At 64.9% G+C, this 57671-nt stretch carries 50 protein-coding genes (1 of these 50 running past the window's edge); 30 read left to right on the top strand and 20 right to left on the bottom strand.

Features of this window, described 5'->3' with window-relative positions:
• Positions 1-173: 173 nt before the first annotated feature.
• The 4 genes from ABXS05_RS17985 to ABXS05_RS18000 form a co-directional block, all read right to left on the bottom strand.
• Positions 174-2243: an oxidoreductase gene (locus tag ABXS05_RS17985; RefSeq protein WP_367624898.1), complete on the bottom strand. Its 2070-nt coding sequence runs from the start codon at positions 2241-2243 to the stop codon at positions 174-176.
• A gap of 266 nt (positions 2244-2509) precedes the next feature.
• Positions 2510-2848 (bottom strand): HdeA/HdeB family chaperone, encoded by a 339-nt coding sequence (locus ABXS05_RS17990; RefSeq protein WP_068294318.1) that lies wholly within the window; start codon positions 2846-2848, stop codon positions 2510-2512.
• Between the two features lie 852 nt (positions 2849-3700).
• The gene (locus ABXS05_RS17995) at positions 3701-4033 is read right to left on the bottom strand and encodes a YMGG-like glycine zipper-containing protein (protein WP_068294316.1); all 333 of its coding nucleotides are present in this window, start codon (positions 4031-4033) and stop codon (positions 3701-3703) included.
• Positions 4034-4243: 210 nt separating this feature from the next.
• The gene (locus ABXS05_RS18000; RefSeq protein WP_311940615.1) at positions 4244-5164 is read right to left on the bottom strand and encodes a LysR family transcriptional regulator; all 921 of its coding nucleotides are present in this window, start codon (positions 5162-5164) and stop codon (positions 4244-4246) included.
• 212 nt (positions 5165-5376) lie between these two features.
• Between ABXS05_RS18000 and ABXS05_RS18005 the strand changes: the two genes are divergently transcribed.
• Positions 5377-6735 carry an MFS transporter gene (locus ABXS05_RS18005; protein ID WP_367624899.1) on the top strand — a complete coding sequence of 453 codons (1359 nt, stop codon included), beginning with the start codon at positions 5377-5379 and terminating at the stop codon, positions 6733-6735.
• A gap of 51 nt (positions 6736-6786) precedes the next feature.
• Positions 6787-7755 carry an agmatinase gene (gene speB / locus ABXS05_RS18010; RefSeq protein ID WP_367624900.1) on the top strand — a complete coding sequence of 323 codons (969 nt, stop codon included), beginning with the start codon at positions 6787-6789 and terminating at the stop codon, positions 7753-7755.
• 39 nt (positions 7756-7794) lie between these two features.
• On the opposite strand, the gene ABXS05_RS18015 is transcribed toward speB, so the two are convergent.
• From ABXS05_RS18015 to ABXS05_RS18035, 5 genes are read right to left on the bottom strand one after another with little or no spacing between them, the layout of a single operon-like run.
• Positions 7795-8619 carry an ATP-binding cassette domain-containing protein gene (locus tag ABXS05_RS18015; protein WP_367625116.1) on the bottom strand — a complete coding sequence of 275 codons (825 nt, stop codon included), beginning with the start codon at positions 8617-8619 and terminating at the stop codon, positions 7795-7797.
• 14 nt (positions 8620-8633) lie between these two features.
• Positions 8634-9530, bottom strand: a complete 897-nt coding sequence (locus ABXS05_RS18020) for an energy transducer TonB family protein (protein ID WP_367624901.1) — start codon at positions 9528-9530, stop codon at positions 8634-8636.
• Between the two features lie 8 nt (positions 9531-9538).
• Positions 9539-9994, bottom strand: a complete 456-nt coding sequence (exbD, locus tag ABXS05_RS18025; protein ID WP_311940604.1) for a TonB system transport protein ExbD — start codon at positions 9992-9994, stop codon at positions 9539-9541.
• Between the two features lie 4 nt (positions 9995-9998).
• The gene (gene exbB, locus ABXS05_RS18030) at positions 9999-10886 is read right to left on the bottom strand and encodes a tonB-system energizer ExbB (RefSeq protein WP_437178677.1); all 888 of its coding nucleotides are present in this window, start codon (positions 10884-10886) and stop codon (positions 9999-10001) included.
• Entirely contained in the window at positions 10880-13087 is a 2208-nt protein-coding gene (locus tag ABXS05_RS18035) for a TonB-dependent siderophore receptor (protein WP_376717736.1), read from the bottom strand. The genes exbB and ABXS05_RS18035 overlap by 7 nt, the downstream gene beginning before the upstream one ends.
• Positions 13088-13515: 428 nt before the next feature.
• Here ABXS05_RS18035 and ABXS05_RS18040 point away from each other — a divergent pair, with 428 nt between their 5' ends.
• From ABXS05_RS18040 to fhuF, 11 genes are all read left to right on the top strand, one after another.
• Positions 13516-14442: an ABC transporter substrate-binding protein gene (locus tag ABXS05_RS18040; protein WP_367624903.1), complete on the top strand. Its 927-nt coding sequence runs from the start codon at positions 13516-13518 to the stop codon at positions 14440-14442.
• Positions 14429-16411, top strand: coding sequence for a Fe(3+)-hydroxamate ABC transporter permease FhuB (fhuB, locus tag ABXS05_RS18045; protein WP_367624904.1), 1983 nt, complete (start codon positions 14429-14431; stop codon positions 16409-16411). Before ABXS05_RS18040 ends, fhuB (ABXS05_RS18045) begins: the two co-directional genes overlap by 14 nt.
• Before the next feature lie 141 nt (positions 16412-16552).
• On the top strand, positions 16553-18271 hold the full coding sequence (locus ABXS05_RS18050; RefSeq protein ID WP_367624905.1) for an ABC transporter ATP-binding protein: 1719 nt from the start codon (positions 16553-16555) through the stop codon (positions 18269-18271).
• Between the two features lie 239 nt (positions 18272-18510).
• Entirely contained in the window at positions 18511-19023 is a 513-nt protein-coding gene (locus ABXS05_RS18055) for an RNA polymerase sigma factor (protein WP_311940597.1), read from the top strand.
• A 156-nt stretch (positions 19024-19179) separates the two neighbouring features.
• Positions 19180-20163, top strand: coding sequence for a FecR family protein (locus tag ABXS05_RS18060; protein ID WP_367624906.1), 984 nt, complete (start codon positions 19180-19182; stop codon positions 20161-20163).
• A 95-nt stretch (positions 20164-20258) separates the two neighbouring features.
• A complete protein-coding gene (locus ABXS05_RS18065) occupies positions 20259-20537 on the top strand; it encodes an antitoxin (RefSeq protein ID WP_367624907.1) in 279 nt (92 codons plus the stop codon).
• Positions 20538-20551: 14 nt separating this feature from the next.
• Complete coding sequence (locus ABXS05_RS18070) at positions 20552-20941, top strand: type II toxin-antitoxin system VapC family toxin (RefSeq protein ID WP_367625117.1); 390 nt, start codon at positions 20552-20554, stop codon at positions 20939-20941.
• 363 nt (positions 20942-21304) lie between these two features.
• On the top strand, positions 21305-23737 hold the full coding sequence (locus tag ABXS05_RS18075) for a TonB-dependent siderophore receptor (protein WP_367624908.1): 2433 nt from the start codon (positions 21305-21307) through the stop codon (positions 23735-23737).
• Between the two features lie 65 nt (positions 23738-23802).
• Entirely contained in the window at positions 23803-24639 is an 837-nt protein-coding gene (locus tag ABXS05_RS18080) for an ABC transporter substrate-binding protein (RefSeq protein WP_367624909.1), read from the top strand.
• Positions 24632-26629, top strand: a complete 1998-nt coding sequence (gene fhuB / locus ABXS05_RS18085; RefSeq protein WP_367624910.1) for a Fe(3+)-hydroxamate ABC transporter permease FhuB — start codon at positions 24632-24634, stop codon at positions 26627-26629. The genes ABXS05_RS18080 and fhuB (ABXS05_RS18085) overlap by 8 nt, the downstream gene beginning before the upstream one ends.
• 8 nt (positions 26630-26637) lie before the next feature.
• Positions 26638-27327 carry a siderophore-iron reductase FhuF gene (gene fhuF, locus ABXS05_RS18090; protein ID WP_367624911.1) on the top strand — a complete coding sequence of 230 codons (690 nt, stop codon included), beginning with the start codon at positions 26638-26640 and terminating at the stop codon, positions 27325-27327.
• Positions 27328-27345: 18 nt separating this feature from the next.
• On the opposite strand, the gene ABXS05_RS18095 is transcribed toward fhuF, so the two are convergent.
• Positions 27346-28026: a phosphoribosylanthranilate isomerase gene (locus ABXS05_RS18095; protein WP_367624912.1), complete on the bottom strand. Its 681-nt coding sequence runs from the start codon at positions 28024-28026 to the stop codon at positions 27346-27348.
• Positions 28027-28039: 13 nt separating this feature from the next.
• Positions 28040-28906 carry a MurR/RpiR family transcriptional regulator gene (locus ABXS05_RS18100; protein WP_367624913.1) on the bottom strand — a complete coding sequence of 289 codons (867 nt, stop codon included), beginning with the start codon at positions 28904-28906 and terminating at the stop codon, positions 28040-28042.
• 142 nt (positions 28907-29048) lie between these two features.
• Here ABXS05_RS18100 and ABXS05_RS18105 point away from each other — a divergent pair, with 142 nt between their 5' ends.
• Genes ABXS05_RS18105 through ABXS05_RS18125 form a run of 5 tightly spaced genes read left to right on the top strand, consistent with a single transcriptional unit; the run spans position 29049 to position 34349 of the window.
• Positions 29049-30311, top strand: a complete 1263-nt coding sequence (locus tag ABXS05_RS18105) for an ABC transporter substrate-binding protein (RefSeq protein WP_367624914.1) — start codon at positions 29049-29051, stop codon at positions 30309-30311.
• A gap of 29 nt (positions 30312-30340) precedes the next feature.
• Entirely contained in the window at positions 30341-31255 is a 915-nt protein-coding gene (locus tag ABXS05_RS18110; protein WP_367624915.1) for a carbohydrate ABC transporter permease, read from the top strand.
• Positions 31256-31257: 2 nt separating this feature from the next.
• Entirely contained in the window at positions 31258-32094 is an 837-nt protein-coding gene (locus tag ABXS05_RS18115) for a carbohydrate ABC transporter permease (protein ID WP_149250641.1), read from the top strand.
• Between the two features lie 19 nt (positions 32095-32113).
• Positions 32114-33316: a trans-sulfuration enzyme family protein gene (locus ABXS05_RS18120; RefSeq protein WP_367624916.1), complete on the top strand. Its 1203-nt coding sequence runs from the start codon at positions 32114-32116 to the stop codon at positions 33314-33316.
• A 40-nt stretch (positions 33317-33356) separates the two neighbouring features.
• The gene (locus ABXS05_RS18125) at positions 33357-34349 is read left to right on the top strand and encodes a carbohydrate kinase family protein (protein ID WP_367624917.1); all 993 of its coding nucleotides are present in this window, start codon (positions 33357-33359) and stop codon (positions 34347-34349) included.
• A 6-nt stretch (positions 34350-34355) separates the two neighbouring features.
• Here ABXS05_RS18125 and ABXS05_RS18130 read toward each other — a convergent pair whose 3' ends face one another.
• A complete protein-coding gene (locus tag ABXS05_RS18130) occupies positions 34356-35117 on the bottom strand; it encodes a potassium channel family protein (protein ID WP_246683519.1) in 762 nt (253 codons plus the stop codon).
• 330 nt (positions 35118-35447) lie between these two features.
• On the opposite strand from ABXS05_RS18130, the gene ABXS05_RS18135 reads away from it, so the two are divergent.
• From ABXS05_RS18135 to ABXS05_RS18190, 12 genes are all read left to right on the top strand, one after another.
• Positions 35448-36983 carry an ABC transporter substrate-binding protein gene (locus ABXS05_RS18135; RefSeq protein ID WP_367624918.1) on the top strand — a complete coding sequence of 512 codons (1536 nt, stop codon included), beginning with the start codon at positions 35448-35450 and terminating at the stop codon, positions 36981-36983.
• A 314-nt stretch (positions 36984-37297) separates the two neighbouring features.
• Complete coding sequence (locus tag ABXS05_RS18140; protein WP_367624919.1) at positions 37298-38920, top strand: serine hydrolase domain-containing protein; 1623 nt, start codon at positions 37298-37300, stop codon at positions 38918-38920.
• Between the two features lie 124 nt (positions 38921-39044).
• On the top strand, positions 39045-40577 hold the full coding sequence (locus ABXS05_RS18145; RefSeq protein ID WP_437178679.1) for an ABC transporter substrate-binding protein: 1533 nt from the start codon (positions 39045-39047) through the stop codon (positions 40575-40577).
• A 166-nt stretch (positions 40578-40743) separates the two neighbouring features.
• Complete coding sequence (locus ABXS05_RS18150) at positions 40744-41685, top strand: ABC transporter permease (RefSeq protein WP_149250634.1); 942 nt, start codon at positions 40744-40746, stop codon at positions 41683-41685.
• Positions 41685-42548: an ABC transporter permease gene (locus ABXS05_RS18155; protein WP_311940572.1), complete on the top strand. Its 864-nt coding sequence runs from the start codon at positions 41685-41687 to the stop codon at positions 42546-42548. The genes ABXS05_RS18150 and ABXS05_RS18155 overlap by 1 nt, the downstream gene beginning before the upstream one ends.
• A gap of 3 nt (positions 42549-42551) precedes the next feature.
• Complete coding sequence (locus tag ABXS05_RS18160) at positions 42552-43778, top strand: amidohydrolase/deacetylase family metallohydrolase (RefSeq protein ID WP_367624921.1); 1227 nt, start codon at positions 42552-42554, stop codon at positions 43776-43778.
• Positions 43779-43786: 8 nt separating this feature from the next.
• Positions 43787-44794 (top strand): ABC transporter ATP-binding protein, encoded by a 1008-nt coding sequence (locus ABXS05_RS18165; protein ID WP_376717734.1) that lies wholly within the window; start codon positions 43787-43789, stop codon positions 44792-44794.
• Positions 44791-45783, top strand: a complete 993-nt coding sequence (locus ABXS05_RS18170; protein ID WP_367624922.1) for an ABC transporter ATP-binding protein — start codon at positions 44791-44793, stop codon at positions 45781-45783. The genes ABXS05_RS18165 and ABXS05_RS18170 overlap by 4 nt, the downstream gene beginning before the upstream one ends.
• 35 nt (positions 45784-45818) lie before the next feature.
• Positions 45819-46310, top strand: a complete 492-nt coding sequence (locus ABXS05_RS18175; protein ID WP_367624923.1) for a RidA family protein — start codon at positions 45819-45821, stop codon at positions 46308-46310.
• Between the two features lie 161 nt (positions 46311-46471).
• Positions 46472-47671 (top strand): aminotransferase class V-fold PLP-dependent enzyme, encoded by a 1200-nt coding sequence (locus ABXS05_RS18180; protein WP_367624924.1) that lies wholly within the window; start codon positions 46472-46474, stop codon positions 47669-47671.
• A gap of 64 nt (positions 47672-47735) precedes the next feature.
• Complete coding sequence (locus tag ABXS05_RS18185) at positions 47736-48551, top strand: IclR family transcriptional regulator (RefSeq protein ID WP_367624925.1); 816 nt, start codon at positions 47736-47738, stop codon at positions 48549-48551.
• Between the two features lie 493 nt (positions 48552-49044).
• Positions 49045-51828, top strand: a complete 2784-nt coding sequence (locus tag ABXS05_RS18190; protein WP_367624926.1) for a type III effector HrpK domain-containing protein — start codon at positions 49045-49047, stop codon at positions 51826-51828.
• 64 nt (positions 51829-51892) lie between these two features.
• Here ABXS05_RS18190 and ABXS05_RS18195 read toward each other — a convergent pair whose 3' ends face one another.
• The 8 genes from ABXS05_RS18195 to ABXS05_RS18230 all read right to left on the bottom strand — a co-directional run.
• On the bottom strand, positions 51893-52198 hold the full coding sequence (locus tag ABXS05_RS18195; protein WP_311940558.1) for a hypothetical protein: 306 nt from the start codon (positions 52196-52198) through the stop codon (positions 51893-51895).
• Positions 52199-52530: 332 nt separating this feature from the next.
• Entirely contained in the window at positions 52531-53418 is an 888-nt protein-coding gene (yghX, locus tag ABXS05_RS18200; protein ID WP_311940557.1) for a YghX family hydrolase, read from the bottom strand.
• Between the two features lie 279 nt (positions 53419-53697).
• Positions 53698-53967: a hypothetical protein gene (locus ABXS05_RS18205; RefSeq protein ID WP_149250624.1), complete on the bottom strand. Its 270-nt coding sequence runs from the start codon at positions 53965-53967 to the stop codon at positions 53698-53700.
• Positions 53968-54119: 152 nt separating this feature from the next.
• Positions 54120-54782, bottom strand: coding sequence for a hypothetical protein (locus tag ABXS05_RS18210; RefSeq protein WP_376717730.1), 663 nt, complete (start codon positions 54780-54782; stop codon positions 54120-54122).
• Positions 54779-55624 (bottom strand): ABC transporter permease, encoded by an 846-nt coding sequence (locus ABXS05_RS18215; RefSeq protein ID WP_149250623.1) that lies wholly within the window; start codon positions 55622-55624, stop codon positions 54779-54781. The genes ABXS05_RS18210 and ABXS05_RS18215 overlap by 4 nt, the downstream gene beginning before the upstream one ends.
• On the bottom strand, positions 55624-56370 hold the full coding sequence (locus ABXS05_RS18220) for an ABC transporter ATP-binding protein (RefSeq protein WP_311940555.1): 747 nt from the start codon (positions 56368-56370) through the stop codon (positions 55624-55626). The genes ABXS05_RS18215 and ABXS05_RS18220 overlap by 1 nt, the downstream gene beginning before the upstream one ends.
• Positions 56371-56678: 308 nt before the next feature.
• Positions 56679-57167, bottom strand: coding sequence for an SRPBCC family protein (locus ABXS05_RS18225; protein WP_149250621.1), 489 nt, complete (start codon positions 57165-57167; stop codon positions 56679-56681).
• A gap of 43 nt (positions 57168-57210) precedes the next feature.
• Positions 57211-57671: the final stretch of a YVTN family beta-propeller repeat protein gene (locus tag ABXS05_RS18230; protein ID WP_311940551.1), read on the bottom strand. The gene runs 514 nt beyond the window's last position; only the last 461 of its 975 coding nucleotides appear in the window; its start codon lies off the right edge, out of view — the gene reads right to left on this strand; its stop codon occupies positions 57211-57213.

Below are 57671 nucleotides of genomic sequence, written 5' to 3' on the forward strand. Positions count from 1 at the left end.
CTTGTCCGTGAAGCGACACGTCAGCGCCGCCGCTCAATCCGCGGCAACGCCGTCCGTCGATGGCCGCTGTATAGAGGCACCCAAGCCGAACTGTCAACACTGAAAACATCACTTTTTTGCAGAACCGTCATGCAAGCTTTGCACCCCCGTGAAGCTTGACTCGAATCGTGTTTCTAAGCTCGCGCGAGCGCGGTTATTTCGCGCCTGAACGGCAGCGCATCGCCGATGTCGGGCTCGTCCAGTTCACGGGCATAGCGGTGCCCCGCATAGGTCGCCCAGGCAATCGGCCCCGGCGCCTCGGCATCGCCGATCACTTTGATGGAGCGGATGCCGCTGCCGGCCCATTCGTCCTGCCGCGCCGTGAGGGCCTGCCATAGCTCGTCCTTCTGCTGGCGCGCGGTGACCAGCACGACTCCATCGGCCTCCAGCCTTGCTTCGGCCCCGGTATAGCTGCAGGCCGTGACCACAACGTCGGCATCGATGCGCGCCACCGTCCGGTTGAGCACGATCTCGACCCCATGCTCGACGAGCCTGCGGTGGATGGCACCCTGCTCCAGCGTGTTGCGCGTCCAGTCGGAGACATAGGCGGAGGGGGTCACCAGCGTTACGCTCGCGCCCTGCCGTGCCAGCAATTCGGCGAGCACGCCGCCCATGTAGTAGTGATCGTCGTCGAACAGCACGATCCGGCCGGGCGGCAGCCGCCCCTCCATCAGGTCATCGGGCGTGAACACCGGCATGGCCGGATCGATCGGCATCGGCACGACATGGGCGCGCGCCACGCCGTCCCGGCGCCAGGTCGAGCCGGTGGCAAGCGCGACATGCTCGAAGCCGAAACCGAGAATGTCGTCGGCCGACAGGCGGCTGTCGAAATAGATCTCGACATTCTGCATCTGGCTGAGCTGGTACTGGCGATAGTCACGCACGCGGCCCCAGGCCGACAGGCCCGGCAATCTGCATTCGCGCGCCACCCGGCCGCCAAGCTCGGCGCCGGCCTCGGCGAGAATCACCTTGTAGCCGCGCATCCCCAAGGCGCGCGCCGCTTCGAGCCCCGCCGGCCCCGCACCGACGATCAGCACGCTTTCGCCGGCGCCCTTGGCCTGCATGCGCTCAGGATGCCAGCCCTTGCGCCATTCCTCCATGAAGGTGGGGTTCTGGGTACAGCGCGAGATCGACATCGTCATGTCGCCGGTGATGCAGATATTGCAGCCAATGCATTCGCGGATGTCCTCGATCCGGCCCTCCTCTACCTTCCTGGGCAGGAAGGGATCGGCAATGGAGGGACGGGCGCAGCCGATGAAATCGAGCGTGCCGGAGCGGATCATCCGGGCCATCACGTCCGGCGAGGTGAAGCGACCGACGCCGACGACGGGCTTGGGGGTCAGTTTCTTGATGCCCGCGACCAGGCTTTCCTGCGCCGCCTCCTCCTTGAAGCGCGACGGACCGGAGCAATCCTCCCAGGCACCATGGGCAAGGTCCCACAGGTCGGGCAGGTCGGCATGCATCTCGATCATGTCGCGCACCTCGGCATTGCCGAAGCCGAGCTCGCCGATGATCTCGTCGAGGGAGATGCGCAGCGTCAGCCCGCATGTGTCGCCAATGGCATCGCGCCCCTCCTCGATCAGCTCGCGCATCAGGCGGGTACGATTTTCCAAGGAGCCGCCATATTCGTCCGTGCGCTGATTGGTGGCGGTAGACAGGAAATGCTGGATGATGCCGAAGCCATGCGCGCCATAGAGGCAGACCAGATCGAAGCCAGCCTGCTTGGCGCGCCTGAAGGCATTGCGGTGCCACCGCCTGAGGTCGCGGATATCCTGCCGGTCCATGGCCCGGGCCTGCACCGGATCATTGGTGAAGGTACGAATCGGCAGGGCCGAGGGCCCGCGCGGGACTTCCTTGGTATAGAGATTGGGGCCGTTGATGCCGGAATAGGCGAGCTGGATGCCGGCAAGGGCGCCATGCTCATGCATGGCGTCGGCCATCCTGGCCAAAGCGGGGATATCGGCATCGTCCCACAAACGCAATTCGATGAAGGGGGTGATTTCCGAGGTGTGATGCATCTCGGTCTGCTCGGTGAAGACGACGCCCCAGCCGCCTTCCGACTTGATCCGCCGCATCTCGGCGGCGGCGGAGGGGTCGCGATAGCCATCACCATTGCAATGGGGCACCTGGTAGAACCGGTTCTTGGCCGTCACCGGGCCGATCTTCATCGGTTCGAACAGAATATCGTAGCGTGGATGGCGCATGGAACTCCCCGGGTTCGACGATCGCACCGCCGGGCAGATGCGAGGCGTCCCGATGCCTCCCGAAGCGCAGCGTGATCTGAACGAATTGCTTCAAATCACGATGACGCATCGAACCAGAGCGTTAGAGCAGGCAGCCGCTCGATCGTGAACGCGCTTGCCCTGGAGCATCACCACCAATTTCGGGGAGCCCGCGGCAACGGCAAATTAGAGTTTTCCGATGCAATGGATCAGCTGGGCTGAAGCAGGCGCGCTGCCTCGCTTGCACATCACCGCGCACGCTGCTGAAGCGCCTGGCGCAGCATCACCGCCGCGGCTCCGAGCGTCTCGACAGGATGGGCCTTGCAGTATTCGCTGATCCAGCGGCGAATCGAGGTGCCATCCTCGTCGATCAACCAATCCTCCGCCCGCTCGGCAAGATTTGCCCCGCTGAGGAAGCCGGCAACCCAGGCTGCATAGGCCGTGCCCTGGGTCGAATTGGCGCTTGCCGTCCACCTGTCACAGGTCACGTCCATATAGCCGACGGCCGAGCGTCTTACTTCCTGAGCCAGCGCCGCGCCGGAATGGACCATGGCAGACAGGACGATCGCTCCGATGACACCCCGCATGCCGTCAGCCCGGTCGATTCGTGTTGGCGGACATGGTGCAATCCTTTTCCAGCCGGGCCTGGAGCAAGGCGGTCAAATGCTGGTGCCCGTCCGCCTGAGTTGCCACCGCGAACCGAGACTTTCGCAAAACGGCAAGTTTCATTCGCAGTTGTCGGCGAACAGCCCTCAGACTGTCAACCATCCCGAACGGCCCGTCCCGTTCTTGATCCCGACGCAGCGCAAAGAAAATCTCTTGCCTGCGCACCCAATTGAATGTCTGCCCGCCAAACCAAGATCGCGCCTTGACGGAAAGGCTTCCCCTCTCTGCGGGGCTGCCATTCCCTTGCTCACCTTGTGCACCAGGCACCCATCCATCCTTCATCCACCACCATACCCGCTTCAATTCCCGAAGCGGCCCTGTTCCTTCTGCAACTGATGCGGCGGCCCCTCGATCATGATCGGACCAACGCTTATCGACGATCGTATCTATGCGCTAAAGGGCCTTTTCGGCTTTCCGATGACCAAGCAAGTCTTGGCCCTGTCAAGTCTTGGCCCTGTACTGATTGGTGCCGATGATCATCGGGAAATGCTCCGCAGGTTCCCGCCATTCTGCTGCCAATGATGTGAAGCCGGATTTAGGCGAAAACATGGGTCCGGCTGGCAAGAAAGCCGGCCGAGGCCGTATTTGGCGACCTGTCCGGTCGGGCCGAAATCAAACAGGCAGGACGTCATTTGCCGTGCGGGAGCGCCCGGCCTCTGGGGTGATTTCATCGCAAGAAACCAGACCCCGGGAGCGGACCGGACGGCGAGCCGGCCAAAAAGGCCGGTCGCCGTCTCGCGGATGGAAACGGCCCATCCCGTTCGCAGGCTTTCTCAGTAATAGGCCGTGCAAACCCGGTTGCCATAGGAATCATAGCCCACCTGGGCGCATTGGCGCGGGCCGCCGCCATAGCCATCGTAACCCGGCTCGGGTTCGCGGCTCGGGGTGGTGGCCGCACCCACGGCGGCCCCGCCGGCCGCACCGATGGCACCGCCGATGAGGGCACCGCGCCCCTTGTTCTTCGAGACACCGGCGCCAATGGCGGCACCGGCCACGCCGCCAAGCACGCCGCCACCGACCGCCCGGTCCCCGGGATTGTCCGACGCACACCCCGCTACCGACATAGCGACGGCGCCCGCCAAAACCGTGATCAGAATTTTTTTCATAGATCGGTCTCCGTTTGCCAGATTACCGCTAAGTAATGATTCGGTCGCAATCGTGGCGAGCGTATTTCATCGGTTTATTTTAACCATGCCTGGCGATTGCCAGACCCTCCTTTCAATTTGAATTGAGGTAATTCGATCGATGCAAAATGGTTCAACTTTCCAAGGGGGCTGATCGACTGCTAAGGTCGCCATCTATTTGATAGAAAGACATTATCCAAGCCGCTCTCCCAACCCAGGAAGTGCCAAAGTCGCCGCGAGATCGCGCGTGAACTGGCGGGCCACTTCGGTCGGTTCGGGCTGTACCCGCAAGGCGATATAAAATTGCGACCGCCACACCAGGCCGGGTCCGTCGAGCCTTCGCATCTCACCGCGTTCGACCCATTTGCTCGCGAAATGAACGGGCAGGAAACCGAGGAAACAGCCGCTGCGGATCAGCACGGCCTGCGCTTCCATATTCGAGACCGAGGCCGTGATCAGGGGATCCTGTAGTGCGGCGAGTTCGGCGCGATGCAGATAGGGGCGAACCGTCATGGGATGGCGGGCAATCACCGCCGGCGTGATCTGCGCCGTAGCGCCGGCAAAGAGCGGATGGGCCTGCCCGCAATAGAGGGCATGCTCCTCCACATAGACAGGCGCATAGTCGATATTGGCCTGGCGGTTCGGGAACGGGCCGATGGCGACATGGATGTCTCCGGTCTGCAGCCCCTTGCCCAGCGCTTCGGGCGTGCCGACCTCCAGGCTGAGGCGGACCTGCTGCTCGCGTTCGAAAAAGCGTTGCACCGCCCGATGCACGGGCAAATCGGGGTTGTCCGCCTCGCTGTCAACGATGCCCACCCGCAAATGACCGGTGAGAATCCTGCGCAGGACGCCGAGATTGGCCTCGCAGGTCTCGAGCGAGCCCAGCATGCGCTTGGCTTCATGATAGACCGCCTCACCCTTCGGGGTCAGTGAGAATCCCCCACGTCCGCGCTGGCAAAGCGTGAAACCCAAGGCAAGCTCGAGATCCTTGAGATGGGTCGAGATCACGGACTGGCCCGCGCCCAGAACGGCCTGTGCCCCGCCAAAGCCGCCATGCTCCACCACCGCGCAGAAGGTGCGCAGGTTCCGCACCATGTAGTCGCTGATCCGCATGACGGTCCCCGGGACAGACAGGTTTCGACAGTTTCCCGTTACATCAAAATTCCCGATGTAAGAATTGAAAAGTTCCGAATTATGAATGCATTCATTTGCGGCATCGTCCCCAACCAATCGCCCGGCTGCCCCATGCCCATAGAAGGCACCTCCACCATCCCGGCCGGACGACGCCTTGATGATCCAGCTTCATCCAAGAGGGGACGTTTTCCATGAGCCACCCACACGCCGCGACCACGCCATCTCGGCTCCGAGCCGGTGGCGATGCCGCCACGAGCCCCGTCCTGCGCCGGGCTGCCTTTGCCAGCTTCATCGGCACCTTCGTCGAATGGTTCGACTATGCCGTCTATGGCTTTCTGGCGACGGTGATCGCCGTGGTGTTCTTCCCGGCCACCGACACGCGCAGCGCCCTGATGGCCACCTATGGCGTCTTCGCCCTGTCCTTCATCGTCCGTCCGATCGGCGGGGTGATCTGGGGCCATTTCGGTGACAGGTTCGGCCGCAAATCGACCCTGACGCTGTCGATCTTCATCATGTCGTCAGCCACCTTCGTCATCGCCTTCCTGCCATCCTACCAGACGGCCGGGCTGGCCGCGCCGGTGCTCCTCCTGCTGACCCGCCTCGTGCAGGGCTTTGCCGCCTCGGGCGAATATGCCGGCGCCGCCTCCTTCCTCGCTGAGCACGCGCCCGACCGCAGGCGCGGCATCTATACCTGCCTGGTGCCGGCCGGCGAGGCCGCGGGCCTGCTCGCCGCCTCCCTCTTCGTCGCTCTGCTGCATGCGCTGCTGACCACCGATCAGCTGCAGGCATGGGGCTGGCGCCTGCCTTTCCTGTTCGCGCTGCCCTTCGGCTATGTCGGCGTCTTCATTCGCCGCCGGCTCGAGGAGACGCGCCACTTCAAGTCCCTGGAGGCAGCCCATCACGTGCCGCCGGCACCGGTGCTCGAACTTCTCGGCAAACACCGCCGCCAGGTGCTGATCGCCTTCGGCGGCACGTTGCTCAACGCCGTCGGCTTCTATCTCGTGCTCAGCTACATGCCGACCTATCTGGCCACCGAGCTCGGCATCAGCGAAACCGCCGCATTCCTCGGCTCGACCATCACGCTCATGGTCTATCTCGCCTCGATCTTCGTAATGGGGGCGCTGTCGGATCGGCTCGGCCGCAAGGCGGTGCTGATCGCCTGCTCGCTGCTGTTCGCGATCCTCACCGTGCCGCTGTTCATCGTGCTCTCGTCCGTCAGCTTCACGGGCCTGGGTTCCGGCGGCTTCCTGGCGATCCTGGGGATCTGGGCCTTGTTCGGCGCCCTCCTCGCCATGAATGGCGGCACGCTGCCGACGCTGCTGTGCGAATTGTTTCCCACGCGGGTGCGCTATTCGGGCTTCGCCCTCAGCTTCAACGCAGCGAACGCTTTGTTCGGCGGCACTGCGCCGCTGATCGCCACCTGGCTGATCGGGGCGAGCGGCAGCAAGCTCGCGCCGGCCTGGTTCCTGGTGGCCGCCGCGCTGGTGACCCTCCTCGCCATCGCCATGACGACGGCCGGCCGCGCCGGCTCCACTCTCGACGACGACTAGAAGCGGCGCGGCACAGCTCGCCCCGTCGCCTGAAAACTGCAAGGACCCGCAATGAGCGAACATTCCTACGAAGCCGGACGGCTGAACCTGCCTTTCGTCGGCATCTCCACCTTCGCAAAGCGCCCCTATGTCGCCGATTGGCGCCACATCGACGCCGACGTCGCCATTCTCGGCGCCCCCTTCGACTTCGGCACCCAGTTCCGCGCCGGTGCTCGCTTCGGTCCCCGCGCGGTGCGCGAGGCCTCCACGCTGTTCAGCTTCGGCCATGCCGGCGCCTATGATCATGAGGACGACCGCACCTATCTGCCGGCTTCGGTGCGGATGGTCGACATCGGTGATGCCGACATCGTGCACACCGACACCCAGAAGAGCCATGCCAACATCGAGGCCGGAGTCGCCGCCATCCTCGATGCCGGGGCGATGCCGGTGGTGATCGGCGGCGACCATTCCGTCAACATTCCCTGCATCGACGCCTTTGCGGGGCGCGGCGATATCCATATCCTCCAGATCGACGCCCATCTCGACTTCGTCGACGAGCGCCACGGCGTGCGCTACGGCCACGGCAATCCGATGCGCCGCGCCGCCGAGAAATCCTATGTCAGCGGCCTCACCCAGGTCGGCATCCGCAACGTCTCCTCCACCGCCAAGGAGGGTTATGACGATGCCCGCCGCATGGGCTCGGACATCCTGTCGGTGCGCCAGATGCGCGCGCTCGGGGCCAAGGGCGTGATCGATCGGATCCCGGCCGGAGCGCGGGTCTACGTCACCCTCGACATCGACGGCTTCTGCCCCTCCATCGCCCCGGGCACCGGCACGCCCTCGCATGGCGGCTTCCTCTATTACGAGGTGCTGGAAATGCTGCAGGCGCTGGCGCGCCGCAACGAGGTGGTCGGCATAGACCTGGTCGAGGTGGCGCCCGACTACGACCACACCGGGGGCACCGCGATCCTGGCGGCGCAGATCCTGCTGAATTTCCTCGGCTTCGTGTTCGACGCCCGCTCGGTAAAGGCTGCCGCCTGACCGGAAACGATAGTCGCAGTCGGTTCCGGCGCAGGGCGGCTATAGCACGAAGCTGACCGGTCCCCCGCTTTCGGGATGGGGGATCACACCCATCTCGATGCCATAGATGGCCTTGAGGCAGGCGGGCGTCATGATCTCGGCGGGGGTGCCGCGGGCGATCAGGCGGCCGCCATGCAGGGCGACCAGTTCGTCGCAATAGCGCGCGGCCATGTTGACGTCGTGCAGCACCACGACAACCCCGATGCCGCGTTCACGCGACAGGCGCTGGACCAGGGCCAGCACATCGACCTGATGGGCGATGTCGAGCGCCGAAATCGGCTCGTCGAGGAGGAGGCAGCGCGTGTCCTGCGCCATCAGCATGGAGAGCCAGACACGCTGACGCTCGCCCCCCGACAGCGTATCGACCAGCCGGTCGGCGAAGGGCTCGACGTCGGCCAGCGCCATCGCCTCGGCAACCTTTTCGGCATCGGTCTTGCCGAAGCGCCCGAACGGGCCATGCCAGGGATAGCGCCCGAGTGCGACGAGTTCCTTGGACAGCAGGCTGGTGGCCGGCGGGATGTGCTGGGGCAGGTAGGCGACCTGGCGGGCAAAGGCCCGTTCGCCCCAGTCCCCAAGCAGGGTGCCGCCGAATCGCACCGAACCGGAGGTCGGCGCCTGCTGACGCGCCAGGATCTTGACCAAAGTCGACTTGCCCGAGCCATTATGGCCGACCAACCCGATTACCCGGCCTGGTGCCAGGGACAGCGTCAGGGGCTGCAGCAGCACGCGCCCGGGAATGGCGAAGCTGACGTCTTCGAGCGCGAAGAGATCCGTATCGGCAAGAGCCGGTATCGGAACTGATGCACTCTCTTGCGAAGCGGTCATAGGCATCGGCGTTATCACTTGAAGATGATGGGTATGGTCACGGTTGCGGCACGGCCGCCGGGTGGGGGCGGGACCGAGCCAAGCCGGCGGATGGTATTGACGCCGCTGGTATCCAGGCTTGGATTGCCACTCGAACCGGCGAGGCGAGGAGATGAAACTTGCCCGCTTGCGCTGATCGAAAAGGTTACACGGACCGTGCCCCTTCCGCTTGCCGATATCGAGTTGGCTGCCCGATTTACTCGGGCGTATACGGCGCGCTTCCAGGCGGCGAGTTCGTCACCCGTTGCCGAGCCCGACTGGCGCGGCGCCGCGGGCTGGACCGCCTGCTGGCGAGGGGCGACGACGGTGGGCTTGGGCTGCACCACGGGACGCTGCCGCTCCGGCTCCTTGCGGGGCGCGGGCTTCTTCTTCGGCTTGGGCTGTGGCTTGGGCGCCGCGGGCAGGATCACCTCCGCCTTGTCCTTTGATGGCAGGTCGGGCACCACCTCCGGGGGAGGCTCCGGCGGCGTTTCGGGCTCTACCGTTTCCGGCTGCACAGGTTCAGGCTCCGGTGGCGTCTGCTCCGGCACTTGCTGAGGCTCCACCGGCGTTGGCTCGACCTCCTGAGTCTGCGGTTGCACAGGCTCGGGCTCGACCGGCTGGACTGTCTCGGTCGGCGTCTCCTGCGTCTGCTCAGGCTGAGTCTCGGCCAAGGCTTCCTGGGGCGGCGCTTCAGGCAGAGTGGTCGGAGGGGCCAGATCAAACTCAATAGCCGGCAAGGGATCTCCGGCGGGAGGCGGCCCGACCGGATGCCAATCGCGGGCAACCCAGATACCGGCACCATGCACGAACAACATCACGACCGCTGCCGCCGTCCACAAGGCGACGTTGGGCAGGCTTGCAGCCTTGCCGGCCAGCCTGGACAAAGGCACCTGCTCACTCATTGTTGCGGCGCGGCGCCTGTGCTGACGGCTTGTCCGGTATCCTCGAGACCGACCAGGGCGATCTTGAGATAGCCGGCGTTACGCAGGAGATTCATCACAGCCATGATGTCGCGATAGGCGACGCCGCCATCGGCGCGCAGGAAGACACGCTGCTCGCGGTCCGCCCCCGTGAGCTGGTCGATGGCGGGCTGGAGCTGCTCACGCGGCACGGTGTTTTCGCCGAGCGCCAGGGTCAGATCCTTCTTCACGGTCAGGAAGACCGGCTTGTCCGGGCGCGGCTGCACCTTGGCGTTGGAGACGGGCAGGTCGACGGCGACATCGACGGTGGAGAGGGGCGCCGCCACCATGAAGATGATCAGCAACACCAGGATGACGTCGATGAACGGCGTGACGTTGATGTCGGAGACTTCCGACAGGTCGCCGTCCTGCGGATCCTTGAGGGAGACGCCCATACTGTCAGCCTACCGTCTGCGTGCGCGCGGATGCCAATGTGCGGACCGGAGCGGCGTTGCCATCCCGCTCCACGCCGCGGTCCTGGCGCTCGAGATCGCGCGAGACATGCTGCAGCACCTCACCGGAAGCGTCCGACAGGAGAGCCCGGTAGCCGGCAATGGTGCGGGCGAAGACATTGTAGATGATCACGGCCGGAATGGCGGCGACGAGGCCGATCGCGGTGGCGAGCAGGGCCTCGGCGATGCCGGGTGCCACCACCGCCAGGTTGGTGGTGTGCGACTGCGAAATACCGATGAAGGAGTTCATGATGCCCCACACCGTGCCGAACAGGCCAACGAAGGGGGCAGTAGCACCGATGGTTGCGAGCAGGCCTGTGCCGCGCGTCATGGAGCGACCAGCACGCGCCTCGATGCGGGCCAGCGCGATCGCCAGACGCTCCTTGATGCCATCGGCCGGCAAATCGTCCGAACGCAGCAATTCGCGGTTGGCCGCCGTCACGAGATCGGCGACGGCTCCCTTCCCCGACTGGCGCGACCGGATGGTCTGGGAGGCGGCTTCCAGGCTCTCGGCAGTTTCGAGCAGGCGCGCCGCCGTCTGCGCCCGGCGCTTGGCGAGCAGCAGCTCGACACCCTTGGCCAGCCAGATCGTCCAGGTCACCAGCGAGGCGAAGGCAAGACCGATCATCACGCCCTTCACCACCACGTCGGCCTGCATGAACATGCCCCAGGGGGACAGGTCATGCGGCAGGATACTGGCCGCGGCGGCGGCTGGATCGCCGGCCGGCGGGGGCGCCGGTGCCGGCTGTGCATCCTGGGCGAAGGCCCGAACCGGTACCATCGAGGCAAGCGAAATCAGGACCATGAGGGGCCCGTTGCGGCGAAAATCTACCATGTGTAGCTGGCCTTCAGGGTTGCGACGCGGCCCGCGCCGTAGTTGCAGCCATAGATACCGGAACAGCCCGCAACGTAGCGCTTGTTGAAGACATTGTTCACGTTCAAGGCGAAGTCCCACGCCTTGTATTTGTAATGCATACCGAGATCGACGAGGGTGGCGGCCGGCACCTTGTAGAGGTTCTGGTTGTCGGCATAGGACGAGCCGATGTAGCGAATGCCCCCCTGCAGGCCGAGATTCTGCAGCACCCCATCCTGGAAGGTATAGTCGGCCCAGAGCGAGGCAGTGGTTTCCGGCACCACGTTCGGCCGCTTTCCGACCACGGTGGGATCGGTGTCCTTCTTGATGCGGATCTGCGAGGCGGTGAAGGCCGCCGTCATCTTGAGGGCATCGGTGACGTTGGCCTGTACTTCGACTTCGAGGCCGCGTGAGCGCACCTCGCCGAGCTGGTTGCTAAAGCCGAGATGTTCGGTGTCCGGCGTCACCACATTCTGCTTGGTGAGGTCGTAATAAGCCGCCGTGATCAGGCCATCGAAGAAGGTCGGGCGATACTTCACGCCGGCCTCATACTGAACGCCGGTCTCCGACTTGAAAGGCTGGCCGGCAAAATTCGATCCGATCACCGGGTTGAAGCCGCGGGAAACCGAAACATAGGGCGTGATGCCGTTGGCGAAGGCGTAGGAGAGGCCGGCGCGGCCGCTGAAGGCACCCTCGACCCCGTTGAAATTGGCATTCCCGACCGAGGCGGTGCTGTCCGTCCAGACCCGGTCATAGCGCCCGTTCAGGGTCAGCAGCCAATTGTCGGCGAAGCTGATCTGGTCCTGCAGATAGGCGCCAAGCTGGTGCATGGTATATTTCTGGCGCAGATAGGGCGTTACCACCCCGCCCTGCGGCGTGCCATAGACCGGATCGGTGGCGCTCAGGGGGGTGGTCGTGAAAGTCCCCTGCATCTGGTTGATGGCATAGTATTTGTAGTCGAGGCCGAACAGCAGGTCATGCGCCAGCGGCCCGGTGTCGAACCGCCCTTCGAGCTGGTTGTCGGCCGAGAAGGTGTTGACCGTGGTGTGGTGCGCAAAACCGAGGCGATGAAGCTGGTTGTCGTCGGACACCGGCACGGGAGAGGGCACCCACGGCGTCGAGGAACCGGGAACCTCATAGCCATAAGGGTAGGCGTAGCGCTCGCGCGTATCGAGATAGGCGTAGCGCACGTTCTGGCGGAAGGTCCAGGCATCGTTGAAATCGTGCTTGAACTGATAGCCGATCATCGCCTGCGAGCGACGATACAGGTCGTCCGAGGGTTCGGAGGAATAGAAATCGCGGGAAATGCGCCCGAAGCGGGTCGCCTTCACCGTACCGTAATAGGGCAGGAAGCCGCCGGTATGGTCGAGATCCATATTGGTGTAGTTGGCCAGCAGCGTCAGGCTGGTCGCATCGTTGGGCGTGTAGGTCAGGGCCGGGGCGATGAAGCCCTGGAAGCCCCTGGCCTTGTCGGTTTCGTAACCGCCGCCCGCAATTCGGCCTGTCAGGCGATAGGTCCACACACCGGCTTCATCGAGCTTGCCGCCGAAGTCGAAGCCCGTGGTGGCCTGGCCCCAGCTGTTGATGCCCGCCTCGATCCGGCGCAGCGGCTCATCGCTCGGCCGCTTGGAGACGAGATTGAGGATGCCGCCGAGATTGCCGCCGCCATAGAGCACCGAGGAGGGGCCGCGCAGCACCTCCACGCGCTCGAGAGCGTAGGGATCGACATAAAAGCTGCCAAAGGCATATTGGTAGAGCGGCAGGCCATCGAGGAAGATACCGGTCTGGCTGGCGTCGAAGCCGCGGATGAATACCCAGTTGGTGCGGGGGTCATAGCCATAGGGCGCACCGGTTACGCCGGCCGTGTAGTAGAAGACTTCGTCGAGCTTCTGGGGCTGCCGAGCCTCCAGCTGGTCACGGCCGATCACGGTCACCGATTGCGGAACCTTCTCGATCGGCGTGTCGGTCTTGGAGCCTGCCGTGGTTTTCTTGGCGACATAGCCCGTCACCGGGCTCGTGCCCGTCCCACCACTGACGACGACCGGATCGAGCGCAATCGTTCCGCCATTGCTCCCCTGTTGTGCGGACGCGGCCGTTGCCGCGGCCAGCATCAAAAGGCCCGATGCCGTCCCCATGGACAGCTTGACGCAAACTCCAACCCGCCGGTCCATCACCTCTACCATCCCAGTGAGAGAAACAATATCGCGCGGCACCAAGAGCCTGCAGCGTCATTTGGCAGACGTTTAGACCAACAAGCTTTACCATGTAAACAAACTTATAATAGAATTACTCATACAAGTGAGTAATTATACTTGTTTTGATTTGTACAATTTATAAAGATTCAAAACTGCGCAGGAGCACGAATATTCTCTGTTGCATGCCGTATATTTCAGGTGCCATAAGCCGGCCCTGTCAGTAAACGAGATCTCTTCGAGGGATGGCCGCCTTCGCCTGGTCAAGGCTGGCGCATGCTTCGCTTCCTCTACGCAGCGTTTGCGAACTCGCTTTTTCCGGGGTGCGGTTCGCAAACACTGCAGATGTCTGAAATCCTGCAGGTCTCTTGATCGGCTCATGGCTCGATCCCGGAGATTCTGCCTGGCGCGGAGACGCCGTGAAACTGCTTGCCACCTTGCTTCCGACAGCCTTGCGCCATGCCGCCATCGCTCTGGCGTGCCTGGCGCTCGTCCCGAGCGTCGCGCACGCCCAAGCTGCGGCCGCGCCCGAGCGCCTCGTCGTGCTGGACTGGACGGCAACCGCCATGGTGAGGTCGCTCGGTATCGATCCCGTCGGCGTGGGCGACGCCGATCTCTACCGCATCTGGGTGGGCCAACCGCCCCTGTCGCAGAGCACGGGGGATGTCGGCCTTCGCGACACGCCCAGCCTGGAAGCCGTTGCCTCCCTCAAGCCGGAGCTCATCATCGTCAGCCCTCTCGGTGCCGCCGCGCGTTCCGCGCTGCAGCGCATTGCACCCACCCGGGAGGTGGCGGTCTATTCCGGAACGGGCGATCCCCTTCGCCACGCCGAAACCGAGCTCCAGGCGCTGGCCAAGGTCGTGGGGCGCGAGGCCCAGGCGCAGGCCGTCGTGACACGGGCCGATACCGAGTTTGCGAGCTTGCGCCAGCGCCTCGCAGGTGCGGCCATGCCTCGCCTGCTCGTCATCCAGTTTCTCGACAAGCGCTTCGTGCGTGTCTACGGGCCCTCCAGCCTGTTCGGCGGGGTGTTGCAACGGCTTGGCCTCGGCAATGCCTGGCATGCGCCGACCAATGGCTGGGGCTTCGCCCTGGTAGGCGTGGAAAGGCTTGCCGCCTTTACCGATGCCGAAATCGTGGTGGTCGACCCCTTACCCTCCAAGGTGACGCTCGCACCTGATACGGACAGCCTGTGGGGCAACCTGCCTGCAGTGAAACAGGGCCGCGTGAAGCGGCTTGCCGCGACCTGGCCCTTCGGCGACCTTACGGCGGCGCAGCGCTTCGCCAGTCTCCTGGTCGATGCCATCAGTGGGAACCGCGCAGCGGACGGTGGCAATGCCCGGTTCTGACGCACGCAGCCCCCTGCTTGCCTACACCGTCCTGGGCTCGCTGGCTCTCGTGCTGACCGCCTGGTGCTGGACCACGCAATTGCCGGCCGCGCAATGGTGGGGCGCGGTACTCCATCCCCGGTTCGACGACCCGCAGCAGCTCGTCTTTCATTTCTCCGCCCTGCCTCGCGCGCTCACTGCAATCCTGGCCGGCGCAGGGCTCGGTCTGGCCGGCCTCCTCTTGCAACAGACGCTGCGCAATCCCCTGGCCTCCCCTACCACGCTCGGCCTGGAAGCGGGCTCCCAGCTTGCCTTGACCATCGTCCTCGTCGCCGCTCCCGGGCTGCTCGTGCTCGGACGCCCCGTGATCGCACTGGCCGGCACGCTGCTGGCCCTGGGGTTGGTGATGGCGTGCGCGGCGCGCAATCGCTTCTCCTCCGTCGCCCTGGTGCTGGCCGGCTTGGTGGCAGGGCTGTTCTGCGGCGCACTCACTATCGCGCTGCGCCTTCTCAACCAGGAATATGTCGCCACCCTCTTCCTGTGGGGTGGCGGCTCGCTGGCGCAGCAGGACTGGTCGGCGCCAGTGGCACTCGCGCCGTCCATCGCCGCGCTCTACCTCCTCGCTGCACTCTTGGCCCGCCCCTTCGAACTGCTCGCCCTGGACGAGGAAAATGCACGCGCCCTGGGGGTGCCGCTCGGTGTGGTGCGCTGCGCCGGCCTCTTCCTCGCCGCCTTGCTGACGGCGGTGGTCACCGCCCATGTCGGGGTGATCGGTTTCGTCGGGCTGGCGGCACCGCAGATCGCACGCCTGTCGGGAGCCCGCCGTTTCGCGGCCCGGCTGGTATTGGCCCCCTTGACCGGCGCCCTGCTGGTGCTGGCGGTCGACGCCATCGTCGGACTGCTGGAAGCGGCCGGCATCATCGACCTGCCCACGGGCGCGGCCACGGCCTTGTTGGGCGCCCCGCTTCTGCTCTGGCTTCTGCCGCGCTTGCGCCGCAGCGAGCCCCCCTCCACGCAGCGCTCCCTGGCCACCAGCGCGCGCGACCGGACCCGGCTCCTGCCTTTGCTCGCCGCGCTGCTCGTCCTCGCTATGGCCGGCGCCTTGCTGATCGGCCATGGCAGTGCCGGCTGGTGGCTGACCCCGCCGGCAGACTTAGCCCTGGTCGAGCCCTGGCGGGCTCCACGCGCCTCGATTGCCGCCCTGGCCGGTGCCATGCTCGCCACTTCGGGCTTGCTGCTGCAGCGGATATCGGGAAATCCGCTGGCCGGACCCGAGGTGCTCGGCATCGGCACCGGTGTTGCCTTCGGCATGGCCCTGGCGATGATCCTGGGCCAGACGGCCGGCCTGGCTGCTCACACGGCGGCCGGCGCGGCCGGGGGTTTTCTTGCGCTTTTCCTGGTGCTGATGGTGGGCCGGCGCAGCGGCTTCGCCCCCGACCAGGTCCTGCTCACCGGCCTTGCCCTCTCGGCCCTGCTCGACGTCGTCATCGTCGCCTTCCTCGCGCTGGGCGATCCGCGCGCGCCGCAGGTGCTCGCCTGGATGGCCGGATCGACCTACTATGCCGACTGGCCCAAAGTCCTGACGACGGCGACCTTTGCGGCTCTGCTGCTGCCATCCGCCCTGGCACTGACGCGCTGGCTCGACATCGTGCCGATGGGGCCCGTCACGGCCAGGGCCCTCGGCTTGCCGGTCGAGACCAGCCGGCTGGCGATCCTCGCCATGGCCTCGCTGCTGACGTCCGTCGCGGTCATGGCCACCGGCCCGCTCACCTTCGTCGGCCTTGCCGGGCCCCATATGGCGCGTCTCATCGGCTTGCGCCGCGCCTGGTCGCAGATCCTCGGCTCGGTCCTCATCGGCGCCCTGGTCATGGTCGTCGCCGATGCCCTGGCGCGTACGCTGATCGCCCCTCGTGAACTGCCGACCGGCATCGTGGCCGCCCTGATCGGACTGCCCTACCTGATCTGGCAGCTCGGGCGCCGAGCTCGTTGAGGGGTCGAAGACGATGAAGGCCCGAATGGAGGCAATGGCCGCGTCCCGGCGCGACGTGTATAGATCTCCGATCCGTTTTCGTTGCGAGGAAGGCCCTGGCGGCTACCTCTGCATCCCTGCATCTCTGATTGCTCAATAGCCATGGCCTTACTGAAACGCTTTGCCGCCTATTATCTACCCTATCGTGGCCTGTTCCTGCTGGATTTTTCCTGCGCGATCGCCTCCGGCCTGCTCGAGCTCGGCTTTCCCGTCGCGATCAAGATCTTCATCGATACGCTACTGCCGTCAGGCCAGTGGCATCTGGTCACCCTGGCCTGTGTCGGCCTTCTGGCCGTCTACATCGTCAATACCGGCCTGATGGCGATCGTGACCTATTGGGGCCACATGCTCGGCATCAACATCGAGACCGAGCTGCGGCGCAAGGCGTTCGACCATCTCCAGAAACTATCCTTCGGCTTCTTCGACAACAACAAGACCGGCCATCTCGTCGCCCGGCTCACCAAGGATTTGGAGGAGATCGGCGAGATCGCCCATCACGGTCCCGAAGACCTGTTCATCGCGGTGATGACGCTGGCCGGCGCCTTCCTGCTGATGTTCTCGCTGCATGTCGAGCTCACCCTCATCACCGCTCTCGTCGTGCCCGTAACGGCCTGGGTGACGCTGCGCTATGGCGGCCGCATGACCAAGAACTGGGGCGCGCTCTATGACAGCGTGGGCAGCTTCAACACCCGCATCGAGGAAAATGTCGGCGGCATCCGCGTGGTGCAGGCTTTCGCCAACGAGGACCATGAGCGGGCCCTGTTCTCGCGCGACAATCACGATTATCGCCGCACCAAGCTGCAGGCTTATTGGCTGATGGCCGCCTCCAATTCGTTGAGCTATCTGAGCATGCGGCTCACCCAGCTCGCCGTGATGATCGCCGGCAGCTATTTCGTGCTGACCGGCCAGCTCAGCCATGGCGGCTTCGTCGGCTTCCTCCTGATGATCGGTGTGTTCTTCCGCCCCATCGAGAAAATCAACGCGGTGATCGAGACCTATCCCAAGGGCATTGCGGGCTTCCGCCGCTATCTCGACTTCCTCGACACCCGGCCCGACATCACCGACCGACCCGATGCCCGGCCGGCACCGCTGCTCACCGGCGCCATCCGGTACCAGAAGGTCGGTTTCGGCTATACGCCCGACCGACAGATCCTGGCCGATCTCGATCTGTCGATCGCCGCCGGCGAGACGGTGGCTTTCGTCGGGCCTTCGGGCGCCGGCAAGACCACGATCTGCTCGCTCCTGCCCCGCTTCTATGACGTCACGCAGGGCGCCATCACCATCGACGGCATCGACATCAGGGATCTCACCCTGCGCTCGCTGCGCAGCCAGATCGGCATCGTGCAGCAGGACGTCTTCCTGTTCGGCGGCACCATCCGTGAGAACATTGCCTATGGCCGCCTCGAAGCGAGCGAAGACGAAATCCTCGAGGCAGCCCGCCGCGCCCGTCTCGACGGCGTGATCGCCTCGCTGCCCAATGGCCTGGACACCCTGATCGGCGAACGCGGCGTCAAGCTGTCGGGCGGCCAGAAGCAGCGCCTGGCCATTGCCCGCATGTTCCTGAAGAACCCGCCGATCCTGATCCTCGACGAGGCGACCTCGGCGCTCGACACCGAGACCGAACTCGCCATCCAGCAGGCCCTCGCCGAGCTTTCCAAGGGGCGCACCACCCTGGTGATCGCCCACCGCCTGGCGACGATCAAGAATGCCGACCGCATCCTCGTCGTCGACCGCGGCGGCATCGTCGAGCAGGGGCGCCATAGCGATCTCCTCGACAAGTCCGGAATCTATGGGCGACTGCACCGGGCGCAATTTGCCTGACGCCTTGGGAAGACAGGCACGGCAGCAAATCGGGCCTGTCCTTCCAACGACATCGACTGGGAACGACCTCATATTACTTTCGGAATGCTCGCATTCTATTCTTATTTATATTTCACATAGAGACAGATAATCTGTACAATTTAGAATTAGTATAAATCATTTCGGTTGAGAGGCACTGCTTTTCTGGATAATGCTTGCGTAATTGCCCGGCATCGCCGCCCGCTCACAGATTTCGCTCCATGAACAGCCGCAGTCACGACATCGAAACTCTCTATGCCGCGGAGCGGCCTCGCCTGGAGCGGACGCTGCGGCGCAAAGTCAGGAGCCGGGATGCGGCGCTCGATCTCATCCAGGACATGTTCCTGCGGATCTGGGAGCGCACCAGCGACACCACCGGCAACGCATCGGCATTCCTGACCCGTTGCGCCCGCAATGCAGCGATCGATCATCTGAGGTCGGAGTCGAGGCGCGAGCGCCTGCAGGAGGGCACGCTGCCGAGCCAATATGCGGCCTCTCCCGCAACGCCGTTCGAAATCCTCTCGGCCCGCCAGAACCTGCAATCCCTTCAGGACAGAATCGCGGCACTGCCCCGGCAGACGCGGCATATTTTCCTGCTGAACCGCATTCACGGGCATAGTTTCGTCGAGATCGCCGCGACGCTGGGCATCTCGGAGCGCGCCGTAGCAAAGCATATGGCACGAGCGCTCGCTGCCTGCGCAGCAAGCGATGGCATATCCCCGGACGGGGCCTGAGGCAACCGGCCCCCAATCCTCCACAGACGCTCGTCCCCGACGATCGCGTCGGCCGGCATCATGCGACAGGCAAGCCCGGCACAGTCGGGCTATAGTGCCGCGATTCTCTATCGCACGGTGCCATAGACGAAAAAGCGGTTTTCGAGGCCACGGATCATGGCACCCCCCCAATCCTCACGAGATGTCGAACAGGAGGCCAGGGACTGGTTCGTTCGCCGCCTCGCTGGATTGTCACGGGCCGAGCAGGCCGAATTCGAGCGCTGGCTCGGTTCCGATCCCGCTCATGCCGACGCCCTTCGCAGGACGGAACAGGTCTGGAGCGCTGCCGAACAGCCCGCCCGCCAGCTCGCCTCCAGGGAAAACGAAGCGCTCGCGCCCTATCTGCACGCCGTCGACAGAAGCCGGCGTCAGCATCGTAGCTTCCGCCGGCTCTCGGCTGCCACCCTGGTGCTGGCACTCGGCCTCGGCGGCGTGATCTGGCTGCAGAACCCCCATCTGCTGCAGAAACTGATGGCCGATCACAGCAGCGGCCGCGGCGAACGGCGTGCCATCACGCTGTCCGATGGTTCGAAAGTGCTTCTCGACGCCGACAGCGCGCTCGACGAGGCCTTCGACAAGAACGAAAGACAGGTCAGGCTCCTGCGCGGCACCGCCTCTTTCGACGTCGCCCCCGGCAAGGCTCCTTTCGTCGTGCGCGTGCCGGACGGCGACATCAGGGATATCGGCACCCAATTCGACGTCAGTCTCGGCGAAGACGGCACAATCGTTACGCTCGAGAGCGGCAAGGTCGCTATCAAGGCCGAGCATATCGGCGAAGCTCTGCTGGACGAACCGGGCCAGCGCCTTCGTTTCGACAGGCAAGGCCTAGGCGAGATCGAACAGGTCGATCTCAAGGATGCGCTGGCCTGGCGCAAGGGACGCTATGTCTTCTACCGGGCCCGGCTGTCCGAGGTCATCGAGGAAATCGCGCGGTATCGGCAGGGAAGGATCGTCGTTACCGATGCGGGCCTGGGCGACCAGCGCGTCACCGGCAGCTTCAGCCTGGCCGACACGGATGCGGCACTGCAGTCCCTGCAGGCCAGCGTCGGCTTCCGGATGACCACCGTGCCCGGCGGACTCATCGTGTTCATCCGGCCGTAGGGCCGTATTGCCATTGCGATGCCGATTGCGCCGAAGCTTGGTTTGCACCGAGCGAGCATTTGGCATATACATGGCATATGCATGGAGATCCCGGCATGGCGCATCCACTCACCTCACCACCCTCGAAGCAGGTCAAGCTCTTTCGAAACAATCGCAGCCAGGCTGTACGGATTCCGGCCGAGTTCGCGCTTCCTGGGGATCGTGTGCGGATCACCCGCGATGGCGACAGGCTGATCCTTGAGCCGGTGCCGGCGGATGGCAGTGACCTGCTGACATTACTTTCTCATTGGGTAGAAGAGCCACCTTTGGGCGAAGAAGACGACTTTCCCGATGTGGACAAGGGCTTGTTGCCGCTCAAGGATATTGAGTTTTGAGCAATGCCCGCTACATGCTCGACACCAATATCGTGTCCGATCTCATTCGCCACCCCGATGGGAAAGCCGCCCGGCATATCGCCCGGATCGGTGACCATGGCCTCGCCGTCAGCATCATAACCGCCTGCGAGTTGCGCTTTGGAGCCATCAAGCGCGGCTCGGCAAGGCTGCAGGAGCGTGTCGAAGCCATTCTGCAGCGATTGGCGATCCTGGCCTTCGATGTGCCGGCCGACTGCAACTATGCCGATATTCGAGCCGCCCTCGAACGCGCAGGCACCCCGATCGGTCCGAATGATCTGCTGATCGCCGCCCATGCAGCCGCGGCGGGGATCCCTCTCGTCACCGCCAATATCGACGAGTTCGGACGTGTTCCCAATCTCGTCCTCGAGAATTGGCTGGCGTAGCGCGCCTTCATAAAAGCAACGCCGATCCCAATGCGGTTCACTCAAGCCCCCTTGAGTTCGCACAGCCTTTGTCATTGCCGGGCTTGACCCAGCAATCCAGCCCCCTACCGGTCTCGCGCACGGTTCCTGGATAGCCGGGTCAAGCCCGGCTATGACAAATCGAAGCCTTACCTCCTCACGTGAATTGCATTGGGCACTTGTCCCGATCGGCTTCGGTTCCAGGTCTCCTGCAGCGACGAAAAAATCTTCGCCAAGGGGTTCAGTGAAACCCGTCCTCGAACGTGAAGACCATGGAGGCTGGTAATCCGCAGGTGCCAAGACCGCGGGTTTGCCGGTGATCGATGATCGAGGGGACAGGTTGCGATGAGTAGGCATGGCGTGAAGCGTGTGGCCGGCAGGATGGCGGCCGCCATGCTGATGGCTGCGACGACGGCAAGCGTGGGCGTGTCGGTGGCCCGGGCGGAGCAGCCCGCCGGACAGCGTTTCACCTTCAATATTCCGGCAGGGCCGATTCCCCAGGCGCTGAACGAGATCGGGCGCGTCGCCGGTCTTTCCGTGGTCTTCCGCGAGAACAGCCCTATCAAGACGCTCGGCCGCCCGGTTCGCGGGTCCCTGACCGTGCAGCAGGCGCTTGCCAGGCTGCTGGCGGGCTCCGGCTTGAACTATCGCTTCAGCAATGCCTCCACAGTGACCGTCCTTTCTGCCGACGTCACCGCGAGCATCGGCGGAACCGAGAACTCAGGCGCGATCGAACTCGACCCGGTCATCGTCCAGGCGCAATCGGCCTGGGCCCCGGTGCAGGGCTATGTCGCCCGCCAGAGCGCCTCGGGGACCAAGACCGACACGCCGATCATCGAGACACCACAGTCCGTCACCGTCGTAACCAAGGACCAGATGGTGGACCAGAAGGTCGCCTCCCTGGCCGACGTCCTGACCTATACGCCGGGGGTCGGCATGCAGTCGCAGGGCTTCAGCCGCATGACGGATGACGTGATGCTGCGCGGCTTCGACGTCGCCACCGGCAATGGCGGCATGCTGCGCGACGGCATGAAACTGCAGTCCAATGTCTATGACAGCGCCCAGGAGCCCTACGGCCTGGAGCGCGTCGAGGTCTTGCGCGGGGCGTCCTCGGTCCTCTACGGCCAGTTGGCGCCAGGCGGCGTGATCAACGCCATCTCCAAGCGCCCGACGCCAACACCCCTGCATGAAATCAATCTCGAATATGGCAGCTATGACCGCAAGCAAGCCTCCTTCGATCTTTCCGATGCCCTGACGGCCGATGGCACCCTGCGCTATCGCCTGACCGGCCTGGTGCGGGACGCCGACAGCTGGGTCAGGCACGTACCGGACGACAAGGTCTATATCGCGCCCGCCATCACCTGGCAGCCGAACGAGGCCACGTCCTTGACGCTCCTGGCGAGCTATCAGCATGTGAATACCCGCTTCATCACGCCGCTCTACTGGAACGACGTCGCGACCGGGCGCATTCCGCGCAAGCTGTTCCTGGGCGAGGAATCCTTCGATCGCTTTGTGGGCGACGCCTATACGATCGGCTATGCCTTCGAGCACCGTTTCGACGAGACGCTGAAGCTGCGCCAGAACGCGCGCTACTACTATTCCGACGTGCGCTGGGATTATATGCAGGCTGGCCTCCTGCCCGTCACCAACGGCCAGCTCGCGCGGCGGGCCAGCGCCCGCACCGAGCGCTCCTACGGCATCACCGCCGACACCTCGATCGAAAAGAGCTTCGAGACCGGCCCGCTCAGCCACACCCTCCTGGTTGGCTTCGACTATTACCGTCGCAGCTACGACTCGCACCGCTATCGCGGCTCGATCGTCCCGCTCGACATCGACAACCCGGTCTATTCCGGCTACCCCGTCATCAACTATGGCGTCGATCGTGGCAGCGACAATCTCAGCGACCAGTTCGGCATCTATCTGCAGGACCAGATTCGCCTCGGCAACCTGACCGTGCTGCTCGGCGGGCGCCATGACTGGAACCGCGCCACGGTTCTGAACTACCTGACCGGCGCCAGGTCGCGCCAAGACGACAGCGCCTTCACCGGCCGCGCCGGGCTGGTCTACCGCTTCGACAACGGCATCGCCCCCTATGTCAGCGTCAGCCAGTCCTTCGCGCCGCAGCTCGGCCTGGACGCAATCTCCGGTACGGCACTCAAGCCCAACAAGGGCCTGCAATACGAGGCGGGCGTGCGCTACCAGCCCGAAGATACCAACCTGCTGCTCAGCGCCGCCGTCTACGAGCTCACCCAGCAGAATGTCAGCAGCTTCGACGCCCTCGGCGACGTCTATCAGATCGGCAAGGTCCGCTCGCGCGGCGTCGAGCTGGAGGCCCATTCCTCCTTCGGCAATCTCGACCTCGTCGCCAGCTACGCCTTTACCGACAGCAAGACCCTGCAGAGCGCGGTAGCCTCCACGGTGGGCCGGCCGGTGGACCTGGTGCCCCGGCACTCCGCCGCGCTATGGGCGAGCTACAAGCTCGACGATCTCGGCGTGCGGGGGCTGAAGATCGGCGGCGGACTGCGCTATGTCGGGGAAACCTACATCGCCGACAGCATCGACGTGCTGGGCAAGCCGACCCACGTGCCGGACTATCTGCTGGTTGACGCCATGGCGAGCTATGACCTCGGCGTGATCGACAAGAGACTCGACGGTGCCAGCCTGACCGTGAATGCGCGCAATCTGTTCAACAAGAAGTTCTACACCTGCGCCGGTTCGACGGGGTGCCGCTATGGCGAACCCCTGACGGCAACCGCGACGCTGTCCTATAAATGGTAACTCTCTCGCCAGGGCGGGCGGCCGTGCGGCGCGACATGCTACGCGCTGCTCTGGCTCTCCCTTTCATGGCCGTGATGGGAATTCCGGCACGTGCAGCGAGCCCGCCTCGCCTGGTCGCGCTGGATCTGCTGGCGACCGAGCTTCTTGTCTCGCTCGGCGTCAATCCCGTGGCCGTGGCCAATGTCGCGCTCTATCGCAGGCTCGTCGCCAAGCCAGCGCTTGCCGATGAGGTCATGGACCTCGGGCCCCTGCTCGAGCCCAATGCCGAGCTGCTGCAGGCTATCCGACCCGATGCCATCGTCATGGCGGCCTGGCAGGCCGGGCCTCTGCGCCGCTTGCGCGAAATCGCGCCGCTGGTTCCCCTCGATGCGGCCTCGGCCGGCAAATCCGGCGTCGCCCAGGCGATCGGGCTGCTCGTCCAACTCGCGGAGCTGATCGGCAGGAAGGAGGCGGCGCAGGCCCTCGCTTCGCAGCTGGAGGCGACGTTTGCCGAGGCACGCACCGCTCTCGCCGGGCGAACCCGCCGATCCCTTTATGTCGGCCGCTTTGCCCAGGACGGCCGCACGGTTGCCCTGTTCGGCGGCACGGGATTGATCGGCGACAGCCTGTCCCGGCTCGGCCTCGTCAATGCCTGGGGCGGGCGCGTGAACGGGTCGGGCGTGATCTCGGTGGGCATCGACCAGCTGGCGGGTGATCCCGAGGCCAGGATCGTGCATTTCGACCGCGGCGAGGAAACCAGCAACGCCCTGGCCCGGCTTGCCGACAATCCGCTCTGGCGCGCTCTTCCCGCCGTCAAGGCCGACAGGCTGACGATGATGCCGGTGATCTACCCCAATGGCGGCGTCGCCTCGGCGATGCGCTTTGCTCGCCAGCTCGCTGAAAGTCTGCCGCACGATGCCTGAAGCCCGACTTGCAGCCAGCGGCCGTGACAGCGTCATCGGCGGGATCTCCGGCTGGATCATGGTCGGTGCCATCCTCCTCGGCCTCGCCGCGGCCCTGTTCCTGCTCAACCTTTCCCGCCTGGTCCCGCCTGCGGCCTGGCCGGCCCTGCTGGCCGGTGCCGACGACCTTCGCGCAATCATGGCGCGGGACGGGCTGGCCCCCCGCTTCTGCGCCGGCCTCCTCGGCGGCGGCGCTCTCGGCCTGGCCAGCGTGGTTCTCCAGCAGGTGCTGCGCAACCCGCTCGCCGAACCGGGAACGCTGGGGATCTTCGCGGGGGCCAAATGCGCCATCGCCGCCTCGATCATCTGGGCACCCGGACTGTTGTCGCTGGGCTGGGACCTGCCGGCGCTGGCCGGAGGCCTGGGCGTCGCCGTCTTCGTCCTCCTGTTTTCGGCGCGGTCCGGCTTCGCGCCGGCGACGGTCACCCTGGTAGGGCTGATTGCCTCGCTCGTCTTCGGCGCTTTCGGCACCATGCTGGTGCTTACCCATTTCGACACCCTCGGCGATCTCTACATCTGGGAGGCTGGTTCGCTCATCCAGAACGGATGGGGAAGCGTGCTGGCCCTGGGGCCGAAACTCGGCCTAGTGTCGCTGGCGATCGTCCTTCTGATGCGCCCGCTCTCGGCCATGCAGATCGAGGGCGCGGAGCGGCTGGGCGTACGGACGTCGCTGGTCAGGGGCGCGACCATGCTCGCCGCCGTCGGGCTGAGCGCGTTGGTCGCGAGCACGGTCGGCCTGATCAGCTTCCTCGGCCTTGCCGGCGCAGCCATCGCGCGGGGCGCCGGCGCGAGGCGGCTGTCGACCCGCCTGATCGCAGCCCCGCTGATTGCCGCGGGCCTGCTGGTGCTGACCGACCAGGCCCTGCTGGCGCTGGCCGGCGGCATCGAGATTCCCGCCGGCATCACCGTCATGCTTGTCAGCGTTCCCCTGCTGCTCTGGATGCTGCAACGCACGCCCGTCGCCAGCAGTGCTCCCGCAGCGATGAGCGCACCGATGCGGCTGCAGGTCGGCACCGCGCCGGCCTTCATCGGCCTTGGCTCGGCCCTGATTGCCAGTTTCGCCCTCGCCACCACGCTCGGCCCCGGCCCCGATGGCTGGCAACTCGCCCATGGCAGGCTGCTCGCCGAGCTGTCGATCTGGCGTCTTCCGCGCATCACGGCCGCCTGCTGCGCCGGCGCCATGCTTGCGATGGCGGGCTCGCTGCTCCAGCGCCTGACCCGCAACGCGATGGCCAGCCCCGAGCTCCTCGGCATCTCCTCGGGAACCGCCCTGATGCTGCTGGTGGCGACCCTGTTCCTGCCGGGCCTCGACCGCTCTGGCACGGCGGCGCTGTCCTGCCTGGCCTGTCTCGCCATACTGGGCTGCGTGCTCCGGCTTAGCCGGCGCTCGGCCTTTGCTCCCGACCATCTTCTGCTGATCGGGGCCGGCCTCGGCGCGTTGCTGGCTTCATTGCTGTCGATCCTGCTCGTCATCGGCGATCCCCGGATTCTGCGGGTGATCGGCTGGCTGTCGGGCTCGACCTATTCGGTCGATGCCGCCGAGGCACGCGCCATCGTCCTGGCAACGGCCCTTGCTCTGTTGCTGCCCTTGCCGTTGGTGCGCTGGATCGGCCTGATGTCGCTGGGCGAGCCGGTCGGCCGCTCGCTCGGCATGCCGATCGCCGGTGCGCGCCTTGCGATCGTGCTGGTCGTCGCCGTGCTGACCGGCATCGCCACTTTGTTCGTGGGGCCGTTGAGTTTCGTCGGCCTGATGGCGCCCCATCTGGCACGACGCCTCGGCACGCGGACGGCACTGGCCGAAATCTACGGTTCGGCCCTCGTCGGCGCCGTGCTGATGGTCCTGGCCGACTGGGCAGGCCGCACCATCGCCTTTCCCTGGCAGATCCCGGCCGGGCTGATCGCGACGGCCCTTGGCGGCGCCTATTTCGTCATGACGGCCTGGAAGCGGTGACAGCCACCATGCTCGCCACTCTCTTCCAGGGCCCGCTGGCCTTCCTCGCCGACAATCTGGTGCTGGGGGAGGACGCCCGCCCCCTCATTCCCGCGACCGCCCTGGTCGAGGGCGAGGATCTCGCGCTTCTCCTGGCCCGCTTCGCCGGGAACTACCAGGAGCCGGAGCCGGTCGCGGTGGCGACGCTCTGGTCGAAATGGCATTTTTCGATCCTGATACCGCCCGTCCTGGCCGCCAATATCATCGCCGGCTGGAATTTGCCGATCACAATCGGCGAGCTTGGCGTGGTCCTCTCCGAAGACGGCCGCACCGCTGCCCTCAGCCTGCCGCATGCAGGCAGCCCTCTTGTGCCAGGCACAGTCCGCGAGCGCTTCGAAAGCCTGGTCGATGGCCATCTCGCCCCGATGATCGCGGCGATCTCGCGCGCCAGCGCCCTGCCCCGGAAAGTGCTGTGGAGCAATGCCGGAACCATCGTCGAGCACAGCCTGGGCGAGCTGGAGGCCTTCCTGGGAACCGGCCACCCAGGCCTCGACCAGGCCCGCGCCTTGCTGGCGACCCGGCGCTGGAGCGACGGCACGAGCAACCCCCTGTTCGAGCCCATCCGCTACAGCGCCGAAAAAGGGCGAAGGCGCCGGATCTGCTGCCTGCGCTATCGTATGGACGGCCTGAAACTGTGCAAGACCTGCCCCCTCGACTGAGGGCAGGCCATGGTCTGCTCAGGCAGCCGCCCGCGCCGCCGCAACGAAGGCAGCGACCTTGGCAGGGTCCTTGCGAAAGCCACCCGAGGCCAGCGGGCTGTTGGTATGGGTGAGCGAATCGACCGCCCAGGGGCGCACGGCGCGAATCGCCTCCCCGACATTGTCCGGGCCGAGGCCTCCGGCCAGGATGACGGGCAACTTGCTGCGCACGACGATCTCACGGCTGAGCGACCAATCATGGGTCACGCCGGCTGCGCCGATGCCACCGATATGGGCTGCGACCGAATCGAGGATGAAGATGTCGGACACCGGCTCGAAAGCCGCGGCATGGTCGAGCGCCTCGGGGCCGGTCATCGGAATCGCCTGCAGGATCTTCAAGTCGGGATGACGCGCGAGAAGCTCGCTCCGCAACGCCTTCACCACCACGGGCGTGACCTTGGCGATATCGCCGCACAGATGCAGCACGTCCGGCCTGACGGCATCGACCATGGCGGCGATCGCCTGCGGCTCGGCCTCGACCGACAAAGCGACGCGCGTCGCCTTGCCCGCGAGCGCATCGACGATCTCGCGCGCCATCTCATTGCTGATCTCGCCGGGAAGGCCGCGGTCGGAAGGCGTCACGCCCAGGCAATCGACGCCGAGCGCCGCCAGTTCGAGCGCCTCGGCGGCGGTCTGCATCGTATAGATCTGTACTTTCATGGATGGGCCTTGTTCAGATGGATTTGGGGAGGATGGCATTGACCATGCGCTCCTCGTTGAGCTGGGCCGTGTCGGGCGAACGCGCGACCAGGGCGGCATAGAGGGCATCGACCAGCGTCAGCTGCGCGATCTGGGCCGCCATCGGCTCGCTGCGCAGTTCATGGGAGACGCTGACCAGCACGACATCGGCAAGGCGCGCCAAAGGCGAGCGCCGGTTGCCGGTGATGCACAGGGTCGAAGCGCCCTGCGTTCTGGCCTCCTGCAGGAGGAGCACGGGATCATTGGTGATGCCGGAATAGGAAATGGCCACGGCGAGATCTCCCGGCCCGAGCAGGGAGGCGTGCATGAGCTGGAGCTGCGAATCGACAGGCGCGTCGCAGCGCAGGCCCAGGCGAAAGCAGCGCTGATAGAGGGCCTGGGCCACGATGCCCGACCCACCGATGCCGCCGATCAGGATATGGCGGGCGCCGGCAACGAGATCGAGGGCGCGGGCGAAATCGCCCTGGTCGAGCATCGACAAGGTGTCGCTGATGGCCTGGATATTGGCATTGAACACCCGTTTGGCCCAGCCGAGATCGCCATCGGCGCCGGCCGCGCTTTCGTCCGGCCGGACGGCCGAACGTTCGCCGGTATCGCGGACAAGGGCGAGCTTGAGATCGGTGAAGCCGGCAAAGCCCGCGGTGCGGCACATGCGCAAGACCGTGGTGTCGCTGACCTCGACGGTCTGGGCGATGGCCGACATGGATTGGCGGATCGCCAGGTCGACATGGTCGAGGATCCACAGCGCCACGCGCCGTTCCGATTCGGAAAGAGCGGGCAACGCGCTGCGCAGCCGGCTCGCTGCCTGCCCCCCAGCCGCATTCTTGGCCTGATCGATCATGCCTGCCTCGAATCTTGCACTTGCCGTCCAGCTTCTAGCACGACCTTGTTTGTGGTGCCACTGTAGACATGTCTTTCCCAATGTGGCACCACTGCATTCAATCAAACCGAGCATATGAAACCGGTGGGGAAGGATTGAAGACATGCGTTTGCGCGCACTTGCACTCGGCGTTGTGGCGTCCCTGGCCGCGTCCTTGGCAATGAACCTGTCGGCACTCGCCGGTGAGCTGACCTTCTGGCACGCCTATTCGGGTCAGAAGGACAAGGTCGATTTCATCACCTACGCCCTGGACGAGTTCGCCAAGGCCCATCCCGACATCAAGCTCGACGTGGTGGCGGCCGAGCAATCGGCCTACAAGACCAAGCTCAACACCGCCATGGCCTCCGGCAACCCGCCGGACGTGTTCTATACCCTGCCGGGTGGCTTCCTCGGCGCCTTCGTGGCCGGCCACCAGATGTATGCCCTCGACGCCGACCTCGCCAAGGATGGCTGGGGCGAGAGCTTCCTGCCCACGGCCCTGGCGCAGACCAGCATCGGCGGCCATGCCTATGCCGTACCGATCGACATCGACGCCGCCGTGTTCTGGTACAACAAGGCCCTGTTCGCCGAAAAAGGCTGGATGGTCCCCGCCAGCTATGACGAATTCCTGGCCCTGTGCGAGAAGATCAAGGCCGATGGCCTGGTACCGATGGCGCTGGGCAACAAGGATTCCTGGCCGGCCACCTTCTGGTTCCAATATCTCGAAATGCGCCTGAAGGGTTCGGGCCTGGTCTCCGACATCGTGGCGGGCAAGGCGGACACGTCGCTCGCCCCGGAGGCCACCGAGGCCTTCACCCGCATCGCCAGCCTGTCCTCCAAGGGCTATTTCCCCGTCGGCTTCAACGGCATGAGCGACCAGGAAGCCAATATGCTCTTCCTCAACGGCCAGGCTGCGATGATGCTCAACGGCACCTGGCAGATCGGCGCCTCCGCCGACGCGCCCGAGGGCTTCGAGCTCGGCTTCTTCCCCTTCCCCGCCGTGGCCGGTGGCAAGGGCAACCCCGGCGACGTGCTGGGCGGCGTCGCGGCCGCCTTCGGCATCGCCGAAAAGACCGCCAACAAGAAGGACGCGGTCACGCTGCTGCGCTTCCTCACCTCGCCGGCGGTGATGACCAAATATGTCGAGCTGCGCAAGACCATGGTCACCGTCAAGGGCGCCACCACTGAGGCCGCCGCGGGGCCGGTGCTCTATGCCATCAGCAACGATTTGATGAGCAAGGCCGGCAAGCTCGATCCCTTCTACGACACGGCCATGCCGCCCAAGGGCACCGATGCCTATTACACTTCGCTCCAGGGCGTGCTCGACGGCTCGGTCGCACCGGCCGACGCCGCCAAGCGCGTGGAAGACGCCCTGAAGGCGAAATAGGCGCCTTCAGGCCAGGAGAGACGCATCCCATGGCAATGCAGGAAGCAGGAAAGGACTCGTCGGCCGGCCGTGATGCGCGCTATGCGTTCGCCTTCCTGGTGCCGACGCTGAGCCTGGTCGGCCTCTTCGTCGCCTATCCCGTGCTGCATTCGGGCGTGCTGTCCTTCTACCAATGGAACGGCTCGGCCACCCCCGTCTTCGTCGGCCTCGACAATTTCGTCCGCCTGGCCGGCGACGGCTTCTTCTGGGCGGCCCTGGCCCGAAACCTCGCCGTCGCCGTCTCGGCCATCGTGCTGCAGGTGCTGCTCGCCCTTGTCATCGCCTATTGCCTGGTGCGCGTCGTCGGCGCGGTCGGACGCTTCTTCCTGTTTCTCTATCTCGTCCCGGTGATCGTCAGCGAAGTGTGCATCGGCCTGCTCTGGCGCTTCATCTACAATCCCTATTTCGGGCTGCTCAATGCCGGGCTGAAGGCGGTCGGCCTCGGCAGCCTCGCCTCGGGCTGGCTCGGTCAGTCTTCCACCGCCTTCGCCGCCGTGGTGGCGGTGATGAGCTTCACCTATCTCGGCCTCTACGTGCTGCTGTTCGTCGCCGCCATCCGCAACGTGCCCGAAAGCGTGTTCGAGGCGGCCGAACTCGACGGGGCCGGCCATTGGCGCTCCTTCGTCTCGGTCACCGTGCCCATGGTGTGGGACACGGTGCGCGCCAATGTGCTGCTCTGCGTCATCGGCTCGCTGAAGACCTTCTCCCTGGTCTTCGTGCTGACCAATGGCGGCCCCAACCACGCCAGCGAGGTCGTCTCCACCTATCTCTACAAGGTCGGCTTCAACGCCTTCGAGATGGGCTATGCCGCCACCATCGGCTTTGCCCAGATGCTGCTCACCGCCATCGGCGCCTTCATCGTCTTCCGCGCGCTGCGCGGTCGCGCCGCCGGCAGGGAGGCGTGAGCATGCCGGCCCTGTCTCGCTGGAGCCCGACGCGCCTCGGCGTCCTTGCCTTCCTGTCGCTGCATGTGGCGATCGTGGTGTCGCCCTTCGCCTGGATGGCCTACAGCACGCTCAAGACCAACAAGGAGTTCATGCGCTCGGTGTGGTCGCTGCCGGCGGCCCCGAGCCTGGATGCCTTCGTCCAGGCCTGGAGCAATGGCGCGCTCGGCACCTATTCCCTGAACTCGCTGATCGTGATGGCCGGCTCGACCCTCCTCGCCGTCGCCGCGGCCACGGCCGGTGGCTACGGGCTCGCCATCTACCGCCCGCGCTGGTTGGCCGGCGTCGAGGCCGGGCTGATGGTCGCCATGGCGATCCCCGCCTATGTCGCGCTGGTGCCGCTGGTGGTGGTACTGCGCACGATGGGCCTGCTCGACACCCATCTCGGCGTGATCCTGCCGACGGCCGCCTTCAACGTGCCGGTGACTCTGTTCATCATGCGCGCCTTCTTCGTCACCCTGCCACGCGAACTGATGGATGCGGCGCGCATCGACGGCTGCAGCGAATTCGGCATCTTCTGGCGCATCGCGGTGCCGCTCGCCCGGCCGGCCATGTTCACCGCCGCCATCGTCAACATGATCTGGGTGTGGAACGACTTCCTCTTCCCGCTCGTCTTCATCAACACGCCGGCGAAGAAGACGCTGCCGGTGGGCTTGGCCGATTTCGTCGGCGAGCACATCACCAACTATCCGGTGATGCTGGCGGCCATCTTCATCGCCGCCCTCGCCCCGCTCATCCTCTTCGTCCTGTTCGAACGCCAGATCACCGCCGCCCTGACCGGCGGCGCCGTCAAGGAATGACTATTCAAGGAGTGCCCGCATGTCGTCCAAAGAGCTCGATTTCGCCAGCCGTGCCGTGTTCTACGCGCCCGAGCCGGAATCACAGTCGATCAGCTATCCCATCTACATGTCGGCCAACTTCCAATATGCCGGCGACATCTACGACCAGATCGTGGCCGGCGCGCGCAAGGACGTGAACATCTACAGCCGCTGTGGCAATCCCACCGAATACAAGTTCGAGGAGCACATGGCGCAATTGACCGGGGCGGAGGCCTGCCTCGCGACCGCCTCGGGCATGGCCGCGATCTCCCATGCCCTGTTCGGCATCCTCAAGGCCGGCGACCATATCGTCACCGACCTCACCACCTATTCCAGCACCCACGAATTCTTCGACCACCGCATCGGCGATTTCGGCATCACCGTCAGCTTCGTCGACACCACCGATCCCATCCAGGTCGAGCGCGCCTTCACCGACAAGACCAAGGTGCTCTATTTCGAGGCGCTCGCGAACCCGACCATGAAGGTGCCGCCGATGCGCAAGCTGGTGGAGCTCGCCCACAGCCGCGGCATCGTGGTGATCTGCGACAACACCTTCGCCAGCCCCGCCGTGTGCCAGCCGCATGCCTTCGGCGTCGACGTGGTGGTGGAGAGCGCCACCAAATTCATCGGTGGTCACAACGACGCGGTCGGCGGCATCATCACGCTGAAATCGGAGATCCTGCCCAAGGACTGGCTGGAGGACGTGCGCTGGAACACGCTCAACAAGCTCGGCGCGCCGCTCTCGCCCTTCAACGCCTGGCTGCTGCTGCGCGGGGCCCAGACCCTGGCGCTTCGGCTCGAAAAGCAGTGCGCCAATGCGGCCGCCCTCGCCCGCTTCCTGGAAGGGCACGACAAGGTCAAGCGCGTGTTCTATCCAGGCCTACCCTCGCACCCCAACCACGCCTCGGCCAAGGAGCAGTTGCGCAATTTCGGGGCGATGCTGTCCTTCCAGGTGGAGAGCGAGGAGCACGGGGTGCGCCTGCTCAAGCGGCTGAAGCTGTGCTCCTTCGCCGCCAGCCTCGGCGGCCTGCGCACCACCACGCAGATGCCCGGCACCATGGCGTTCCTCGACATCCCCTCCCAGGAACGCCAGGCCATGGGCATCGTCGACGGCCTGGTGCGCTTCTCGGTCGGCATCGAGCATGCCGACGACATCATCGCCGACGTCGCCCAGGCGATCGATCAGATGCATGTCGAGGTCTAGAATAGAGTCGCATCCGCCGTTCAGCGCCAAAGCGAAGATCATGCCGGCAGTGGCAATCCTCGGCGACATCAATGTCGACCTTACCCTCCAGATCCCGGCCTACCCGCCGGAGGGCGGGGAAGGCATCGCCGAGCGCCAGAGCCATGGCCTGGGCGGTTCCGGCGCCAACACGGCCCGGATCCTAGCGGGCCTGGGCCTGCCGGTGCACTTCATCGGCAAGACCGGCAGGGACAATTGGGGAGACTGGTGCCTGGCCGCGATGCAGCGCGAAGGCGTCGAGACGCGCTGGGTCCGGCGTGACGAGGCCGAGCCAACCCAGCTCAATGTCGTGGTGGTCAGCGCGAGCGGCGAGCGCACCATGTTCGCCTATCGCGGCGCCAATGCCCGCCTGGCCGCGGAGGAAGTCGATCCGGCTGCCCTGGCCGGCACGGCTCTGCTGCATCTATCGGGCTATGCCCTGCTACAGGCGCCGCAGCGCGAGGCCGCCCTCCATGCGCTCGAACTTGCCAGGGCGGCGGGAATTGCCGTCAGCCTGGACATCCCAGCCGGCATCACCGGTACGATCAGGGCGTTGGTTCTCCCTCTTTTGCCGGCAATCGATATCCTGTTCCTGGGTGAGGCCGATGCCCGTCTCCTTGCCGGCATCGGCAGCGATGCGGTTCTCGACCAGGCGGCCGAACGCCTCGTTGAGGCCGGCACCAAACAGGTCGTCGTCAAGCGTGGCGCTCTGGGATCCCTCGTCCATAGCCGACAGCCTCGGGTCGTCTCGCCTGCGGCCCAGGTCGAGGCCATCGATACGACCGGCGCGGGTGATGCCTTCGCCGCCGGCTATATTTTCGGCATCGTCAACGGCCTGGCGCCCGCCGGCGCCAGCGCCTTTGCCAATGCGGCGGGTGCCATCGCGGCCACGACCATCGGTTCGGGTGCCGGTGCCGTCGAGCGTCAAAATCTGGTGGCGATGATCGGAAACATGGATATCGAGCCCGCGCTGGCCGCCGGGATCATGGCCCTCCTTGAGGCCGGGCAGGATTGACCACCCCTACTCCCCGTCATCCGGGATGTTCAGGACATGGCCGCAGGCCTTGCAGTGCACCGCATCCGTCTCATGCCGGGAGAGCCCGCATTGGGGGCAGCTGAAATTCACCTTGTGCGGCCGTACGATCGCCTGGGCGAGGCGGACGAACAGCGACACGCCGATGATCATGGCGACGATGGAGGTGAGCTTGCCGAGATTGCCGGGCAAGGTGATGTCGCCGAAGCCCGTCGTCGTCACCGTGGCAACGGTGAAGTACAGGGCCTGGATGTAGCCATCGAAGCCGTTGGCGTAGAACATGGTATAGACGAAGCTGGAGACCAGGAACAGGAACACCGTGAGATCGATCACGGCGCGCAGCGTGTCTTCCATCTGCCGGTAGCCCGATTTGCGCAGCGCCAGCGTGAACAGATTGCTCTTGCTCAGCGACCAGATGCGCAGCACGCGCAGGAACAGGTTGGAGAAGAAGGCGGGCACCACGAAAGTGGCGAGAATGGCCAGGTCGATCCAGGTCATCGGCCGCAGCACCCACTTCTTCAGGTTCGGCGCGACGAGGGCGCTGGCCGCGAGTTCGAGCACGATGATCGCCGCGACGATGGCATTGATGGCGGCATGCCAGGCCTCGTTCTTCATGCTCGGCCCGGCAATGAAGAAGACGAGAATGCCGACATCGATGACGAAGCGCAGGATCTGGAAACTGACGGCTTTCCGGCTGGAACCGAAATAAAGCCCCCGGAGCGTCTGGCGAATATCCGCGAGCGCGATCATGCCGCTTTTCCTCTCAACCATGGGCCTCCCTGTCCAACCGGACGTCGTCCGGCGTTCAGACTAGACCAAAGCGCGTTTGGGCGGAAACGCTGCCCTACCCTAACGTCGTGCTTGGCCAAATCCTTCCGATTCTTGTTCGCCCAAGCTGTTTACTCACAAGGTTGCGCAAGCCCGCTATCCCCTTCGGGACCAGCTCTCACATCGCGCCACATCGCAAAATGCGTTCCGACGGCAAGCAGCCGGTACCATCTTGACGACACCGAAAGGGGATGCGACCATAGTCCCTAAATAAGATATATATTCCATTATAATGAATTTTGGGGAGAATCCATGAGGCGTGCTCTCAGTTTGACCGCGGTCCTTGCTGCGCTGTTACTGCCGGCAATCGGCCCGGCGGCGGCGGGACCGGAGAAAGGCGGTGTCATCGATGTCGCCACCATCGGCGAACCGCCGACGCTCGACCCGATGGCGAGCGCCACCGACATCGTCGGCATGGTCGGCCAGCACATTTTCGAGACCCTGTTCACCTTCGACCACAACTGGAACGTCACGCCACTGCTGGCCGAGGCGCTGCCCACGGTCAGCCCCGACGGCAAGATCTATGAGATCAAGCTGCGCCAGGGCATCACCTTCCACGATGGCAGCGCGATGGATTCGGCTGATGTCGTTGCTTCCCTCAAGCGCTGGCTGACCGTCGCCTCCCGCGGCCAGCAGGTCGCTCCGCTGATCACCGATATCGCGGCCACCGATGCCCTGACGGTACGCATCACGCTCAAGCAACCCTATTCGCCGCTTCCCGCTTTGCTTGCCTTCAACAATTCGGCCGCGGTGATCCTGCCGTCCGAGGACCAGGACGTGCCGCTCAGGCAGGTCATCGGTACCGGCCCCTACAAGCTCAAGGAGCGCAAGCCCGATCAATATATCCAACTCGTGCGCTTCGAGGGCTATCGCTCGCGGGACGGCGAGCCTGATGGCTATGGCGGGGCGCGCAAGCAATATCTCGACGAGATCCGCTTCGTGCCGGTTCCCGATCCCAATACCCGGATCGAGGGCGCGGTCTCCGGCCAGTTCGCCTATGCGGATTCGCTGCCCGTCGAACAGTTCGACAAGATCAAGGCCGGCAAGTCGGAGCCGGTGCTGCTCGAACATTTCGGCTGGCCGATGATCCGCATGAACGCCAAGCAGGGCGTCCTTGCCGACATGCGTGTGCGCAAGGCGGTGCAGTTCGCGCTCAGCGAGAGCGACATGCTGGCGGCCGCCTTCGGCGACACCAAATTCTATGCCGTCGACGGCGCCATGTATCCGGAAGGCTATCCCTGGCGCACGGATGCGGGCGTCGAAGGCAATTATGATGTCGCCGACGCCGAAAAGGCCAAGGCCGAGCTCAAGAAGGCGGGTCTCGGCGAGGAGGTACCGCTGCGCATCCTCACCAGCCGCCAATACGAGTTCCACTACAAGATGGCGCAGGTCGCCGCCGAATATCTCAAGCTCGCCGGCTTCAAGGTGAAGATGGATGTCGTCGACTGGGCAACATTGGTGCAGCAGATCCAGAATCCGGCCTCATGGGATATCTTCATCACCCATAGTCCCTTCCTGCCCGAACCCGCTTTGATCAACATCCTGGCGCCGGCCTCCGTCGGCTGGTGGGACACGCCCGACAGCCGGGCGGCAGTCGATGCCCTCAACGCAACCTCAGATCCGGCCGAGCGGGTCAAGCACTGGCAGCGCGTGCAGGAACTGATCATGGCGGAGGCCCCGATCGTCAAGATCGGTGACTTCAGCGCCCTCTCGGCCAAGTCTCCCAAGCTCAAGGGGTTCGAGCCTTCGCCCTGGCCGGCCTTCTGGAACGTCTATCTCGAGCAATGATCGTCGCGGGGTCGCTCGCGTCCTGTCGTCTCGGTTGCGCTGCCCCTCACCATTACCCTCTCCCCGTAAGGACGGGGCGAGGGGGACTTCGACCGAGCGCCTCACACTGAACACGCACTATCTGGCCCGACCGGGGGGCGAGATGAAAGGGTTGAGAAGCGATCACGACGCCTCTGCCCCCTCGCCCCGTCCTTACGGGGAGAGAGTAAGGGTGAGGGGCGGCACCACCCCAGAAAGGCCATGCGACGTAGTGTTCAACAGCCCGCCCGCACACGGAATTTCTGATACTCCCGATTTTTCGAAAGTCACATGCCATGACCACCCCAGCCCTCGCTTCGACCGCCATCGCCGAGATCGACGCTCTCTTCGCACCCTTCGCCAGCAAAACCTCGCCGGGCTTCGTGGTCGCGGTGACGCTCGGGGACGACGTCGTCTACCAGCGCGGCGCCGGCATGGCCGACCTTGCCCATGGCATCGAGCTGTCGCGGACCTCGGTCGTGCGCATCGCGTCCCAGAGCAAGCAGTTCACCGTGCTGCTGGCCCTGATGCTGGAAGCGGAAGGCAAGCTCTCGCTCGGCGACGACGTGCGCGATCATTGCCCCTGGCTGCCGGCCTATGACCAGCCGATCACCTTGAGGCACCTGGCGGCCAACACCAGCGGCCTGCGCGACATTCTCGACACCATGATCCTGGCCGGCATTCCGATCCTGGCCCCGTCCTCGCGCGCCACCGCACGCGCCATCGTCGCCCGCCAGAAGGGCCTCAACTTCCCGCCCGATACGGACCTCCTCTACTCCAACTCCAATTTCCTGCTGCTGTCGGAAATCCTCGAACAGGTCTCGGGCCTCTCCTTCGACGATCTCCTGCGCGAGCGCATCACCGGCCCCCTCGGCATGCACGACACCAGGCTGATGGCCCGCGACGACGAGATCTATCCGCGCCTCGCCACCCATCACCGCCGCGGCCCCGGCGGATGCTGGCTCAAGGCGGCCTGGGGCATCGCCATCGGCGGCGAGGGCGGGCTGGTCTCGACGCTTCAGGACATGCTGGCCTGGCAGGCCAATCTACGCCGACCCAAGGTCGGCGACACCACGATGATCGCCCGCATGGAGGCTCCCGGCGCACTGATCAACGGCATCGCCTCCCCCTATGGCCTCGGCCTCGTCACCAGCCGGCACCACGGCCTGCGCTGCGTCGGCCATAGCGGCTGGATCGCCGGCTCGCGCTCGGAAGCGATCCGCATTCCCGAACGGGACCTCGGCATCGTCCTCCTCGCCAATCACGACGATTTCTCGCCCTACGCCCTGACCCGGCGCATCGCCGACATCGTTCTCGGCCTGGAGGCCGGGCCGCCTCTGTCGCCCTCGGCGATCGCGCTGCTCAACGAGCGCGCGGGCACCTATCGGGAAGGCGGCACCAGCGCCCTCATCCGTATCGCCAGCGAGGACGGCACGCCCAGCCTGGTCTCCAGCATGGGGGCGTCGGAACTCGAGGAGGTGGCGCAGGGCCGCTTTCGGCCCCGGACGGGGCTGGCCCCCTACGATCTCCTGATCCAGGCGGACGGCAGCATCGAGACCGAAAAGTTCGGCCGCCGCCGCCGGTTCAGGCTTGTCGACACCGTTCCGCCGGACCGGAGCGTCCTGCCGGCGGGGCGCTATCGCGACGAGTCGAGCGGGCTGGAGGCCCGTTTCCATCACCATGCCGACGGCCCGGGCCTGCGCCTGTCCTCGCCTTTCGGGACGCTCGATCTCGGTCTGGAGCCCTGCGATCGCGATCTCTTCCTCGCCCATCCGGCCAGCCGGGAGACGCATGACGCCTGGCGGGCGGCGCCATGGGAACTGCCCTGGCTGTTCAGCGTTCGCTGCCTGGAGGACGCCATCATCCTCAATTCCGACCGCAGCGCCGACATTGTGCTCCATCGCTTGGCCAATGCCTGAATCGCCCCCTGCAGAGGCTCGCTAAACGAACCGGCTTGACCAAACCCGGTATCGAGGGCATAGTGATACATAAATAAGTTATAGATTACATAGTAATGTAACAAGGGGATGCACTATGGGACGCTTGGCCCGACTGACTGCCCTGCTTGCACTGACATTGCTTCCGGCCGCCGGTCCGGCATGGGCCGAACCCACCAAGGGCGGCGTCATCGACGTTGCTACCGTCGGTGAGCCCCCCACGCTCGACCCGATGGCTTCGACCGCCGACCTCGTCGGCATCGTTTCCCAGCACATTTTCGAAACGCTCTTTACCTTCGACAAGGATTGGGGCGTCACTCCGCTGCTCGCTGCGGAAATGCCGAAGATCTCGGCCGACGGGCTGACCTACACCATCCCCCTGCGCACCGGCATCAAGTTCCATGACGGCTCGGTGATGACCGCCGCCGATGTCGTCGCCTCGCTGCAACGGTGGACGAAGATCGCCACGCGCGGCAAGCAGACGGCCGAGATGATCGCCGCCATCGACGCGACCGACGATCATACCGTCAAGATCACGCTCAAGAAGCCCTACGCACCACTGCTCGCTTTGCTTGCCTTCAACAATGCGGCGGCGATCATCATTCCGGCCAAGAATGCCGGGCAGGATCCCCTGACGAGCTTCATCGGCACCGGGCCCTACAAGCTCAAGGAGCGCAAGCCCGACCAGTTCATCCAGCTCGCGCGCTTCGACGAGTATGCGTCCCGCCCGGGCGAGCCCAACGGCTATGGCGGCGCGCGCAAGCAATATCTCGACGAGATCCGCTTCGTGCCGGTGCCCGATCCCAATACCCGCGTCGAGGGTGCCGCATCAGGCCAGTTCGCCTATGTCGACTCCCTGCCCGTCGAGGCCTTCGACAAGATCTCCAAGGGCAAGACCGCCCCTGTCCTGCTGAAGCCCTTCGGCTGGCCTGTCCTCTTCATGAACAACAAGGAGGGCCTTGCCTCCGACATCCGCATCCGCAAGGCGATCCAGGCGGCGCTCTCCCCGCAGGACATGATGCTGGCCGCCTTCGGCTCGGAGGAATTCTTCTCGGTCGACGGCGCCCTCTATCCCAAGGACTATCAGTGGCACACCGAAGAGGGAACGCAGCCCTACAAGCCGGAGGGTGACGTCGAAGCCGCCACCGCCTTGCTGAAGGAGGCGGGCTATGACGGCTCCAAGCCTCTGCGCATCCTGACCAGCCGCCAATATGAGTTCCACTACAAGCTGGCGCAGGTCGCCGCCGAATATCTCAAGGCGGCCGGCTTCAAGGTCGAACTCGACGTGGTCGAGTGGGCGACGCTGACCAAGAACCGCACCGACCCGAAATTGTGGGACATCTACATCACCCACAGCCCCTTCCTGCCCGAGCCGTCGCTGACCGGCTTCATGTCGGACACCTCACCCGGCTGGTGGGTCTCGGACAAGAAGCACGAGGCACTGGGCGCCTTCAACGCCGAGTCCGATCCCGCCAAGCGGCTGGCCTTGTGGCCGGCCGTCCAGAAAGCCTTCTACGACGAGGCTCCGGCCTACAAGGTCGGCAATTTCAATGCCCTCGCCGCCCAGGCCCCTAACCTGAAGGGCGTCACGCCGGCCCCCTGGCCCTATTTCTGGAACGCCTATCTGGAAGGCAAGTAAGGCCCCCTGCGGCCCCAAGAACGACCAGTGCCTCTGGGCTGACATAGCCTCCTTTTCTCTCCCGGGGAGGCTTGAGAGCGGGCACCAGCCGACACCGGCGGTGCCCGCGATCCCGCTCAGATCGCCTCGTCACGCTCTCCGGCCTCGAACAACGCCAGGATCCCAGATGCTGCGCACGATTCTCCACCGCCTCCTCGGCATGATCATCGTGATGGCCCTCGTCGTGACGATCGTGTTCATCATCGTCCGGGTCACGCCGGGCGATCCGGCCGCCATGATGCTGGGACCCGACGCGTCCGAAGCCGACATCGCTGCCTTGCGCACCAAGCTCGGCCTGGACGGCCCGATCATCACCCAGTTCGCCTATTACGTCCTCGGTCTCGTCCAGGGTGATTTCGGCCAGTCGATCTTCCTCAACCAGCCGGTGACGCAGGCTCTCGCCGCCCGCGCCGAGCCGACCTTCTTCCTCACGCTGTTCTCGCTCCTGATCGCCAGCGCCATCGCCCTGCCGGTCGGCATCCTCTCGGCTTACTGGCGCGGCTCGCTGTTCGACCAAGCCGCAACCACGCTCGCCATGTTTGCCGCCAGTGTGCCGAGCTTCTGGCTCGGCCTCGTCCTCATGCAGATCTTCGCGGTGAAGCTCGGTTGGTTCGACACCTCCGGCTATGGCGGGCCCGGGGCGTCCTTCGGCGAACGCCTCAATCATCTGGTGCTGCCGGCGGTGGCGCTGGGCGTGGTCTCATCGGCCCTGATCACCCGTTTCACCCGCGCCTCGATGCTCGACGTGCTCTCGGACGACTATGTCCGCACCGCCCGCTCCAAGGGCATGAGCGAATGGCGCGTGGTGATCAGGCATGCCTTCAAGAACGCGCTGATCCCGATCCTCACCGTCATCGGCCTGACTGCGGCCCTGCTGATCTCCGGCGCCGTGGTGACCGAAACCGTGTTCGGCGTGCCGGGCATCGGCAATCTCGTGGTCTCGGCCGTGCTCCGGCGCGACTACCCGGTGATCCAGGGTGCGCTGCTGGTGATCGCCGGGCTCTACGTCCTCGTCAATTTCTGCATCGACATGCTCTATCTGCTCATCGATCCGAGGGTGCGCTACTAATGGCTGCCATCTCCTCTTCCTACCAGGCGGCGCCCGGCCTGCTGTCGCGCCTGATCAGACGGCCGACCTCCTTCATCGGTCTTGCCGTTCTCGCCGTCATCGCCCTGGCCGCGATCCTCGCGCCGCTGATCGCGCCTTTTTCGCCGACCAAGCTCTCGGTCGCCAATCGCCTGAAGGGGCCGAGCCTCCTCCATCTGTTCGGCACCGATGATCTCGGCCGCGACATCTTCACCCGCATGCTCTATGCGGCCCAGACCTCCCTGTCCGTCGGCCTTGCCGTGGTGGTGCTGGCCTCGCTGATCGGCATCGCGCTCGGCCTGACCGCGGGCTTCTTCCGCGAGGCCGATACCCCCCTCTCGCGCGTGATCGACGCGATGATGGCCTTCCCCGACATCCTGCTGGCGATCGCGCTGGTCGCCGCCCTCGGTGCCTCCGCCATCAACGTCATCATCGCGCTCGGCATCGTCTATGCCCCGCGCCTCGCCCGCGTGGTGCGCGCCTCCACTTTGGTGATCCGGGAACTGCCCTATGTCGAGGCCGCTCGTGCGCTGGGCGTACCGACCTGGAAGATCCTGCTGCGCCATGTCCTGCGCAACGTCACCTCGCCGCTGCTGGTGCAGGGCACCTTCATCTTCGCCAATGCCATCCTCGCCGAAGCCGGGCTGTCCTTCCTCGGCGTCGGCATTTCGCCCGACACGCCGACCTGGGGCACCATGATCAGCGTCGGGCGTCAATTCATGGACAAGGCGGGCTGGCTGATGTGGTTCCCCGGAGCCGCCATCGTCGTCACCGTGCTGTCGCTGCAACTGGTCGGCGACGGCCTGCGCGATCTCCTCGATCCGCGCCTGGCAAAGGATATCTGAGCCATGATCGGCAACCGTTTCCCTCAGGCCGACCGGCCGCTGCTCATCAAGGGTGCCAGGACCATCGGCTTCACCGCCGCCCCGTCCGGCACGCCCCTCGACATCCTAGTCGACCGTGAGGGCCGCATCGCCGACGTCGCGACCTCGATCGCGGCCAGCGACGATATCAGTATCCTCGATGCCGGCGGGCGCTTCCTGTCGCCGGGCTGGGCCGACCTTCACGTTCATGTCTGGTATGGCGGCACCGACATCTCGCTCCGGCCCGAGCAATGCGGCGCCGCGCGAGGCGTCACCACCATGGTCGATGCCGGCTCGGCCGGAGAGGCCAATTTCCATGGCCTGCGCGAATTCATCATCGAGCCGGCACGGGAGAACGTCTACGCCTTCCTCAATCTCGGCTCGATCGGCCTGGTCGCCTGCAACCGTGTCAGCGAGCTCTTGGACATCCGCTCCATCGATTTCGAGCGCATCATCGCCACGGTGGAGAAGAACCGCGACGTCATCGTCGGCCTGAAGGTGCGCGCCAGCCATGTCATCACCGGCGGCTGGGACCTCACGCCCGTCAAGCTCGCCAAGAAACTCGGCCGCATCCTCAAGCTGCCCTTGATGGTGCATGTCGGCGAGCCGCCGCCGCTCTATGATGACGTCCTCGGCCTACTGACCGAAGGCGATATCGTCACCCACTGCTTCAACGGCAAGGCCGGCAGCTCGATCCTGGAGGACGAGGACCTCTATCGCCTGGCTGAAGAAGCGGCAGCGCGCGGCATCGTGCTCGATGTCGGCCATGGCGGCGCTTCCTTCTCCTTCGACGTCGCCAAGGCGGCCCTGGCGCGTGGCCTGCCGCCCCGGACCATCTCCACCGACCTGCACAATCGCTCGCTCGACGGGGCGGTGTGGGACATGGCCACCACCATGTCGAAGCTCCTCTCGCTCGGCATGAAGCTGGAGGAGGTGGTCGCCGCCGTAACCACCGCGCCGCGCCGAGCCATCGGCCTCAAGGCGGACGGGTTGCTGGACAAGGGCCGGCCGGCCGAATTCACGCTGTTCGACGTCGTCGACGCCGACATCACCGTCAAGGACTCGCAGGGCGCGCTCAGCCGGCTCACCCGGGTGTTCGAGCCGCGCCAGGTCGTGCTGGGCGCCGAGGTGATTGCCGCGGAGCGCTATGTCCCGGCCCAGGCGCCGACGACCGGCAAGCACGCCTGCCCTCATTGCGGGTGGCAGTCATGACAGGCTCGATCGCGGCCGATGCCATCCTCTCCGTCCAGGACCTGCGCACCTGGTTCGTCAACAAGCGCTTCACCGCCAAGGCGGTGGATGGCGTGACCTTCGACCTCAAGCGCGGCGAGACGCTCGCCGTGGTGGGCGAATCCGGTTCCGGCAAATCCGTCACCAGCCTGTCGATCATGGGCCTGCTCTCCAGGCCCGGCATCATCGCCGGCGGCAAGATCCTGTTCCGCGACCGGGCGGGCGGCGTGCACGACCTCGCCGGCTTCACGCCCCGCCAGTTCCGCCGCATGCGCGGCCGGGAGATCGCCATGATCTTCCAGGAGCCGATGACCAGCCTCAACCCGCTCTACACGGTGGGCGACCAGATCGGCGAGATGATCGCTTTGCACGAGCCGGTCAACCGCCAGGAGGCCCGCCGCCGGGCGCTCGCCATGCTCAAGCATGTCGAGATCCCCGATGCCGCCTCGCGCCTCGACGACTACCCCCACCAGATGTCCGGCGGCATGCGCCAGCGCGTGATGATCGCCATGGCCCTCTCCTGCAATCCGTCCTTGCTGATCGCGGACGAGCCGACCACCGCCCTCGACGTGACAATCCAGGCGCAGATCCTCGATCTGCTGCGCCGGCTCCAGGCCGAATTCGGCATGTCCATCCTATTCATCACCCATAATCTCGGCGTGGTCGCCGAGATCGCCCATAATGTGGTGGTGATGTATGGCGGCCGGGTGGTCGAGCAGGCGCCCGTCATCGACCTCTTCGCCCATCAGCGCCACCCCTATACCAAGGGCCTGCTCGCCTGCACCCCGGACGCGGCACGCGACATCGATGCCAGCGGCGAGCGCCAGGCGCTGCATTCCATTCCCGGCAATGTGCCGCCAATCACGGCCTTACCCCCCGGCTGCGCCTTCGGGCCGCGCTGTTCCCTGGCGCTCGAGGCCTGCAGCGCCGCCGTCCCCGAACTGGTCGCGACGGGAGCGGCCAGCTTCTCGCGTTGCATCCGGAGCGCCGAGCTATGACGACAGCCCCCTCCCCCCAGGCCGCGGCCGGCACGCCGCTGCTCAGCGTGCAGAACCTCACCAAGCATTTCCCGGCCCGCAACGGGCGCATCGTGCATGCCGTCGAGGATGTCAGCTTCGATGTCCGTCGCGGCGCCACAGTGGGCCTGGTCGGCGAATCCGGTTCGGGCAAGACCACCGCCGGGCGCTCCGTGCTGCGCCTGGTCGAGCCGACCTCCGGCAAGGCGATCTTCGACGGCGTCAACCTGTTCGGCCTCAGCGCCAGGGAAATGCTGGCCTATCGACGCCGGCTGCAGATCGTCTTCCAGGATCCCTTCTCCAGCCTCAATCCGCGCATGCGCATCTCGGCCATCATCGGCGAGGCGCTCGACACCTGCGACTACCCGCGCGGCAAGGCGCGCGCCGAACGCGTCGCCGAACTGCTCAGCCTGGTCGGCCTGTCGCCCGACTATGCCACGCGCTTTCCGCATGAATTCTCCGGAGGCCAGCGCCAGCGCATCGGCATCGCCAGGGCCATTGCGGTCGAACCCGAATTCATCGTCGCCGATGAGCCCGTCTCGGCCCTCGACGTCTCGGTGCAAGCCCAGGTCCTCAATCTGCTCGGCGATCTCAAGAAGAAGCTGAGCCTGACCATGCTGTTCATCGCCCACGATCTCTCCGTCGTCGAGTATCTGTGCGACGAGGTGGTGGTGATGTATCTCGGCCGCGTCATGGAGCGGGGCCCGAGCCGGCAGGTCTATGCCGCCCCGCGCCACCCCTATACCAAGGCGCTGCTGGCGACTGCGCCGGTGCCCGACCCCACCCGCCGGCGCACGCGCGTGCCGCTGCAGGGCGACATTCCCAGCCCCATCGCGCCGCCCTCCGGCTGCGTGTTCCGGACCCGTTGCCCCGCCGCCGCGCCGGCCTGCTCGACCACCATACCGCCGGTCGAGCCTATCGGCGGTGGCCACTATGTCGCCTGCATCCGTCAAGCCGAGCTCTTCGCATGAAGACCGGGCTATTTGCATAATTGGAGTGTTTTTCAATGACCATTTCCGGGACGGTTCCACGCCCGCACGCCTCGCCCTATGAGCGGCTGGCAGCCCTCGGAATCAAGCTTCCCGTTGCGCCCGCGCCCATCGCCAATTTCGTCACCCATGTGCAGGAGGGCAAATTGCTGTTCCTGTCCGGCCAGGGTCCGAACCATGCCGACGGCCGCTCGCACACCGGCAAGGTTGGTGCCGGAGTCTCGGTCGAGGAAGCCTATCAGCACGCCCGCCTGACCGGCATCAACCTGATCGCCGTCATGCAGGACGCGCTCGGCGATCTCTCCCGGGTACGGCGGGTGGTCAAGCTCTTCGGCATGGTCAATGCGGCGCCCGATTTCGCCCAGCATCCGGCCGTGATCAATGGCTGTTCGGACCTGTTCATCGAAGTCTTCGGCGACGGCGGCGTTCATGCCCGTTCGGCGGTCGGCCAGGGCTCGCTGCCCGGTCAGATCACCGTCGAGATCGAAGCCATCGTGGCCATCGACTGACGGCAGCCTATCGTTTCCTGGGACCGCTGGCTTCCAGCCGGCTCTTGGACACACCCCGCCGGATGGAGAAGAAGAGCCGGCTGGAAGCCAGCGGTCCCAGAAAGAATCGATGCCAATACGCATTGGCGTCAATCCTTCATCGCCCTTCGGAGCACCCTCCCATGTCCACCAACGATATCCGCAGCCGCCTCGGCCTCAGGCCCGTCATCAACGTATCCGGGACCATGACCTCGCTCGGTGCCTCCATCGTGGTGCCGCCTGCCGTGGAAGCGGTCTCGGCGATCCTCAGCGAATTCGTCGAACTCGGCGACCTGCATCGCAAGGCGAGCGCGGTGATCGCCAACCTGACCGGCGCGGAGGCGGGCTTCATCACCGCCTCATGCTCGGCCGCGATCAGCCTCGCCGTCGCCGCCGCCATGACCGGCAGCGATCTTGCCGCCATCGAACGCCTGCCCGATGCGACGGGCCTGAAGAACGAGGTGATCATCCAGTCCGGCCACATGGTCAGCTACGGCGCCCCTGTCGAGCAGGCGATCCGCCTCACCGGCGCCAAGGTCGTGCCGATCGGCCAGGCCACCAGCGCCTCGGCCTACCATCTGGCCGGCGCCATCACCGATCGCACCGCCGCCGCCGTCTATGTGGTCTCCCACCACGTCGTCGACTATGCGCAGATCCCGCTCAGGGTCTTCGCCAAGGTCGCCCATGAGCACGGCATTCCCGTCATCGTCGATGCCGCCTCCGAATATGACCTCCAAGGCTTCCTCGCCGATGGCGCCGACCTCGTCCTCTATTCCGGCCACAAATTTCTCGGCGGCCCGACCTCCGGCATCGTGGCCGGCCCCAAGGAACTGGTGCGCAACGTCTATCTGCAGAACCGCGGCATCGGTCGCGGCATGAAGGTGGGCAAGGAAGGCATCGTCGGCACGCTGGCCGCCCTGCAAGCCTGGAAGACGCGCGATCACGACGGCATCCGCGCTCGCGAGCGCAAGGCCCTCGATTGCTGGCTGGCGGCTCTCGACGGCAAGCAGGGCGTGAAGGCGGTGGTCGTCCCCGATCCGACCAACAATCCGCTCGATCGGCTCCAGGTCTTCATCGACCCGCAGGAGGCCCGCATCACCGCCTGGGACCTGGCCGACCGTCTGGCCGCTGGGGATCGCCCGGTGATCGTGCGCGATCACGAGGTCGAGCACGGCTACTTCTTCCTCGATCCCTGCAACCTGCACCCGGATGAGGAAGATATCGTGGCGGCCCGCCTCGCCGAGGAACTCGAACAGGCCCGCAAGTCCAACCTGCCGATCGCCACCCCCTTCGAGGATCGCCTGCTGGCCAAGGAGGCCGCCATTCTGCAATGGCCGGACTGAGCCCTGCTTGTTCATTGCCGCGACCGCGGCATAGAATGATGCATGATGGAAAGCTCCGAATCCCATGTCCACGACAGCCCTCGAGCGTGACGACGCCAACGAAGGCGGTGCCACCCGGCGCCGCTCGCGCACCAGCGGCATCGACCGTGCCCTGCAGATTCTCGACTATCTGCAGAAGGTCGAGCGTCCCGCCACCGCCTATGAGATCGCGCGCGACATCGGCGCCCCCCTGTCGACGATCTATGTCATCGTCGACGACCTGGTGGAGAAGGAGATGCTCGACCGTCAGGATGGCGGCCTGCTCTGGCTCGGGCCCCGCCTCTATCACTATGGCCTGACCTATGCGCGCACGCTCGACCTCCTCAACGTGGCGGAGCAGGAGATGCACGAGCTCGCCCAGAGTTCGGGCGAGACCATCCAGATCTGCGGGCGGGACGGCGACCACATGGTCGTGCTGGCCATGGAAGAGGGCAAGGACCATTTCCAGGTGACCTCGCGCGTCGGCACGCGCAGCCCTCTGAACTGGACGGCATCCGGCCGCATATTGGTCGGCCACCTGCCGGAAGCGGAGCGGCGCGAGATCTTCGCGCGCTCGGCGGTCGCCTCGCCGACGGGCCGGGCCGAGACGGACAACAATGTGCTGGCCAGGATAGCGGCCGAGGCCCTGGAGCAGGGCCTTTCCATCCAGGCCGGCGATTCCGACTTCGCGGTCGCCTGCATCGCCGCCCCGATCCGCGACAACCAAGGCGCCTGCCGCGCCACGATCTCGATCGTGGTGCCGGACAGGAAGCTCGAGCAGAAGGACCCCGACCTGATCGCCCTGGTCAAGGCCAGTGCCCGGCGCATCGAGAGCCGGCTGGGCTGGCAGGCCCGGCGCTGAGGGGGATCGACACGGCGTTTGTGGCCTCACCGACGGCTGACGCGTCACAGGCGATAATGCGCGCTCGCAATCACGCGGCCATGAAACGCCCTCCCCCCTGAAATCGAAAAATCGGCCATGGCCCGCGGCTGATTCCAGCGGTCGCCCAATGCCGCATGCGGTCGCGATATTGTCCGACCTGTCACATGCAGTTCATGAAGGGCCGCTTACATCCGACAACCTTAACCGTATCGGACTGTAATGTCCCTGAGACAGGAAAGGTTTGTTCGTCGTGGTGAAAATCAATTCATTTAATAATAGTTCGCCTGTCGTAAAAATAAACTCTGCCTCGATCGACCCATCAGCTGTCAAGGCATGGGATCAGGCCCAGAAAGCTGCCAAGGATGCAGGTATACTTTGGAATCGGCCGGAGAACGATCACCGCTCGGCTCAGGAGATCATCAAGGACACCCCGCTGCTGCGCGATCTGGGCAATCAGAGCGGCGTCAAGGACATGCTGGAAGACAGGGTCGGCGGCGATATCGAAACGGATGCCGACGCCGCGTTCAGGGCAGTCCAGGTGCTCGAACATGTCGAGAAGCTCGACGAGAACGGCAACCGGATCGCCGGCAGCGATATCGGCAATGGCCGCGTCGACGGTTTCACCAAGGGCGGTGACGCCCGCCACGGCACGGAGGCTGGCCGGCTGCAGGACTTCGGCAAATATGGCTTCTCCAACCTGAAAGGCGAACTCCAGCACGTCGCTTCCGCCAATGACGACAAGGCGGCGCGCGAGCAGGCCGAGAAAATCGGCATCCAATGGGAACTGCCGGCCGACGACAAGCGCTCGGCGCAGGAGATCATCGACGATTCCCCCTTGCTCAAAAATCTGGGCAACCAGAGCGGCGTCAAGGACATGCTGAAGGAACGGGTCGGCGATTTCGAGCATGACGCCAACGCCGCCTACCGGGCCAGCCAGGTTCTCGATCGCGTCACGATGTATGACGAGAATGGCAAGCCGCTGTCGGGAAGCGACGTGTCCAACACCAGCATCGACGGCTTCACCAAGAGCGGGGAAGCCAGGCATGGCACGGAGGCCGGCCGGCTCCAGGATTTCGGCAAATATGGCTTCTCCGCTCTCCAGGCAGTGGAAAAACCCGAAGACATCGCCAGCTACAAGGACTTCCTGGAAAAGAATCCCGGCGCCGACGAAGCCTCCAAGACGATCGCCAAATATACCGCCATCCTCGCCGAGAATTACGATGCGATCAAAGGCAAGACCGGCTCGGGCGAGACTTTGACGGCCGACGCGCTGAAGGACTACATGCGCAAGAACCCGCAGATCAGCGGGGACTTCAAGGAGGCGCTCAATTTCTGGTCGCAGCCGGGCGCCTTCGACCGGCTGGAGACGGCGAAGGACCCGACACGGCTCAAGGCCGACGGCAAGCTGAGCAAGGACGACGTAACCAGCTGGCTGGAAAAGCAGGCGCCCAAGGATGCCGGTTCGGCCATCGCTCTCATGTCCACGATCGCCGATGGCAATGTCGTCGCCGGCATCGACACCAAGACGCTGAACCAGGACCTGTTCGAGCACCCCGAAAAATACGGCACACCCGAAAAGGCGGCCGCCCTCCAGGAATTGCTGAAGGCGCAGAAGCTGATCACCGACGGCGCCAAGGCCGGCATGTGGAAGGACGACTATTCCATCGTCAGCATCGCCAACCGCGTGCGCAGTCATCCCGATCCGCAGAAGCTGCTTCAGGACGTCAACGACCACATCAAGACGCTCGAAAACGATCCGGACGTCGTCAAATATCTGGACGAGAACAGCGCCAAGCAGATGACCGAGCTGCTGGACGAAAACAAGGGTCTCAAGGACGCCCTGCAAAAGACCTATGGCGAGGAGATCAAGTCCGGTAAGGCGCTCGACAGCCTGTGGGACACGAAGACGAAGGACGGCAAGGCCGACCAGCAGGCGGTTCTTGCCGAGTTCTTTGAAACCGCACGGCTGTTCCAGGGCGCCCTCGGGCTCAAGAACGCCGCCGAAATCCAGGACGCCGTCAAGAGTTCCAAGCATAATGGCGAGCTACAGGATTTCTATGAGAAGTCGCTGGCATCGGGCGATCGCCTGAAAGACCTTATCAGGGACAATTCGTTCGAGAAGGCAGCCAGCGCCTTCAGCATGGAAGTTGCGCTCTACAACGCCGCCCTCGATTCCGACTTCACCGGCAGGTTCGACGCCAAGCTGAACGAGAACTTCACCAAGATCGCGCAGGACAAGGCCTTCGACGGGGCATCCTTCGACGATCTGAAGAAGGCGTTCGGCGTCGATGGCGGCGACCGGCTCGACGAGGCCAAGGTCAAGAGCCTCATCGAGCAGATCGGCAAGGATAATCCCGAATTCCTGATCAACAAGGACGGGACGGTCGCAAGGCCAGACCAGATCCTGGCTTCCTTCAGGGGAGACTGGGATCTGTTGCGACAGGGCGCGAAATCGATCAACGAGCTCAAGCTCTTCAGCCCGGATTCGTCGATCAAGGCGGCTTCCGACAGAGGCGTGCTGCATGGCGTCAGCGGCCTCTTCCTGGCTGGCGTCACCATCGCCAAGGGGGCCAGCGGATCCGGCCGGCTCAGCAGCCGCCAGATCGCCGACATCACCACCGGTTCGATCCAGACCGCGACGATCCTCACGGAAGGCGGCTCCAAGGCCTATCTGAATTATCTGAAGGACGTGAAGAGCAAGCTCAGCGGCGACCTTCTCGACCATGTCGGCTCGCTTCTCGAAGACGTTTCTCCGGAAAGCCAGGCCCTGCAGGACAAGTCCAAATTCTACAAGGAGCTGGAGTCCAACCTGAAGAAACTCGAAAACGCCGCGAAGGGAGCCGGCGGCATCGCCGGCATGGCCGCCGGCGCCTATGCGATTTTCGACGGCGTCCAATCGATCCGCAAGGGCGATACGGTCAGCGGCGGCATCAGCATCGCCTCCGGCTCGCTGGGCGCCATGGCCGGCCTGGCTTCCACCGTCGAGGGGGGCCTTGCCCTGTTTGCGCCCAATGTGGCGCGCTTGATCCCGGCCCTGGCCGCGGGTGGCCTTGGCTTAGCCGCGGCCGGCGTCGGCGCGCTGGCCCTGCTACTTCCGGGCCTGATCGAGGAAGGCAAGCAGCAAAAGCGCGCCGACGATTTCGGGGACCTGCTCAGCAGCTACCTGACGAAATACGGGATCGACGGCGTGGAGAATGGCGATATCTGGGATGTTCCGGAAGAGGACTGGCCGCAGACCGGCAGCGGCACATCCTGACGCGCCCAGTGCGGCGGATCTGATCGACGAAGCCGGCCCGTCGACCCTCCTCGATGGCGCCTGGCTATGCCGCTCGGTTTCTCGACGCGATCAGCAGCTCCGCCTCGAGCAAAGCGAACTCGACCATGAGATCGGTAACCGAGAGTTCCGGGTGCTTGTCCATGAATTGCCGGGCCCGCAACTGCATGGCCTCCCTGCCGAGGATCATTGCGGCTTCCAGGGGCGAAATCGAGGCACTGTCGTCCGCGGCGCCGGCAAGCTCCTCGACATCGCCATTGGCGACGTGCTCCTGCCATTGAGCCTCGGTCATCTGCCCGGAAAGATAACAGGTCCGCAGCAATTCGGGGTCCGGCTTCGGCGGATTCCGCATCGTAAAACGCCCAATATCCTACACTATCCTGGTGCCTGCCTCTTGGGCAGGACGGCGGCCAAAATATCGATGCCGGACCCAGCATCCAACATATTCCGTCGTATATAGGTCGTGCCTGTTCAAATAGTAAGACAACCACCCTTCTATGGAATTTTCATTCCGTAGCAAAAAAATCGTGAAATGTCAGATTAACTTGCCGGCCGCCACATGGCAGCCGTCAGCGCCCGGATGAGGCCGTCCCGCCATCATAGGCAACCGGCGCATCCTGCACTTTGGCAGGAAACGGCAGGTCGCACAGCGACACGTTGAAAACCGGATCGGGCCCGAGTGCCTCAGGCCAGATAGCGCCCGAACCAGGCGATTGTCCGGTCCCAGGCGAGCTTGGCCGCCGCCTCGTCGTAACGCGGGGTGGAATCGTTGTGGAAGCCGTGGTTCACGCCGGGATAGATATGGGCCTCATAGGTCTTGCCGCCGGCCTTGAGCGCAGCTTCATAAGCCGGCCAGCCCTCGTTGATGCGGGTATCGAGTTCCGCATAATGGATCAGCAGCGGCGCCTTGATGCGCGCCACGTCCTCGGCCTTGGGCTGGCGCCCATAGAAGGGCACGGCGGCCGCGAGCTCGGGATAGGCCACGGCCGTGGCATTGGCGACGCCGCCGCCATAGCAAAAGCCGGTCATGCCGACCTTGCCGGTCCCCGACTTGTGCTTCATCAGGAACTCGGTTGCCGCAAAGAAATCGTTCATCAGCTTTTCGGGATCGACCTTGGCCTGCAGGTCCCGCCCCTTGTCGTCATTGCCGGGGTAACCACCGACCGAACTCAAGCCATCGGGCGCGAGGGCGACGAACCCTGCTTTGGCGACACGCCGCGCCACATCTTCGATATAGGGGTTGAGGCCCCTGTTCTCGTGGACGACGACCACACCGGGAACGGGACCCGTCGCCTTGGCCGGGCGCACGAAATAGCTGCGCACCTCGCCATTCCCCTTGGGCGAGGAAAAAGTGATGTACTCGGCCACGATGTCTGGATCGGTGAACTGCACCTGCTGCGCATAGGCGTAATTGGGGCTGAGAGAAGCAAGAATGGCCGCTGCCGTCAGGCCACCCACGGCAAACTTGCCGGCGCGATCGAGGAACTCGCGTTTGGAGATCTTGCCATGCGCATAGAAGTCGTAGAGTTCGAGGAGTTCCTGCGGAAAATCCTTGGCCGTCATGCGGGTCATCGCCCGTCCCTCCCCTGTCAACCCGGCAGTAGCCTATAGGATCTTCGGGCGAGCGGTCTTCACAATGGCGAGATGGGTGGAGAGTGGAGGCATCGGCCTCCGAGGGCATGGACATCATCCAAAGCGCGTCGCACCCTTCCTGGATCAAGCTGAAATCAACATCCTTGCCGCCAGTAGGAGCGAAGGAGTCGCCGATCGAGGCCTCACTCCGGCCGAGGGATGAGGCGCAGAACTTTGCCTCGTTGAAAGGAAACGGGCGCCACGATAGCGCCCGCCACTTCATGGCGTAACATATTCGGCGGCATTGCTGAGATGCATCATGCATCCATCAGGATCATTGTCCTGCAGCAATGCCACGGCCATGTCCAATTCCTCCAGGGCCGCTTCCTGTCGCAGCGGATCCCGAATCGAATCCACGCTGTTCTTCATCTGTTTGAGCTGTGATTCATTGCACTGGCTGGCGCGTGTCCACACGGCGTTGGGCGCTGCCATCGCACTTGTTGCCAGACCCAATGTGAGAGCCGCCGCGACACAGACTGACTTGATCACTGGCCTTCTCCTTTGAAGTGGGTGAAGTGCCCCAAGCCCCTGGGTACTCTTCCAAACCTCCTTCAAAAGGCTCTGTTCCAGTTATCCGGGCCTGCGCTGCCATCTCATATCGCGCTGCGCGCTTCTTTCGAACGGCCTGCGGGTCATCTTTCTCACAGTCGCTGCTGGATGCGCCGGGCGATGTCGAACAGGCGGCGCTCCAGCAGGACGGGCGTCTCGCAGACATAGGTCAGCGAACGGCCCCGCTCCTCGAAGATGCGCTTGTCCCATTTGAGCTGGGTTTCGAGATCATCCGTTTCCTTGCTGCCCACTGCGCTGGGGGAATCCTTGGCGGCACCGATCTTGTCGCTCTCGTCGCGGATGCGATCGGCGAGCTTGTTCTGGCCGCGCGCATAGCGGCCGATGCCGCCCAGGATCTTGTCGCGCTCCTCATTGACCAGTTCGAGCACACCGGCGAACAGGCGCGTCAGGCGGGCGTCCTTCTCCGCCCCGGTCTGCTGTACGAAACCGTCGAGCAGACCATCGACCTCCTCGATCGGCGTCCGGCGCGAGGCGAGCTTCTGGGCCATCGCCGCCGTGTCGAAATCCTTGGTCCAGTCGCCGGCCGTCGCGATATCCGGCCCGCTCCAGACCACGCCGGCGCTCAGCGTGCCGACCTTGCGCTGGATGCAGGGCCAGTCCGGATCGGGCTGGGGCTGCTGGGCCTGCACGGTGTGAACCCAATCCACGCCACCCGCCAGCATCACCACCAGGATGGCCGGCCGAAGGGTCCGCACCACGGACCTGCCAGATTTCGGGGGCCTGCCAGATCTCATGATGCTTCTCCTTTGGGGCCACCGCGGCGCACCATCAGGCCGCGGGACGGGTCATAGGCGATGAGCGCGGCGGCGAAGAACAGCACCGTGGTGCCCACCACCACCGCAAGCGCGACCGGCTCGAGCCGGCCATAAAGGGCAAAGCGCACCAGCTCGACCCCATGGGTGAACGGGTTGGCGAGGCAGGTCAGATAAAGACCCTCGCTCGCCTCCCGGATGCGCCAGAGCGGGTAGAGCGCCGAGGAGGCGAAGAACATCGGGAAGATCACGAAGTTCATCACGCTGGCGAAATTTTCGAGCTGGCGGATCAGCGAGGACAGGAAGAGGCCGATCGAGCCGAGCATCAGGCCGGTCAGCACCAGCGCCGGCAGGGCCAGGACATAGCCCTGCACCGGCGCGTCGACATCCCACCAGGCTGCGATCGCCAGGAAGACATAGACCTGCAGGACCGACACCAGCACGCTCGCCGTCAGCTTGGCGGCCAGCAAAGACCAGCGCGGGAAGGGGCTGGTGAGCAGCACCCGCATCGAGCCGACCTCGCGGTCATAGACCATCGAAAGCGAGGACTGCATGCCGTAGAAGAGCTGGATCATCACCGCCAGGCCCGGCACGACATAGGTCTCGTAGAGCACATAGGTCTCGTAGGGCGGCTGGATCGAGACCCCCAGCACATTGCGAAAGCCGGCAGCGAAGATGAAGAGCCAGATCAGCGGGCGCACCAGCGCCGACAGGAAACGTTCCTTCTGGTTGACGAAACGCAGCATCTCCCGATGCGCGATGCCGCCCAGGCAGACCAGATAACCCGAAAAGCTCAGCCGCGAGGTGAGTGCCGTATCCGACATCAGGCGGCCTCCCTGTCAGTCAGACGGCGGAAGGTCTCGGCCAGGCTGGCGCCGCTGCGGGCAGCGAGCATGGCCGCCTTGCCCTCGGCGACGATGCGGCCCTGGTGCAGGACATAGACGTCGTCGTTGTCGGCGATTTCCTCGAAGATATGGGTGGCCCACAGCACTGCGATGCCCTCCTCATCGACCAGGCGCCGCACCGTGGCGACGATGTCGGCCCGGGCTGCAAGGTCGAGGCCGACGGTCGGCTCGTCCAGGAGCAGGAGGCGGGGCCTGTGCACCAGCGCGCGTGCGATCTCCACGCGCCGGGCTTGGCCACCGGACAGCGTGCGAACCTTCTCGTCGGCCCGCTCGGCAAGGCCCACGCGTCGCAGCAGCGTAAGAATATGCTCGCGGACCGCCTTCCCGCCGAGGCCGTGCAAGGCCGCGTGATAGGCAAGGTTCTGGCGTACCGTCAGGTCGGCATCGAGCGTGCGGGCCTGGAAGACGACGCCGAGCTCGGCAAGCGCCCGCGACGGCGTGAGATTGAGATCATGCCCATAGACCTCGACGCGGCCGGAACGGTTCTGATAGAGCCGCGTCACGATCGAGAACAGGGTCGTCTTGCCTGCGCCGTTCGGCCCCAGCAGGGCGACGAAGCGCCCGGCCTGCACCTCGAGCGAAACGTCGGTCAACGCTTCACGTTTGCCAAAACGATGACCGACGGCCGAGACCGAGAGCGCCGGCTTGTCCGAACGAACCGTCATGGTCGATCCCTGTCACGCCGAGGATGCGGCAGGATACACCAGGCCCGGCGGACGGCAGAACGAAGAGTTGCTGGCAGGGGTTTGCGCTGCCCCTCACCCTTACCCTCTCCCCGCAAGAGCGGGGCGAGGGAGCGCCAAGCGCCGCGCATCAACGTGAGACGTTGAGCTTGCGGGACAAAACGCGACGCCGAGGTCCCCTCGCCCCGCTTGCGGGGAGAGGGTAAGGGTGAGGGGCAGCACCATCCTGTAACCATTTCACCGCACCTGATCGGCTCGCCAGGCCCAAAATGAACGGTATTTCACAACCATCACTTGCCCTTGAGCTTGGCCTTGAGCTGGAGCAGGCCGGCCAGATAGATATCTGCCACAGCCTTGCGCGCAGCATCTCCCGAGACGCCCTTGGGGTCGAAGGTGGACGACCAGGTGATGGCGATCTTGCCCGGTTCGTCGTCCTCTTCCACCTTCAGGGTGGAGACGTAATTCTCGATCGGCAGGGGGCTCTCGAGAATCGCATAGGTGTAGGACGTGTCCTTGTCGTCCCATTTGACCAGCTTTTCGACGAATTTGGCGCCGTCCTTGGTGGTGAGTGTGCGGATCTTGGCGCCGTCCTTTTCCGAAAGCTCGCAGGAAGCGATGGCCGGATGCCAGGTCTTGATACCGCAGAAATCGCCGATCAGGGCCCAGGCTTTGGCCGGCGTGCCCTTGCTCTCGACGCGATTGGAGTTTTTTTCCGCGAGGGCCGGGCTGCAAGCAAGGCCCAATACCGCCACGGCGCCGACAAGAGTCGCGATACGCATGTTCTTCCTCCCCAGATCTTGCTGATTGAATCGTCGTGTCGCGTCAGTTCGGCGAAACCACCACGCCCCAGGGGGCCTCGCCGACCGGAATGGTCTTGATCACCTTCTGGCTGGCGACATCGATCACCGAGACGTCGTTGGAATTGCCGTTGGTGGCGTAGAGATATTTTTCGTCCGGCGTGAAGGCGAGCTGCCAGACGCGCTGGCCCACCAGCAGATATTTCTCGACCTCCAGGGTCTCGCCATTGATCACCGCGACGCGGTTGGCGGGCCCGAGCGCCACGAAGGCCGTCTTGCCATCCTTGGTGACGCGCACGCCAACGGGCTGGATCGTCTCGGCGGTGACGCCCGGGACCTGGAACTCGATCTTCTTGAGGATCTTGCGGGTGGCCGGCTCGATCACGCTGACGGTGCCGCCAACCTCGGAGCTCACCCAGACCTTGGAATTGTCCTTGTTGAATTCGGCAAAGCGCGGGCGTGAATCCACCAGCACGCTATCGATCA

This window comes from Labrys neptuniae, from assembly GCF_040797145.1.
GTDB classification, from domain to species: Bacteria; Pseudomonadota; Alphaproteobacteria; order Rhizobiales; family Labraceae; genus Labrys; species Labrys neptuniae.

What these genes read in the sequence shown, in the direction of transcription:
- ABXS05_RS17985 (WP_367624898.1), bottom strand. Translation starts at nt 2,243, where the DNA reads ATGCGCCATCCACGCTACGATATTCTGTTCGAACCGATGAAGATCGGC.
- ABXS05_RS17990 (WP_068294318.1), bottom strand. Translation starts at nt 2,848, where the DNA reads ATGCGGGGTGTCATCGGAGCGATCGTCCTGTCTGCCATGGTCCATTCC.
- ABXS05_RS17995 (WP_068294316.1), bottom strand. Translation starts at nt 4,033, where the DNA reads ATGAAAAAAATTCTGATCACGGTTTTGGCGGGCGCCGTCGCTATGTCG.
- ABXS05_RS18000 (WP_311940615.1), bottom strand. Translation starts at nt 5,164, where the DNA reads ATGCGGATCAGCGACTACATGGTGCGGAACCTGCGCACCTTCTGCGCG.
- ABXS05_RS18005 (WP_367624899.1), top strand. Translation starts at nt 5,377, where the DNA reads ATGAGCCACCCACACGCCGCGACCACGCCATCTCGGCTCCGAGCCGGT.
- speB (WP_367624900.1), top strand. Translation starts at nt 6,787, where the DNA reads ATGAGCGAACATTCCTACGAAGCCGGACGGCTGAACCTGCCTTTCGTC.
- ABXS05_RS18015 (WP_367625116.1), bottom strand. Translation starts at nt 8,619, where the DNA reads ATGACCGCTTCGCAAGAGAGTGCATCAGTTCCGATACCGGCTCTTGCC.
- exbD (WP_311940604.1), bottom strand. Translation starts at nt 9,994, where the DNA reads ATGGGCGTCTCCCTCAAGGATCCGCAGGACGGCGACCTGTCGGAAGTC.
- exbB (WP_437178677.1), bottom strand. Translation starts at nt 10,886, where the DNA reads ATGGTAGATTTTCGCCGCAACGGGCCCCTCATGGTCCTGATTTCGCTT.
- ABXS05_RS18035 (WP_376717736.1), bottom strand. Translation starts at nt 13,087, where the DNA reads ATGGTAGAGGTGATGGACCGGCGGGTTGGAGTTTGCGTCAAGCTGTCC.
- fhuB (WP_367624904.1), top strand. Translation starts at nt 14,429, where the DNA reads ATGCCCGGTTCTGACGCACGCAGCCCCCTGCTTGCCTACACCGTCCTG.
- ABXS05_RS18050 (WP_367624905.1), top strand. Translation starts at nt 16,553, where the DNA reads ATGGCCTTACTGAAACGCTTTGCCGCCTATTATCTACCCTATCGTGGC.
- ABXS05_RS18055 (WP_311940597.1), top strand. Translation starts at nt 18,511, where the DNA reads ATGAACAGCCGCAGTCACGACATCGAAACTCTCTATGCCGCGGAGCGG.
- ABXS05_RS18060 (WP_367624906.1), top strand. Translation starts at nt 19,180, where the DNA reads ATGGCACCCCCCCAATCCTCACGAGATGTCGAACAGGAGGCCAGGGAC.
- ABXS05_RS18065 (WP_367624907.1), top strand. Translation starts at nt 20,259, where the DNA reads ATGGCGCATCCACTCACCTCACCACCCTCGAAGCAGGTCAAGCTCTTT.
- ABXS05_RS18070 (WP_367625117.1), top strand. Translation starts at nt 20,552, where the DNA reads ATGCTCGACACCAATATCGTGTCCGATCTCATTCGCCACCCCGATGGG.
- ABXS05_RS18075 (WP_367624908.1), top strand. Translation starts at nt 21,305, where the DNA reads ATGAGTAGGCATGGCGTGAAGCGTGTGGCCGGCAGGATGGCGGCCGCC.
- ABXS05_RS18080 (WP_367624909.1), top strand. Translation starts at nt 23,803, where the DNA reads ATGGCCGTGATGGGAATTCCGGCACGTGCAGCGAGCCCGCCTCGCCTG.
- fhuB (WP_367624910.1), top strand. Translation starts at nt 24,632, where the DNA reads ATGCCTGAAGCCCGACTTGCAGCCAGCGGCCGTGACAGCGTCATCGGC.
- fhuF (WP_367624911.1), top strand. Translation starts at nt 26,638, where the DNA reads ATGCTCGCCACTCTCTTCCAGGGCCCGCTGGCCTTCCTCGCCGACAAT.
- ABXS05_RS18095 (WP_367624912.1), bottom strand. Translation starts at nt 28,026, where the DNA reads ATGAAAGTACAGATCTATACGATGCAGACCGCCGCCGAGGCGCTCGAA.
- ABXS05_RS18100 (WP_367624913.1), bottom strand. Translation starts at nt 28,906, where the DNA reads ATGATCGATCAGGCCAAGAATGCGGCTGGGGGGCAGGCAGCGAGCCGG.
- ABXS05_RS18105 (WP_367624914.1), top strand. Translation starts at nt 29,049, where the DNA reads ATGCGTTTGCGCGCACTTGCACTCGGCGTTGTGGCGTCCCTGGCCGCG.
- ABXS05_RS18110 (WP_367624915.1), top strand. Translation starts at nt 30,341, where the DNA reads ATGGCAATGCAGGAAGCAGGAAAGGACTCGTCGGCCGGCCGTGATGCG.
- ABXS05_RS18115 (WP_149250641.1), top strand. Translation starts at nt 31,258, where the DNA reads ATGCCGGCCCTGTCTCGCTGGAGCCCGACGCGCCTCGGCGTCCTTGCC.
- ABXS05_RS18120 (WP_367624916.1), top strand. Translation starts at nt 32,114, where the DNA reads ATGTCGTCCAAAGAGCTCGATTTCGCCAGCCGTGCCGTGTTCTACGCG.
- ABXS05_RS18125 (WP_367624917.1), top strand. Translation starts at nt 33,357, where the DNA reads ATGCCGGCAGTGGCAATCCTCGGCGACATCAATGTCGACCTTACCCTC.
- ABXS05_RS18130 (WP_246683519.1), bottom strand. Translation starts at nt 35,117, where the DNA reads ATGATCGCGCTCGCGGATATTCGCCAGACGCTCCGGGGGCTTTATTTC.
- ABXS05_RS18135 (WP_367624918.1), top strand. Translation starts at nt 35,448, where the DNA reads ATGAGGCGTGCTCTCAGTTTGACCGCGGTCCTTGCTGCGCTGTTACTG.
- ABXS05_RS18140 (WP_367624919.1), top strand. Translation starts at nt 37,298, where the DNA reads ATGACCACCCCAGCCCTCGCTTCGACCGCCATCGCCGAGATCGACGCT.
- ABXS05_RS18150 (WP_149250634.1), top strand. Translation starts at nt 40,744, where the DNA reads ATGCTGCGCACGATTCTCCACCGCCTCCTCGGCATGATCATCGTGATG.
- ABXS05_RS18155 (WP_311940572.1), top strand. Translation starts at nt 41,685, where the DNA reads ATGGCTGCCATCTCCTCTTCCTACCAGGCGGCGCCCGGCCTGCTGTCG.
- ABXS05_RS18160 (WP_367624921.1), top strand. Translation starts at nt 42,552, where the DNA reads ATGATCGGCAACCGTTTCCCTCAGGCCGACCGGCCGCTGCTCATCAAG.
- ABXS05_RS18170 (WP_367624922.1), top strand. Translation starts at nt 44,791, where the DNA reads ATGACGACAGCCCCCTCCCCCCAGGCCGCGGCCGGCACGCCGCTGCTC.
- ABXS05_RS18175 (WP_367624923.1), top strand. Translation starts at nt 45,819, where the DNA reads ATGACCATTTCCGGGACGGTTCCACGCCCGCACGCCTCGCCCTATGAG.
- ABXS05_RS18180 (WP_367624924.1), top strand. Translation starts at nt 46,472, where the DNA reads ATGTCCACCAACGATATCCGCAGCCGCCTCGGCCTCAGGCCCGTCATC.
- ABXS05_RS18185 (WP_367624925.1), top strand. Translation starts at nt 47,736, where the DNA reads ATGTCCACGACAGCCCTCGAGCGTGACGACGCCAACGAAGGCGGTGCC.
- ABXS05_RS18190 (WP_367624926.1), top strand. Translation starts at nt 49,045, where the DNA reads ATGCTGGAAGACAGGGTCGGCGGCGATATCGAAACGGATGCCGACGCC.
- ABXS05_RS18195 (WP_311940558.1), bottom strand. Translation starts at nt 52,198, where the DNA reads ATGCGGAATCCGCCGAAGCCGGACCCCGAATTGCTGCGGACCTGTTAT.
- yghX (WP_311940557.1), bottom strand. Translation starts at nt 53,418, where the DNA reads ATGACCCGCATGACGGCCAAGGATTTTCCGCAGGAACTCCTCGAACTC.
- ABXS05_RS18210 (WP_376717730.1), bottom strand. Translation starts at nt 54,782, where the DNA reads ATGAGATCTGGCAGGCCCCCGAAATCTGGCAGGTCCGTGGTGCGGACC.
- ABXS05_RS18215 (WP_149250623.1), bottom strand. Translation starts at nt 55,624, where the DNA reads ATGTCGGATACGGCACTCACCTCGCGGCTGAGCTTTTCGGGTTATCTG.
- ABXS05_RS18220 (WP_311940555.1), bottom strand. Translation starts at nt 56,370, where the DNA reads ATGACGGTTCGTTCGGACAAGCCGGCGCTCTCGGTCTCGGCCGTCGGT.
- ABXS05_RS18225 (WP_149250621.1), bottom strand. Translation starts at nt 57,167, where the DNA reads ATGCGTATCGCGACTCTTGTCGGCGCCGTGGCGGTATTGGGCCTTGCT.